At 65.5% G+C, this 57192-nt stretch carries 49 protein-coding genes (2 of these 49 running past the window's edge); 24 read left to right on the top strand and 25 right to left on the bottom strand.

What is annotated here, in order from left to right; translation table 11 throughout:
* Positions 1 to 147, bottom strand: partial view of a type VI secretion system tube protein Hcp gene (locus LY284_RS25480; protein WP_233388670.1) — the start only. 453 nt of this gene lie to the left of the window's left edge; 147 of the gene's 600 nt are visible here — the first part of the coding sequence; the start codon lies at positions 145 to 147; its stop codon lies off the left edge, out of view.
* A gap of 151 nt (positions 148 to 298) precedes the next feature.
* Between LY284_RS25480 and LY284_RS25475 the strand changes: the two genes are divergently transcribed.
* Positions 299 to 781, top strand: coding sequence for a type VI secretion system tube protein Hcp (locus LY284_RS25475; RefSeq protein WP_053572024.1), 483 nt, complete (start codon positions 299 to 301; stop codon positions 779 to 781).
* A gap of 20 nt (positions 782 to 801) precedes the next feature.
* Positions 802 to 3183 (top strand): type VI secretion system Vgr family protein, encoded by a 2382-nt coding sequence (locus LY284_RS25470; RefSeq protein WP_233388668.1) that lies wholly within the window; start codon positions 802 to 804, stop codon positions 3181 to 3183.
* A 27-nt stretch (positions 3184 to 3210) separates the two neighbouring features.
* Here LY284_RS25470 and LY284_RS25465 read toward each other — a convergent pair whose 3' ends face one another.
* The 8 genes from LY284_RS25465 to LY284_RS25430 all read right to left on the bottom strand — a co-directional run bounded on the left by LY284_RS25465 (position 3211) and on the right by LY284_RS25430 (position 9736).
* Positions 3211 to 3915 (bottom strand): hypothetical protein, encoded by a 705-nt coding sequence (locus LY284_RS25465; protein WP_233388666.1) that lies wholly within the window; start codon positions 3913 to 3915, stop codon positions 3211 to 3213.
* On the bottom strand, positions 3912 to 4628 hold the full coding sequence (locus tag LY284_RS25460) for a hypothetical protein (protein ID WP_233388664.1): 717 nt from the start codon (positions 4626 to 4628) through the stop codon (positions 3912 to 3914). Before LY284_RS25460 ends, LY284_RS25465 begins: the two co-directional genes overlap by 4 nt.
* A 32-nt stretch (positions 4629 to 4660) precedes the next feature.
* The gene (locus LY284_RS25455) at positions 4661 to 5329 is read right to left on the bottom strand and encodes a hypothetical protein (protein WP_143281622.1); all 669 of its coding nucleotides are present in this window, start codon (positions 5327 to 5329) and stop codon (positions 4661 to 4663) included.
* A gap of 77 nt (positions 5330 to 5406) precedes the next feature.
* Positions 5407 to 5799 (bottom strand): DUF4150 domain-containing protein, encoded by a 393-nt coding sequence (locus tag LY284_RS25450; RefSeq protein ID WP_077160612.1) that lies wholly within the window; start codon positions 5797 to 5799, stop codon positions 5407 to 5409.
* Positions 5796 to 6833, bottom strand: coding sequence for a hypothetical protein (locus LY284_RS25445; protein WP_233388662.1), 1038 nt, complete (start codon positions 6831 to 6833; stop codon positions 5796 to 5798). Before LY284_RS25445 ends, LY284_RS25450 begins: the two co-directional genes overlap by 4 nt.
* Positions 6830 to 7948 (bottom strand): DUF2169 domain-containing protein, encoded by a 1119-nt coding sequence (locus tag LY284_RS25440; protein WP_233388660.1) that lies wholly within the window; start codon positions 7946 to 7948, stop codon positions 6830 to 6832. The genes LY284_RS25445 and LY284_RS25440 overlap by 4 nt, the downstream gene beginning before the upstream one ends.
* Positions 7945 to 9204, bottom strand: coding sequence for a TIGR02270 family protein (locus LY284_RS25435; protein ID WP_233388658.1), 1260 nt, complete (start codon positions 9202 to 9204; stop codon positions 7945 to 7947). The genes LY284_RS25440 and LY284_RS25435 overlap by 4 nt, the downstream gene beginning before the upstream one ends.
* A 34-nt stretch (positions 9205 to 9238) precedes the next feature.
* A complete protein-coding gene (locus tag LY284_RS25430; protein ID WP_233388656.1) occupies positions 9239 to 9736 on the bottom strand; it encodes a DUF6484 domain-containing protein in 498 nt (165 codons plus the stop codon).
* Positions 9737 to 9937: 201 nt separating this feature from the next.
* Here LY284_RS25430 and LY284_RS25425 point away from each other — a divergent pair, with 201 nt between their 5' ends.
* Entirely contained in the window at positions 9938 to 10645 is a 708-nt protein-coding gene (locus LY284_RS25425; RefSeq protein WP_233390930.1) for an OmpW family protein, read from the top strand.
* Positions 10646 to 10652: 7 nt separating this feature from the next.
* On the opposite strand, the gene LY284_RS25420 is transcribed toward LY284_RS25425, so the two are convergent.
* The 3 genes from LY284_RS25420 to LY284_RS25410 all read right to left on the bottom strand — a co-directional run bounded on the left by LY284_RS25420 (position 10653) and on the right by LY284_RS25410 (position 15470).
* Positions 10653 to 13991, bottom strand: a complete 3339-nt coding sequence (locus LY284_RS25420) for an adenylate/guanylate cyclase domain-containing protein (RefSeq protein WP_233388655.1) — start codon at positions 13989 to 13991, stop codon at positions 10653 to 10655.
* 260 nt (positions 13992 to 14251) lie between these two features.
* Positions 14252 to 14644, bottom strand: coding sequence for a protease inhibitor I42 family protein (locus tag LY284_RS25415; protein WP_233388653.1), 393 nt, complete (start codon positions 14642 to 14644; stop codon positions 14252 to 14254).
* 31 nt (positions 14645 to 14675) lie between these two features.
* Positions 14676 to 15470, bottom strand: coding sequence for a C1 family peptidase (locus LY284_RS25410; RefSeq protein ID WP_233388651.1), 795 nt, complete (start codon positions 15468 to 15470; stop codon positions 14676 to 14678).
* A 144-nt stretch (positions 15471 to 15614) separates the two neighbouring features.
* Between LY284_RS25410 and LY284_RS25405 the strand changes: the two genes are divergently transcribed.
* Complete coding sequence (locus LY284_RS25405; RefSeq protein ID WP_233388648.1) at positions 15615 to 16649, top strand: LuxR C-terminal-related transcriptional regulator; 1035 nt, start codon at positions 15615 to 15617, stop codon at positions 16647 to 16649.
* Positions 16650 to 16661: 12 nt separating this feature from the next.
* Here the strand turns inward: LY284_RS25405 and LY284_RS25400 are convergent, their stop codons facing one another.
* Positions 16662 to 17432: a hypothetical protein gene (locus LY284_RS25400; RefSeq protein ID WP_233388646.1), complete on the bottom strand. Its 771-nt coding sequence runs from the start codon at positions 17430 to 17432 to the stop codon at positions 16662 to 16664.
* 468 nt (positions 17433 to 17900) lie between these two features.
* Between LY284_RS25400 and LY284_RS25395 the strand changes: the two genes are divergently transcribed.
* From LY284_RS25395 to LY284_RS25385, 3 genes are all read left to right on the top strand, one after another.
* Positions 17901 to 19025 (top strand): hypothetical protein, encoded by a 1125-nt coding sequence (locus LY284_RS25395; RefSeq protein WP_233388644.1) that lies wholly within the window; start codon positions 17901 to 17903, stop codon positions 19023 to 19025.
* 99 nt (positions 19026 to 19124) lie between these two features.
* Positions 19125 to 22064, top strand: coding sequence for a patatin-like phospholipase family protein (locus tag LY284_RS25390; protein ID WP_233388643.1), 2940 nt, complete (start codon positions 19125 to 19127; stop codon positions 22062 to 22064).
* A gap of 235 nt (positions 22065 to 22299) precedes the next feature.
* Positions 22300 to 24780, top strand: a complete 2481-nt coding sequence (locus tag LY284_RS25385) for a hypothetical protein (protein WP_233388641.1) — start codon at positions 22300 to 22302, stop codon at positions 24778 to 24780.
* Positions 24781 to 24796: 16 nt separating this feature from the next.
* Here LY284_RS25385 and LY284_RS25380 read toward each other — a convergent pair whose 3' ends face one another.
* Positions 24797 to 25162 carry a protealysin inhibitor emfourin gene (locus tag LY284_RS25380; protein ID WP_233388639.1) on the bottom strand — a complete coding sequence of 122 codons (366 nt, stop codon included), beginning with the start codon at positions 25160 to 25162 and terminating at the stop codon, positions 24797 to 24799.
* Between the two features lie 32 nt (positions 25163 to 25194).
* Positions 25195 to 26274: a M4 family metallopeptidase gene (locus LY284_RS25375; RefSeq protein ID WP_233388637.1), complete on the bottom strand. Its 1080-nt coding sequence runs from the start codon at positions 26272 to 26274 to the stop codon at positions 25195 to 25197.
* A gap of 189 nt (positions 26275 to 26463) precedes the next feature.
* Between LY284_RS25375 and LY284_RS25370 the strand changes: the two genes are divergently transcribed.
* Positions 26464 to 29691 (top strand): adenylate/guanylate cyclase domain-containing protein, encoded by a 3228-nt coding sequence (locus LY284_RS25370; RefSeq protein ID WP_233388635.1) that lies wholly within the window; start codon positions 26464 to 26466, stop codon positions 29689 to 29691.
* 47 nt (positions 29692 to 29738) lie between these two features.
* Here the strand turns inward: LY284_RS25370 and LY284_RS25365 are convergent, their stop codons facing one another.
* Both LY284_RS25365 and LY284_RS25360 read right to left on the bottom strand, forming a co-directional pair.
* Positions 29739 to 30614 carry a manganese catalase family protein gene (locus tag LY284_RS25365; RefSeq protein WP_233388632.1) on the bottom strand — a complete coding sequence of 292 codons (876 nt, stop codon included), beginning with the start codon at positions 30612 to 30614 and terminating at the stop codon, positions 29739 to 29741.
* 272 nt (positions 30615 to 30886) lie between these two features.
* Entirely contained in the window at positions 30887 to 33238 is a 2352-nt protein-coding gene (locus LY284_RS25360) for a PAS domain S-box protein (RefSeq protein WP_233388631.1), read from the bottom strand.
* A gap of 324 nt (positions 33239 to 33562) precedes the next feature.
* On the opposite strand from LY284_RS25360, the gene LY284_RS25355 reads away from it, so the two are divergent.
* The 3 genes from LY284_RS25355 (at position 33563) to LY284_RS25345 (ending at position 35013) form a co-directional block, all read left to right on the top strand.
* Positions 33563 to 33934: a CidA/LrgA family protein gene (locus tag LY284_RS25355; protein ID WP_233388628.1), complete on the top strand. Its 372-nt coding sequence runs from the start codon at positions 33563 to 33565 to the stop codon at positions 33932 to 33934.
* A complete protein-coding gene (locus LY284_RS25350) occupies positions 33931 to 34665 on the top strand; it encodes an LrgB family protein (protein WP_233388626.1) in 735 nt (244 codons plus the stop codon). The genes LY284_RS25355 and LY284_RS25350 overlap by 4 nt, the downstream gene beginning before the upstream one ends.
* 114 nt (positions 34666 to 34779) lie before the next feature.
* Positions 34780 to 35013, top strand: a complete 234-nt coding sequence (locus LY284_RS25345) for a DUF2934 domain-containing protein (protein WP_233388625.1) — start codon at positions 34780 to 34782, stop codon at positions 35011 to 35013.
* 161 nt (positions 35014 to 35174) lie between these two features.
* Here the strand turns inward: LY284_RS25345 and LY284_RS25340 are convergent, their stop codons facing one another.
* A complete protein-coding gene (locus LY284_RS25340; protein ID WP_233388622.1) occupies positions 35175 to 35486 on the bottom strand; it encodes a hypothetical protein in 312 nt (103 codons plus the stop codon).
* Between LY284_RS25340 and LY284_RS25335 the strand changes: the two genes are divergently transcribed.
* The 3 genes from LY284_RS25335 to LY284_RS25325 all read left to right on the top strand — a co-directional run bounded on the left by LY284_RS25335 (position 35485) and on the right by LY284_RS25325 (position 37444).
* Positions 35485 to 36204, top strand: a complete 720-nt coding sequence (locus LY284_RS25335) for a hypothetical protein (RefSeq protein WP_233388620.1) — start codon at positions 35485 to 35487, stop codon at positions 36202 to 36204. The two genes, LY284_RS25340 and LY284_RS25335, sit on opposite strands and share 2 nt — an antisense overlap.
* A 21-nt stretch (positions 36205 to 36225) precedes the next feature.
* On the top strand, positions 36226 to 37029 hold the full coding sequence (locus LY284_RS25330; protein WP_233388618.1) for a hypothetical protein: 804 nt from the start codon (positions 36226 to 36228) through the stop codon (positions 37027 to 37029).
* A 73-nt stretch (positions 37030 to 37102) separates the two neighbouring features.
* The gene (locus LY284_RS25325) at positions 37103 to 37444 is read left to right on the top strand and encodes a hypothetical protein (RefSeq protein WP_233388616.1); all 342 of its coding nucleotides are present in this window, start codon (positions 37103 to 37105) and stop codon (positions 37442 to 37444) included.
* Positions 37445 to 37953: 509 nt separating this feature from the next.
* On the opposite strand, the gene LY284_RS25320 is transcribed toward LY284_RS25325, so the two are convergent.
* Both LY284_RS25320 and LY284_RS25315 read right to left on the bottom strand, forming a co-directional pair.
* A complete protein-coding gene (locus LY284_RS25320; protein WP_041733244.1) occupies positions 37954 to 39045 on the bottom strand; it encodes an LPS biosynthesis protein in 1092 nt (363 codons plus the stop codon).
* 622 nt (positions 39046 to 39667) lie between these two features.
* The gene (locus LY284_RS25315) at positions 39668 to 40648 is read right to left on the bottom strand and encodes a glycosyltransferase (RefSeq protein ID WP_014251968.1); all 981 of its coding nucleotides are present in this window, start codon (positions 40646 to 40648) and stop codon (positions 39668 to 39670) included.
* A gap of 73 nt (positions 40649 to 40721) precedes the next feature.
* On the opposite strand from LY284_RS25315, the gene LY284_RS38785 reads away from it, so the two are divergent.
* A complete protein-coding gene (locus LY284_RS38785) occupies positions 40722 to 40856 on the top strand; it encodes a hypothetical protein (protein WP_255727869.1) in 135 nt (44 codons plus the stop codon).
* Between the two features lie 16 nt (positions 40857 to 40872).
* On the opposite strand, the gene LY284_RS25310 is transcribed toward LY284_RS38785, so the two are convergent.
* The 3 genes from LY284_RS25310 to LY284_RS25300 form a co-directional block, all read right to left on the bottom strand.
* On the bottom strand, positions 40873 to 41904 hold the full coding sequence (locus tag LY284_RS25310) for an SGNH/GDSL hydrolase family protein (protein WP_233388614.1): 1032 nt from the start codon (positions 41902 to 41904) through the stop codon (positions 40873 to 40875).
* Between the two features lie 123 nt (positions 41905 to 42027).
* Entirely contained in the window at positions 42028 to 43071 is a 1044-nt protein-coding gene (locus LY284_RS25305; protein ID WP_233388611.1) for a glycosyl hydrolase family 28-related protein, read from the bottom strand.
* The gene (locus tag LY284_RS25300) at positions 43068 to 43316 is read right to left on the bottom strand and encodes a hypothetical protein (RefSeq protein ID WP_233388609.1); all 249 of its coding nucleotides are present in this window, start codon (positions 43314 to 43316) and stop codon (positions 43068 to 43070) included. Before LY284_RS25300 ends, LY284_RS25305 begins: the two co-directional genes overlap by 4 nt.
* Before the next feature lie 25 nt (positions 43317 to 43341).
* Between LY284_RS25300 and murJ the strand changes: the two genes are divergently transcribed.
* Positions 43342 to 44724 carry a murein biosynthesis integral membrane protein MurJ gene (gene murJ / locus LY284_RS25295; RefSeq protein WP_233388607.1) on the top strand — a complete coding sequence of 461 codons (1383 nt, stop codon included), beginning with the start codon at positions 43342 to 43344 and terminating at the stop codon, positions 44722 to 44724.
* An 83-nt stretch (positions 44725 to 44807) separates the two neighbouring features.
* Here murJ and LY284_RS25290 read toward each other — a convergent pair whose 3' ends face one another.
* Complete coding sequence (locus tag LY284_RS25290) at positions 44808 to 47945, bottom strand: acetoacetate--CoA ligase (RefSeq protein WP_375294295.1); 3138 nt, start codon at positions 47943 to 47945, stop codon at positions 44808 to 44810.
* 354 nt (positions 47946 to 48299) lie between these two features.
* On the opposite strand from LY284_RS25290, the gene hmpA reads away from it, so the two are divergent.
* The 5 genes from hmpA to LY284_RS25265 all read left to right on the top strand — a co-directional run bounded on the left by hmpA (position 48300) and on the right by LY284_RS25265 (position 53396).
* Entirely contained in the window at positions 48300 to 49514 is a 1215-nt protein-coding gene (gene hmpA / locus LY284_RS25285; RefSeq protein ID WP_233388605.1) for an NO-inducible flavohemoprotein, read from the top strand.
* Positions 49515 to 49668: 154 nt separating this feature from the next.
* Positions 49669 to 50655 (top strand): sulfonate ABC transporter substrate-binding protein, encoded by a 987-nt coding sequence (locus LY284_RS25280; protein ID WP_077160636.1) that lies wholly within the window; start codon positions 49669 to 49671, stop codon positions 50653 to 50655.
* 37 nt (positions 50656 to 50692) lie between these two features.
* Positions 50693 to 51841, top strand: a complete 1149-nt coding sequence (ssuD, locus tag LY284_RS25275; protein WP_045459914.1) for an FMNH2-dependent alkanesulfonate monooxygenase — start codon at positions 50693 to 50695, stop codon at positions 51839 to 51841.
* A complete protein-coding gene (gene ssuC, locus LY284_RS25270; RefSeq protein WP_233388604.1) occupies positions 51838 to 52620 on the top strand; it encodes an aliphatic sulfonate ABC transporter permease SsuC in 783 nt (260 codons plus the stop codon). The genes ssuD and ssuC overlap by 4 nt, the downstream gene beginning before the upstream one ends.
* Positions 52617 to 53396 (top strand): ATP-binding cassette domain-containing protein, encoded by a 780-nt coding sequence (locus LY284_RS25265; protein WP_167351014.1) that lies wholly within the window; start codon positions 52617 to 52619, stop codon positions 53394 to 53396. The genes ssuC and LY284_RS25265 overlap by 4 nt, the downstream gene beginning before the upstream one ends.
* 3 nt (positions 53397 to 53399) lie before the next feature.
* Here the strand turns inward: LY284_RS25265 and LY284_RS25260 are convergent, their stop codons facing one another.
* Positions 53400 to 53873 (bottom strand): Lrp/AsnC family transcriptional regulator, encoded by a 474-nt coding sequence (locus LY284_RS25260; RefSeq protein WP_045459923.1) that lies wholly within the window; start codon positions 53871 to 53873, stop codon positions 53400 to 53402.
* A gap of 135 nt (positions 53874 to 54008) precedes the next feature.
* Here LY284_RS25260 and LY284_RS25255 point away from each other — a divergent pair, with 135 nt between their 5' ends.
* The 3 genes from LY284_RS25255 to LY284_RS25245 form a co-directional block, all read left to right on the top strand.
* Positions 54009 to 55385, top strand: a complete 1377-nt coding sequence (locus tag LY284_RS25255; protein ID WP_233388602.1) for an amino acid permease — start codon at positions 54009 to 54011, stop codon at positions 55383 to 55385.
* Positions 55386 to 55403: 18 nt separating this feature from the next.
* Positions 55404 to 56609, top strand: coding sequence for an amino acid aminotransferase (locus LY284_RS25250; RefSeq protein WP_233388600.1), 1206 nt, complete (start codon positions 55404 to 55406; stop codon positions 56607 to 56609).
* A 67-nt stretch (positions 56610 to 56676) separates the two neighbouring features.
* Positions 56677 to 57192 carry the start of a class I adenylate-forming enzyme family protein gene (locus tag LY284_RS25245; protein WP_233388598.1) on the top strand. 1008 nt of this gene lie beyond the right edge of the window, so only the first 516 of its 1524 coding nucleotides appear in the window; its start codon is at positions 56677 to 56679; its stop codon lies off the right edge, out of view.

Below are 57192 nucleotides of genomic sequence, written 5' to 3'. Positions count from 1 at the left end.
GCCCTTCACCGGCGTGTTGCTGCGCTTGGGCACGACCTGCAGCAGCATGTCGTCGGACTGCGCGAGCGCGAGCAGCTCGAACTGGTGCAGGGTGTCGATCGAGAGCGCGTCGTGCAGGCGTGGATCGCGTGAATCGGGGCTGGGCATCGTCCTCATCCGGAAGAAAGCGTCGGCGAAGACAAGACGGCCGCCGCCGCGCGATTTTGAATGCGACCGACGTTGAAATTCGGCGAACGGCGTTCGTTCTACCTCCAGGCGCGATACCCCGCGACGAAAGCCGATCACGACGGAGGACTTCATGGCAACGATCGACTGCTATCTCAAGGTTGATGGAATCGAAGGCGAATCGAAGCACAAGGGTGCGGAAGGACAGATCGAGGTGCAGACCTTCGACTGGGACGCGACCAACTCCGGCAGCGCGACCGTCGGCGGCGGCAGCGGCCAGGGCAAGGCGCATCCCGGCCTGTTCACGTTCTCGCATTTCTACGACAAGGCCTCGCCCACGCTCGAAAAAAGCTGCGTGAGCGGCAAGCACCTCGCGAGCGCCAAGCTCACCGTGAGCAAGGCGGGCGAAGGTCAGAAGGAGTTCCTCACGGTCACGATGAAGCAGGTCACGGTGACGCACGTCGCGGTGGGCGGCGGCATGGGCGGCGAGTTGCGGGAAACCGTGAGCCTGATGTACGCGGACATCGAATTCGAGTACAAGCCGCAGGACGACAAGGGCGCGCTCGGCGGCGCGGTCAAGTTCGGCTGGGACGTGCGCACGACCGAAGTGCGCTGATTCTCGATGCGGAGGCGCCGATGGCCAGCAACGATGCCGTAACGGCGCAACCGCTCGCAAGCGTCGATACGCCGCTCGCCGACGACCTGCGCTTTCTGTCGCTGCGCGCGAGCGCGGCGCTCGGGCGCATGCCGTGCTGCGAGCTTACGCTCGTGTCGAAGCGCGCGGATATCGACATCGCGCGGATACTCGGCAAGCGCGTAAGCGTGTCGCTGCATCTGGAAGGCGCAAAGCCGCGCGTGTTCGGCGGCTATGTGGTGAGCTTCCGGCAAGTCGGCATGCGCGGGCGCCTCTTCATGTACGAAGCGGCGGTGCGCCCGTGGCTGTGGCTGCTCACACGCCGCAGCAACTGCCGCATCTTCCAGAACAAGACGGTCGAGGAGATCGTGAAGGCGATCTTCGCCGATCCGGTCTACAAGCAGCTCGAAATCGGCGAAGTCAAGTGGAAGGCCAATGCGCGCACGCATCCGCCGCGTGAATACTGCGTGCAGTATCGGGAGTCGGATTTCAACTTCGTCAGCCGTCTGCTGGAAGACGAGGGCATCTACTACTGGTTTCAGGACACGGATGGCAAGGAAGCGCTCATCCTGACCGACACGCCCGCCGCGCACGACAGCGTCGCGGGCTGCGAATCGCTGCCGTACGGCGCGGTGATGAATGCCGCGCCCGCCATCGATTACGTGAGCGAGTGGCGTGTCAATCACATGATCGAAACGCGCAACTGGCTGCTCACCGACTACGACTTCAAGCACCCGTCGCGCGCCTTGCAGAAACAGGCCGTCAAGCAGATGCCGGGCTTCGACGCGTTTTCCGGGCTGGAGCATTTCGATTATCCCGGCGGCTATGCCGATGCGAACCACGGCGAAAGCCGGGCGAAAACGCGCGCGGACGAATGGCTCGTCGAAGGCGGCGCGAGCGCGGACCGGGCCATCAACTGGCATCAGGCCGATGCGCGCACCAACAGCAAGCGCGTGCGCACGGGTGCATTGCTCAAGCTGACGCGCCATCCGCGCGCCGATCAGAACACGCAGTATCTCGTCACGCGCACGCAATACGAGATCGATCTCGCCGATTACGAAGCCTTCGACGGCGCGCAGTCGAACCGCTGCGAGTGCTGGTTCTCCGCGATCGATGCGAAGCAGCCCTTCGCGCCCGCGCGCGTGACGCGCAAGCCGTTCGTGCAGGGGCCGCAGACGGCGGTGGTCGTCGGGCCCGGCGGCGATGAAATCCATACCGACCAGTACGGGCGCGTGAAGGTGCAGTTCTTCTGGGACCGGCAAGGCAAGCGCGACGAGAACAGTTCGTGCTGGATACGCGTGTCGCAGCCGTGGGCGGGCAAGGGCTTCGGGGCGATCGCGATTCCGCGCATGGGGCAGGAAGTGATCGTCGATTTTCTGGAAGGCGATCCCGACCGGCCGATCATCACGGGGCGCGTCTACAACGCCGAGCAGATGCCGCCTTACGACCTGCCCGCGAACATGACGCAGACCGGCATCAAAAGCCGCTCGTCGAAGGGCGGCAGCGCGGCGAACTGCAACGAATTCCGCTTCGAGGACAAGAAGGGCGCCGAGCAGGTGCTGCTGCATGCCGAGCGCAATCAGGATATCGAAGTGGAGAAGGACGAGACGCATTGGGTCGGCAACGACCGCAAGAAGAACATCGACCACGACGAGACCACGGTCGTGAAGCACAACCGCACGGAAACGGTCGGCAACGACGAGAAGATCGACGTCGTGATGAATCGCACGGAGACGGTGGGCGTCGACGAGCGCATCACGATCGGCTCGAACCGGACCAAGACCGTGAAGGCGAGCGAGACCGCGACGGTGTTTCTGCAGCGCACGCACAGCGTGGGCATCAACGAGACCATTACCGTGGGCGCGGCGCAGGAGGTCACGGTCGGTGCGTTCCAGGCCGTGACGGTCGGCGCGTATCAGATCGTGACGATTGGCGCTTATCACACGGAGACCGTCGGCGCGAGTCAGACGGTGAGCGTCGGGTCCAGCCAGACCATGTCGGTGGGCTCGGATCAGACGGTGAGCGTGGGCGGCAAGCAATCGACGAGCGTGGGCAGCGATCAGTCGCTCGCGGTGAGCGGCGCACAGACGGTGACGGTCGCCAAGGACGCGAGCGAGTCGATCGACGGCGCGCAGTCGAGCACAGTGGGCAAGGGGCGCACGACCTCGGTGACCGAAGACGACGCGCTCAAGGTGGGCAAGAATCTCATCATCGAGGCGGCCGAGTCGGTGGTCATCAAGACGGGCGATGCGAGCATTCTCATGAAGAAGGATGGCACCATCCAGATCAAGGGGAAGAATGTGTCGATCGTCGCGAGCGGGAAGATCAACGCGAAAGCGGACAGCGAAATCGCGATGACGGGTTCGAAGATTCTGCAGAATTGAACCGTGCCGCCGGGCCGCCCGGCGCGTTCACGGTGTCTGCGCGACAGGCTCCAGAAACGGATTCGAAGCGGCGTTCGCCTGCCGGAGCAACGCCGCACTCCAGCGCGCGCCTTCGCCGATGTCATAGGCACGGGTTGTGTCGAGCACGCTGCGCGCGATGAGCGTACCGCGGCGGCGCACGGTTTCCTCCGAGAAGAGATCGTCGAACGGATCGTCGGGGACGAAGGGAAAGCGCGCGGTGAGGCGGGTCAGCACGTCGCGCAGCCATTGCTCGAATGGATCGCGCCACGGGCAGACATGCACGGCGAGGCGCGTCAGGTATTGCAGCGCGTCTTCGATTTCGAACGGGAAGTCGTCGCCCGAGGCCACCGCGGGCCGAAGCCATGTGACCGCGCACCACAAGGGGCCGCGCACGGGCCCGAGCCACTCGCGGCGGGCCAGCTCAAACAGCGCGATGCGCGCCGGGTCCACGGTGGCGCACCACGCGGCTTCGAGCACTTGTCTGGGCACGGGGTCATCGACGAAAGCGTCGAAGCGCCACATGATCCACTCGTAAAGGCCGACGCACAGCACCATGTTGGCGCGCTTGGACATGCCCGCCGCCGCTTGTAGCACCCAGTCCGGATCGTAGCGATAGTCCGCCGAAGCGCGGGTGTCGTCCCAGATGTAGCGAAGCGGCGCATGCCGGTCGAGACAGGACGCGATGGGCGGCAGGCAGTCGAAGTACATCATGGCTTTTGGGGCGGCACGGAAGCGGGATCGCGTTGCGCGCGCAGCACTTCGTCGGCGTTCAGATACGGATTGCGCGCGGGGTCGAGCGAGGCGAGGAAGGCGCGCAGTTCGGTGGTGGCGTGGGCGGGGGTCCAGTCGGGGGTGAGGTCGAAGAATTCGCGGGGGACAGGGGACTGTTGTTCTGGGGGTTCATCCTCCACGTACGGATAGTGCTTCGCCGCGCGCTTCAAGACGGCGGATAGCCAGGCGTCGTATTTCTTTCGCTGCGGACACACATGTCGCGCGAGCAGGGCCATGCTCAGCGACTCGTCCACCACGCCTTCGCCGTCCTTCATGTACTCGAACGCCGTCGTAATGATCATGCGGGCGAGTTTCAAGGGACCGTGCGCATCTTGCAGATCGTCGGGGAACGGTTCGTCGGGCGTCGGCAGTGTCGCGAGCCGCGGGTCGATCACGGCGGCGTAGCCCGCTTCGATACGCATGAGCGCATCGCCGATATCGATGATTCCCTCGAAGCGTTGCGCCACCCATTCGGCGCTGGCCATCGCAAGTGCGAGCGCCGCGCGGTCGCTGATGAGTTCGAATGCGCGCGCGAGTCGCGGATGCTCCTCTTCGAGCGGATAGGTGATGCTTCTCGACACCTCGACGTCCCACTCGTACTGGAGCGGGGCGCCCGCAATGCCCGCGTCGCGGATGACAGAAAGAAATTCCATGTCGTGCCCTCGTGTGTGAGCGTGGTGCCTCATCAGGTTATGCCATACAAAGGATGCTCGCCCATGCGCTTGTCGAGATCGGCGAGACCGTCTTTCGCGGGATCTTTTTTCTTTTTGCCGCTGCATCCGGGTTTGCCGCTCGGGTTCTCGAACGGAACGAGCTCGTTATTGGCATTGCAGAGCATGATCTCGAGGCCGCATTTCGTCGCTTTGCACATGGCCTGGTAGCAGCCACGGCACGGCATCCCCGATTGGCAGGCCCCTTTCTTTTGCTTCTTCCTGCGCAGCGACGTGTAGCGCCAGTCCGTTTTGAAAATGAGGGTGCCCCCGGTGAGGTTGCCGCCGGTCGCGTTCGCCACTTCCGTGATGAGCCGCGCTTCGGCGTGGTAGCCGTACCCGCCCTGCTTGTGCTTGAAACTGGCGCCGTCGCACAGCCTGACGGTGGTGGTGCCCGCTCCCTGCTTGGATTCGCCGCCCGCCTTCAGCGAATCGGAGAAGCGCTCCTGTGCCTTCCCGCTGCTGCATGCGCTCCACGTTTGCCTGAGCGGGCCGCCGTTCGCAGCGGGGATGTTGGCGCGCATCGAGCCGAAGGTCATGCCCGCTTTCGACGCTTTCTCATGCACTTCCTTTCCTGCAACGGTGCGGGAGCCCTCGAATGCCTCGGTCACTTGCTCGCGGTTTTCCTGGTTCCGCTTCTCCATGTCCTCGCATCTGGGATCCACCTTCGGCTCCGCATTCGCCTTGTTGCTCGTCACGCCCCCGTTAGACATCTTTCACCTCAACTCGTATGGTTTCCCGTCGTCAGATCCAGTTGCCGCGCGGCGTTCTCGCCCTCGAACTTGACATCGAAGGACCAGGCCGCGAAGTAGCTCGGATGCGTGATCTGGTGGCTCATCACACCCATGCCGAGCGACTTCGTCGCCGCTTCGTTGCCGGTGCTCGTCTTGTAGTTCGACGTGCTCTTGATCGTGACCTGCTCATCGCCGATCTTCACCGAGCGCGTGCCGTTGCTGATATCCGACGCCTTCGCGAAGTTCGGATACGGAATCGGCACCGGCCCCGCCGGCGGACTCGGCGGCGAGAGGCACACGTCGGGCATCATCGCGAGCGACTCGTTGCCGTCCTTGCCCGCCGACACCTCGCGTCCGTTGGCGAAAACGTTCTTGCTCATCGCGGCTCCTCGTTCATGCGCGCGACGATCGCCACGCGCTCACCCGCGTCGCTGCCGATATGGCACAGCGCGACAGGGCCGGGCGCGTAACGCAGCGTCGCGGCGTGCAGCGCCTGCGCGAGCAGGCACGGCAGGATGGCGGCGCCGATCTCGCCCAGGTATTCGACCGGATGCCACAGCGCAAGCGGGCCGCTTCGTTCGTCGTCCTTGAAACGGTTGTACGCGAACGCCGCCTCCTTGAACTTGTAGTGCTCGCCCGACAGATCCGTCAGCCGGTAGCCGATGTCCTTCATGCGCAACCCGGCGCGCGCGAGCGCCTCGCGGATCGCGCGAGTGAGCGCGCGCGCAGTCAGCGGATTCGTTGAATCGATGGTCGCGCTTTCGGTATCGGCGGCCATGCCTTCGATCACCAGCGCGCGCGCCGGCAGTCCTTCCGCACCGGCCACGAGCACCGCGCAGCCCGCTTCGCCGGGGAAGAAGCCGTTGGAGTTCATTTGCGTCATCACGCGCCGCCGCTGCATGTAGATATCGAGCGCGGGCTGGCTCAGGAAGCTGTCGACGCCCGCGACGATCACACGCGCCGCCACGCCCTCGTCGATGAGCGCCTGCGCGTGCAGCAGCGCAAGCGCGCAACCGGCCTGATCGTGCGCGAAAACGCGCGTATGCGGATGCCGCGCGAGCCGCAGACGGTCGTGCAGTTCGTCGAGCAGGCCTTCGTCGAGTTGCGCGAGGCGCGCGGGCCGCCGCGGCGCGGCAATGCCGATGAGCAGCGGAATCTCGCGCAGCGGCATCGGATGCGCGGCGGCCGCGCACTCGTGGATCGCGGGCGCGAGCAGGTTCGCGAGCTTGCCGACGCCGTCCCACCATTGCGGCAAGCGCGCCTTCGCGCCGCGAAGCGGCACGCCCGATTCGGTGTCGGCGAGCCACGTCTGTTCGATGCCGCTGACGCCCGCGCGCAACGCGGCCAGCGTCGCGGGCGCGTTGAAGCCGAGCGCCGTGACCATGCCGCTCGCGAGCACGGCGAGGCGCGTCATGACCGGCTTCCTTTGCGCCGGTCGAGCGCGCGCACGGCATCGGCGAGACTCGGATACCACGGCTTGCCCGCGAAGCGCCGCGTCATGCGCGCCGCCCGCGAGCGCTCGCCGACGATGACCTCGCGCACATCGAAGATGCTCTTGCCGAGCGGCAGCACGCTGCGCCATGTGAGCGTATAGCGCGCTTCGTCGGGTTCCAGCACGATGGTGTCGAGCAGGGCGTCGCGCTCGACGTCGCGGCCCTGATACGGAATGAACGTGACCGGCATCGGCCGGTGAGGAATCGTGAAGCGCCGGTCGCCATCGGGCGTCAGGTTCGACAGCCGCACGTCGAGCGGTGCGCGCGGAAACGCGATGATCTGGTCCGGCGGCGCCGCCTGAAAGTAGCGGTCGTCGAAATCGTCGGGCCAGCACGGCGCGGTGTTGTCGATCCACTGCTGATCGTAGGTGCCCGCGAAGCGGCTGCGCGGCAGCCAGTTGCGTCCGATCGGCGAGAACGCCATCGGCGTGTAGCGCGCCTCTGCCTGCGTGACGGGCTTGCCGTGTTCGGAAGTGAAGGGCAGAAGCTGCCCGTCGAGGCTCGCCGGATGACGCGCGAAACCCCTGCCGGCGGGATTGGGAAGAAACGTGTCGACGCGCCCGGTCCGCTTTTCCTCGCTGCGGTCGACGCCGCCGAACGCGGTGCCGTAGTGAATCGGCAGACGCTCGAACGCCGCGGGCGCGCTGGCGGCCATGACGCTCGTGCCGAGCCGCCGGTGCCACACGCGCGGGCCGGTCACGTCGAAGCGTTTCGTCATCGTGCCGACCTGCAGGCCGACCTGCACGCGCAAGGCGGCACGCTGGCCCGGCGCATGGGCGCTGCCGAGCAGCAGAACGTCGCACGCGGTCTTGCAGTGCGCGTAATCGGTCTCCCGCAACGGCGCGGAATACCCCGGTTCGCCGATGAACTGATCCGCTTCCACGAGCGCTTGCTGCTGCGGCGCGAGCACGGTGGGTTCGCCGTTTTCCGGCAAGGTGTACGTGCCCTTGACGACGACGATGAGCCGCTCGCGTCCATCGCGCTGATAGCCCACCGTCCAGCTCGCGGGGCAGGTCGTTTCGTTGACGAAGATCATCCGCGTAGTCTCTCGTGCTGCCGGTCCGTGCGATCGCGCACGGGGAAAAGACCCAGCGCCGGATCGCTCAGCGAAAGTTCGAGCGCCGCCGCCGTGCGCTGGCGCTGGTAGCCCTCGGCCAGAACGCGGCGGGCCTGCGCGGCGCACACCGGCTGGCCGCGCAGATGGCGCGTGCCGGCCGTGAACCGGCCGCGCTCTGCCTGCCACCACGCATGCACGCGCGGCGGGTCGGGCCAGTCGAGATCGTCGTCGTCCGGGTTCGCTTCGGGCGCATCGGCGGGCGGCGGGCGCTTCAGGCCGTCATAGTCGAGATCCGCGCCTGTGATGAGCGAGAACGCCGCGCCGGCCGCGCGCGCGCATGCCGGGTCGTCGGCATGATTGAGCAGCCACGGCACGCTCGCGGGATCGCCGAATGCGCCCGCGGCGCGCAGGGCGAGCCTGCGCTCGTCGTCGTTCGATGCGAGCGCGCGGATCGTGCCGCGAATCCAGCGGGGATCGCCACGGCGCATCGACATGTCCAGCGCGGCGAGGCGCAGCGGCGGCAAGGTGTCGCCGGCTTCCATGAGCGCGGGGCAATGCCGTGCATCGCCGAAGAGCACGAGCGTCCACGCGGCCCAGAAGCGGCACGCCGGGTCCGGGTCGCGCAGCGCGGCCTCCGCCTCGCGGGCCAGGCTCCTGAGCGCCAGCACGCCGATGCCGCGCAGGGCGATGGCGCGCAGTCCGGCGTCCTCGTCGCGCAAGGCGGTGTCCAGGCGGGCGAACGACGCCTGGCGCCGCGCGATGGCCGCCGCGAGCGCGAGCTTTCTGTGCTGCACGTGCCTCGACCGGCCGATGATGGCAAGCACCGCGCGCATCGCGCTTTCCTGCTGCCAGGCGAGCGCCGTGCGCACGGGCTTCTCGAAACGCGGCTCGTTCGCGAGCAGCGCGAGGACCTCGGCCATCGCGTTCGGTTCGAGCATCGCGAAGGCTACGAACGCCGCGACGAACACCGTGCCCGGCCCGGCATCCTCGAGATTGCGCTGCGCCGCGCGCAACCCGGCGGCGCCCGCGATCTCCAGCCCGCACAGATGCGCGATGAGGCGCATGTCGAGCTTGTGGAAGTGAAGCAGCGTGTAATGGGGCGCATCCGCCGCCGACGTGCGCAGGCGCCACAGAAAGGCCGCTTCGCTCGCGTGCTCGTCGATGACCGCGCGATGGGTCATCGTCGAGATTTCGCGAGGCTCGAAGCCGACGTATGGCTGTGACGCAGAGGGCATCGCGCGGGCTCCGGTTGGGTCGGCATCGAACGCATCAGTTGAGGGATATGCGCCCTCCGCGAATGCGATTCACCGCGACGGCCTCGCTCACGATGCTGTGTCCCTTGATGTCGATGCGGCCGTCGCGATGCAGCACGATGCGCGCCTCGCCGCAGGCAAGCACGAGCTGTTCGCGGGCGCGCACGAGCATGCGCTCGCCGTCCGCCTCGACTTCGACCTGTGCCGGCATGTCGGGCAGCGGCCAGCCGGACTGGCCGCGCAGCACGCCGAGCACGATGGGGCGCGTCATGTCGCCCGCCTCGAAGGCCAGCACCACGGTCTGGCCGATATGCGCCGCGTGCAGATCGACCGTGGCGCGGGCGCGCACGACCTGAGGCTGTGCGTTGCGCTCGATCATGACCAGCGCGTCCCCGGTTTCGCCCGCGATCGCGAGCAGCTTGCCCGTGACGATCGGCGGCGGTGCGGCCGGGCACGCGGCGCTCGCACCCTCGGGCATGCAGCCCGGTTCGGTCAACTGATCGCGGAATCCCATCGGTGGCTCCTGGCAGCGTGTCATCCACCGTTAGACGAGCGAAGCGCTCGCCGTTTGAAGTGCGGAAGCACGCCGTATCACGCCTCGAACGGCAGAGCAATCGATAGTCATCCCGATCGTATCCGGCATCCCCGCGCGTACGATGGGTTTTCCCGAGCGAATGCGATGCAGGAGACACGTCCCGTGAAAGCATCTCGTTTGATGGTCCTGTGCGCCGCGCTAGCCTCGTCCGCCACGGCCGGCCACGCGCAATCCCTGCAGAATCTCTATGTGACCGCCGGCTGGTTCCATTTGGCGCCGCAGGACAGCAGCGGCCCGTTCACGGTGACATCGGTCAATGGCCGGCCCGTCAATATCGTGCAGCCCAACACGGGCGCGGGGGCGTCGAGCGCCGATACCTTCGGCGTCGTGCTCGGCTACTTCGTGACCCCTCATATCGCGGCGGAGCTCGAAGTCGGCATTCCGCCCAAATTCGATATTTCCGGCACGGGGTCGCTCGACAGCTTCGGCAAGCTCGGCACCGTCAAGCAATGGAGCCCCGCGCTGCTCTTCAAGTACGTGTTCTTCGAGCCGCAGGCGAAGTTCAGGCCGTATATCGGCGTGGGCGTCACGCGCACCTCGTTCAGCGACGCGGAAATCACCAACGCCGCGTTCGAAGCGCGGGCGCTCGGCGGCGCGACGACCGCCGAGGCGGACACGACCTGGGCGCCCATCTTCAACATCGGTTTCAACTACGCCGTCAACGAGCACTGGTTCGGCGTGATGTCGCTGTCGTATATTCCGCTGCATACGACCGGGCACTTCACGACCACGAGCCAGGCGCCGCTCGGACCCGTCACGCGGCGCTCCGAGGCCAAGCTCACGCTCGATCCCATCGTTTTCTCGCTGCGCGTGGGGTATCGCTTCTGATGCGGGCTCAGTCCGGCGTCGCGCAGGTCGACAGCAGCCGCCGCGCTTCTTTCACCAGCGCGCAGTCGTGCTCGTCGGCGAAACCCGGGACGATGGCTTCGAGACACGCGCTCGCTTCGTCGCCGCGTCCTTCGATGCGCAGCACGCCCGCCATCTCGATGCTGGCGCGCAGTTCCAGCAGCCGCAGGTTCTGCGCGCGCGCCTCGCTCGCCGCCGTGCGCAGCCGCGCGAGCGCGAGGCCAGGCGCGGCGCGCGGATCGGCCTTCTCGACGACGCCCGCCGCGTAGGCGAGATCGACGAGGCCGGTTTGCTGGCCCGTGCGCAGGCAATCGGCGCGCGCGGCGGCGATGCACTCGCGGGCATCGTCGTGACGTCCGAGATGCGCCAGCGCCTGCGCGCGCCACGCATGCACATAGGCGAGATCGTTGCGGCCGCCGTTGCCCGCGAGATGCGCGACCGCTTCGTCGAGCCGCGCGAGCGCGCTCGCGTGCTGTCCTTCGCGCGCCGACGCCACGCCTTCGTACACCATCGCCCAGCCCTTCCAGAACGGCAGACGCTGCGTGTCGCACAACTCGATGCAGCGGCGGCACAGTTCGCGCGCCGCGCCGATCTCGCCGACCTCGACGAACGGCCGCGCGCCGACCGCCAGCGCCTGCGACAGCACGAACGGCTGCGCGAGCGCGTCGGCGTGATCGATCGCCATGCGCGCGAGCCACAGCGCCCGGCCGAAGCGGCCCGCCGCCAGCTCGCAATAGCCGAGCCAGGAGCACGCCGTCACCTTGGCGTCGTTGAAGCGCCCGTAGCCGGTGGAGTGCGCGACGTCATAGGTGTCGATCACGTATTGCAGGCACGTCGCGCAGCGATCGAACTGCGCCTGCTGATACAGGATCGGCCCGACCGCCGCATAGGCGACGATCTTGCTGCCGGTATCATCCGTGCGCGATGCGAGCTCGATCAGCCGTTCCGAGGTTGCCACGCACTTCGGCGAATCCGCGGCGGCGTAGGCGAAATTGTTGATGCCGACGAGCGCCAGCACGCGCAGCCGTTCCTGCGTCACGCCGTCGAGCAGCGCTTCGGCGCGCGTCCAGAGCGCGGCGCATTCCTGGCACGCGTAACCTTTGAGCGCCCAATGGCACGCCGCGGCCATCACCAGCAGCGCGACTTCGCAATCGGCGCGACGGGCCGGATTCGAGTCGGCGACGAGCGCGAGCCCCGCATCGACATGCGCCAGCGCCTCGCGATGACGATAACGCGCCATCGCGACCCGCGTGGCCGCGATCCATTGCGCGAGGGCTTCGTCGATCATGCCAGCGCAGGTTAAATGCAGCGCGAGCAGTTCGGGACTCGCCTTGACGCGATCGGCGAACGCCTCCGCGAGCGCCTTCGCGATGCGCGCATGAATACGCACGCGCTGGCTCTTCAGAAGGCTGTCGTAGGCCACATCGCCGACGAGCGCGTGCTTGAAGCGGTAGATCGCGTCGCCGCCGCCGCCGCGCCGGAACACCAGTCCGCTCGCTTCGAGCGACGCGAGCGCCTGCGCGAGCCGCGCGCCGTCGACCGGTGCGATCGCGGCCAGCAGCGCGTGATCGAACTCGCGGCCGATGCACGCGCCGATCTGCGCGATCGTCTTGACCGGCGCGAGATGATCGAGACGCGCCATCAGCGAATCGTGCAGCGTGAAGGGAATGGCGAGCGGCGCGGCGCGTCCGTTCGTTTCCCAGTGATCGCCGGCGTCGCGCAGCAGCCCCGCTTCGAGCACGGTCTGCGTCAGTTCTTCGACGAAGAGCGGCACGCCGTCGGCACGTTCCAGAATCTGTTCGAGGACGTCGGCGGGAAGCGGCTTGACGGCGGTCAATTCGGCCGCGATCTGCGCGCCCTGGCGTCTCGCGAGGCGGTTCAGATGCAAAAGCGTCACGTTGCCGTGCGCGGTCCACGCGGGCGTGAACTCGGGGCGGCACGTAATCAGCATCAGGATCGGCCAGTGACGGATTCGCTCGATGAAGCGCGCCATCGTTTCGAGGGTGTCGGCGTCGGCCCATTGTGCGTCCTCGAAAATGATCAGCAGCGGCTGTCCGCTCGACAGCCGGATCGGCTGCTCGACGAGCGCTTCGATCGTCACTTCGCGCAGCCGCTGCGGAGAATCCATGCGCGGCGGATAGCGGTCGGTCGGCAGCGAAAGCAGCGCGGCGAACAGCGGCGCGACGTCGTCGCGTTCGCCGGGTTCGAGATGAAGCGTCGCTTCGAGCTTGCCGAGGCGCGTCTCGGGCGAGTCCTGACGCAGGAAGCCGCTCGTCTCGGACAAATGCCCGATGATCGGGTGAAACGACGAACTGGTCTGGAACGGCGAGCACTGGTAAAGCAGCGTCAGATGCTGCTCGCCGCTCAGCCGTTCGCGCAGCACATGCGCGATGCGGCTCTTGCCGATGCCCGGCTCGCCCATGAGCAGCACGGCCTGACCCTCGCCGTCGCGGGCGATGCCCCAGCGCGAAACCAGCAGATCGACTTCGTGCTCGCGGCCGACGAACGGCGTCGCGCGATTCGGCCGGAACGCGCTGTAGCGGCTTTCGCGATGCGCGAGGCCCGCGACGCGCGAGAGATTGACCGGCGTGCTGATGCCCTTGAGTTCGTGCTCGCCCAGCTCTTCGAGTTCGAACGTGCTGCCGAGCAGCCGGCGCGTGCTCGGCGCGATCACGATTTCGTCGGGGCCGGCGTGGGCGCACAGGCGCGCGGCGAGATTCGGCGTCGCGCCGACGGCGGTATCGAAAGGCGACGATTCGTGGCCTTCCAGTTCGCCGACCACGACCGCGCCCGTCGCGACGCCCATATGCACGCGCAGCGGCGCGCTGGCGGACAGCCGGCCGACTTCGGCGACGATATCGAGCGCGGCGCGCACCGCGCGTTCGGCGGCATCTTCGCGTGCCTGCGGGAATCCGAAATAAATGAGCATGCCGTCGCCGAGATATTGCGCAACGTGCCCCTCGTAGCGGGTCACGACGCGTGCGCAGGTCTCCTGAAAAGTGCGCATGACTTCGTGCAGTTCTTCGGCGTCCAGACGCTGCGCGAGTTCGGTCGAGCCGGCGAGATCGCAAAAGAGCACCGTGAGCTGACGCCGCTCGCCCGGCGGACGCTGGGCCCGCGAGGGTTGCGGCGCTTGCCGCGCGGTGTCGCGTTGCGGATGGGAGAGGGCGTCGAGCAGACGCCGGCGATGGCCGAGCAGCACGCCCAGTTCGGCGAGATCGCGATCGGTGAGAAGCGGCAGCGCTTCGAGGTCCACACCATTGGCCTCGAGTACCGTCGCGTAACGTTCGAGGCCAAGCTCGCCAAGCCATGTCGAAAGCGAATCCATTACGCGACTCCTCTGTGCGAACGGACGCGCGGGCCGTCGGGCCGATTCGGCAGGGCTGTGTGGCATGCCGAAGGGGCGACGGACAGGCGCGGCAGAGTTCGTCTGGCGTATAGATTATGGTGGATACGAACGCTTTTAATTAGCCCCAAAAGGAGGGTATGGAGACGATTTGCGCGCGCGCGACACTTCACCTTGAAGCGGTCGCTTCAAAGGCTTGGTCGGCGGGCGCATCGTGGCGCACGATCGATCGGTTACGCCGGTTACGAGACGTTCGCCGCAAAGTCGAAGCGTTTGACGATGGACTTGTCGCCTTCCCAGTGCCGCCACAATTTGAATGCGACGCCTTCCTGTCCCGCGCCCTTCGCCCGCAGGAACCAGCATGTCTGCCCGCCGCTGCCGAGGTTCGCGGAGGCGGCGGTGTAGCGGTTGTCCTCGATGTCGAAGAGTCTGGTTTCGCCGTCGAGCGCCCAGCGAAATCCGGTGCTCGGATTTTCGTTGAGGCACACGGCGAGGCGTTCTCCCGTGCGCATCTCGACGACGGCCCCGCGATCGGCTTCCGTGATGGTTCGTATGGCGTTCATGGTCGGATTCGACTGGGTCGAGCAGGAGAGGAGCGCGAGCGGCACGCACGCGAGAAGAAAGGTTGACCGCATCGCGACTCCGGTTCAATGCGCTTGCTGTGGTTCAGACGGTGATCCCGTAGCTTTCGTCGAAGAAGGCGTCGGTGATGTATTGCTCGGTGGCATAAGCGAAGCCATTATCGCCCCAGCCCGTGCCCCAACTGTTGCGAATGATGAAGCGCTGATCGGCGGTGTATCCCACGACGCACGGCGCATGTCCGCCACGGGTCGTCTGGGCATTGAAGACGTCCAGCTTGCCTTGCGTCGCGGTCGCGTTGTCCCAGGTCGAATCGACGTTCACGCCGACGAGGATCGGCCCGTGCGAGGCGAGCCAGGTCCGCCATTGATTGAAGTTCTTCCCGAGGTTGAAGTACGCGGTGGCGCGCCGTTGCGAGGCCGTCGCGAAGAATTCGTTCTCGTTTCCGATGTACATCAGCGTGGCGATATTGAACGGCAAGAGCGCATCGGTGACGACGCCATAGTTGCGGCAGATGTCCATCGCGGCTTTCAGCGTCGTCCCGGCGCCTTCGATGAAGGTCTCCGGACGCGACACGAACGTATCGGTTTCCTTCGACGCCATCCACGTGTAACGCGGCGACAGCAATTCCTCTTCGGCCAGCTTGCCCGCTTTGACCATGTGATAGCGCATCAGTCCGTCGGTCGATCCCCAGCCGACGCACGAGCCGGTCTGCCCCTGGTCCCCGACCGGCCACCACGGCGCGCGAAGATCGATGGCGTCCGGCAGTGCGGCGACGGCGCCGACCGCGCCTGCTTCCAGCGCATCCCTGAACTGCCAGTCCTTGTGCGTGTTCCTGGACGGAATCAGATTGCAGATGCGGTGAGGTTGGTTGGGGATCATGGCGTGCTCCTGGAAAGGGTCTCGGTCGAAAGCCGACGGCTTTCGCTCTGGAAGACGATGGAGTGCCGCGGAATTCGAAACCGGCGCGTCATGGCGCGCGCGCCGTGGCGGCATGACCGCGCCAGTGGGTATAGCATTCCTTACATGTACATCCTTCTCACCGGACCGGCGGGGCTGTTTCGCGACGGCGTTGCGGCGCTCTTGCGCGGATTCGCGCAGGATGCCGAAGTGCTGGCGTGCGACCGTCTCGGCGTGGAACTGCCGGGCGCGCGCAAGCCCGACTGCATCGTGATGGATGGCGAGCGCCTGCGCGAGACCGGCGACGAGTTCGATGCCGCGCGCGGCCATGCGCGCGCGACGCCCATCATCGTGCTGCTCGGCATGGCGACGCGCGAAGAGGTCGATGAACTGATCGCGGCGGGCATTGCCGGTTGCGTGGAGAAATCCGCGTCGGCGAAGCTGCTTTTCGGCGCGCTGGGGCTGGTGCTCGCGGGCGGCGTCTCGCTGCCGCGCTCGCTGCTGACCGCATCAACGGAAGCGCCGTACGCGCCGCCCGAGTCGGTCCCGTCTAGCGCGGCGGCCGCGGCCGACCCGTATCTCCACCTGCATCTGACGCAGCGCCAGCTAGAGGTGCTCGCGCTGCTCGCGCGGGGACGCTCCAACAAGATCATCGCGCGTGAGCTGGGCGTCGCCGAAGCCACGGTCAAGACGCATCTGACGACGATCTTCAAGGCGCTAAAAGTGTCGAGCCGGGGCGAAGCGAGCGCGGTCGCGGCGCGCATGGAAAAGATCCGCGATACGCAGGCGAATCACGCCTTCAGCGGTCCTTTGCCGGTCGCGCGGCTGCTTGCGAGGATGGAAAGCCAGCGTTTTCGCGCGGGCGAAGTCCTGTTTCGCAAGGGCGATCCGAGCGGTCAGATGTTTTACGTCGAGACAGGCGTCGTGCGTCTCGCCGAGCCGGGCATCGAACTGGGCGCGGGCGCGGTGCTCGGCGAAATCGGCCTCTTTTCGCCGGAGCGGCGGCGGACGTCGACGGTGGTCTGCAAGACCGACTGCGAGATGCGCACGGTCTCGGCCGCCGACGCGATTCGCCTCTATTATCAGGAGCCTGAGTTTGCGCTTTATCTGGTGCAGCTTATCGCGGGGCGCCTGCAAGCCGACAAGGAAAGGCACGCGTAGCCTCCCCTCCCTTCACGCGTGCGCTTCCAGCGCCAGCAGATTCAGCACGATCAGAATCGCATCGCGGTTTTCCGGCGTGATCTCAATGCCGAGCGTCTCTTCCGTCCAGCGGCCGATCTTGGTCGCGGCGTAGCAGGCGGGCGTCGAATCTTTCTTCGTCGTCACGCCGAGCTTGCGCGCGCGATAGTGGTATGAAGGCACGTCGTACGCGTCGGCGACGCCCTTGAGGCCGCCCTTGCGCTCGCTGCTCGCGCCGAGGCTGCCCGCGAGGATCTGGCGGTCGTGCTCGTCGGACTGCGCGACGAATACCCGCGCGAGCGCGCGCACGCGCGCCTCGGTCAGTCCGAACTCCGCGAGCGTCGCCGCGATCGGATCGTCGGGTGCGTGCGCGCGGGAATCGACTTCGGCCTGCACGCCGTCGATTTCGAGCGACAGATTGCGTTGCAGGCTCGCGCTGCGCAGGCAGTCGATCAGGAAACGGCGAAAGTACGCGCACAACGCATGCGCGGTGGAAGGCGCGCTCTCCGGCGACGCGTGCGAGGCCCGCTGCTCCGAATCGAGCCGCAGCACGCGCGAGAAGAAGAATTGCGAGATCAGCTCTTCCTTGTCCTCCGGCAGTCCGCGCAATTCCGGCGGGTAGTAGGAGCGCAGCGCGGCGAGCACCATTCTGTAAATACTCCCAATTTCGACGTCCGAGAGACTGGCGCGGCGTTGCCAGAGATCGGCGAGCGTGGCGGTTTCCATCGCCAGGATGCCGGAATCGCGAGGGCTTAGCGCATCCATGCTGACACCGCGTCGCGAAGACCTGAGGCGCGGCGCGCCGCGTGCATTCCTGTGGGTTGCGAGAACATGGCCCCTCCTGACGAGACCGGTGCGCCGCCAAGCGCGTGGCCGAGGCGATGCGGCTATAAAGCCGCGCCTGCGAGCCGGCGCTTGAAAATTAGTGGCGGGAGGGGGCGCGCAACATCGACCGGAACGCCTACATCGAAAGTCGTAGGCGGGCTGCGGCGCGCCAGCGCAGGCGGGGGCGGTGCAAAAAGCGTCGGCGCGCGCGTTCAAATCGCGGTGTGCGGAATCGTTCTGCCTATCGAGCGGGAATTCAGTTCATCGAGATCGAGCGGCCTGGCACGAACGTCCGGCCTCGCTTTCGGCACCATCGACCCCAGTCATGTCCTCTCGCCCGCGCAGCCCCGGCATCGGGCCGCGATGTTTGCAACTGGATGAACGACGGTCGAGGAAATCGGAGGAACCATGCACAAGCTCAGCTCGATGGCGCTGGCGGCAGCCACGCTCGCGCTCACGGCATGCGTCGACATGCCCAGCATTTCCCATCAGAACGTCGGCGAGGCCGACACGCTTGCCACCAAGGCGGACTCGCGCCTCGTCTATGCGCGCTCCCGCAACGCCCCCGCAGCGCCGCACGATGTGATCTGCGCCGAGCCCAGCCCCGAGGTCGCGAAAGCCTTCTCGACGGCATTCGGCGCGAGCGCCGAGGCCGAGGCGAAGGCGATTCCCGCGCTGTCGCAGGCGGGCGACGTGCGCGGCGCGCTGGCCGTGTCGCGCGCGCGCAGCGAGGCGATCGCCCAGCTCGGCAAGCGGCTCGGCACGATCCAGTTGTTGCGCAACGGGCTTTTCAGCGCATGCGAAGCCTACGCGAACGGCGCGATTTCGCCGATCAGCTACGCCTTCCTGCTCAGCCGTTTCGGCGATGTGATGGTCACGTTGCTGGCGGTGGAAATGGTGTCCGGCGACGGCATCGCGTCCGATGGCACGACGACCGAGGCAACGGCGCCGCCGCCCGGCACCGGAAAGCCGGCGCCTGGCGACGCGCCGCAGGACGGGTCCGCGCCGGTCGCTCAGCCGGTGGCCGCGGACGGCACGCGCGCAGCGATGAAGAAGGTGGCCGCCGTCAAGAAGGCCGGCACGGCGGATCAGGCGAACGCTCAGGGCGGCGATGCGGCTGCTCCGGACAAGAGCGCGCCGGGGGCGCATACGTCCGCGTCATCCACGCCGGGACAGGCCACCAAGGCCGGACTCAGCGATGCGCAGACCACGGCGATCGTGCAGTTGCAGCAAGCGTATCTGCGCGGCAGCGAAGCCGGTCCTCTGGTGCTGGCCTGCGCCGTCGCGCTGGACGACAAAGCGCAAGCCGGTGCGAACGGCGGGCCGTTGGGGCGGGCGGGATCGGGCGATTTACCTTCCGTGTGCAGCACGTTCCTCGCCCAATACGGACGCATGGTGGTGGATACCGTGGAGTTCGAACGCCGGGCCGAAGCGCAAGCCGTGCTCGCGCGCGCGATGGCGTCGGCGAAAGACAGCCAGCCGAAGGAAGAAGTTGAGACGGCAGGTTCAGTCAGGAATGCCGCGAACAATTGAGTGTGGCGGACGGGTCAGATAACGGGCGATTCGCGATAACGGCGGGGGCGCGGCCCCCGGCGCTCGCTCCATGGATCGTTCACCCCGGCAGGAGGACCTATGAATACCAGCGATAGCGGTGCATTGTCCGACCCGATGCTGCGAGGCGACGCGCGGCATGCCGGGTCTGCAGGAGCGCGCGCGCGGCGGCAACCCGAAGCCCAGCGAATTTCCGGACGGCTGGATCGGCAACAGCCGCTCAGTTTCGATGAGGTGAGGTCCGACGAGCTCAAGGCGCTCGGATGCGGCGACTCCCGACCGGAGCGGCCGGCGGGTGTGGCGCTGTCGGGCGGCGGCATCCGCAGCGCGACGTTCTGCCTGGGCGTGCTGCAGGCGCTGGCCGCGGAAGGCAAGCTCGCCAACTTCGATTACATGTCGACGGTATCGGGCGGCGGCTACATCGGTTCGATGCTGTCGGCATGGGTCGCACGCGAAGAGCGTGGCATCTATGGCGTTCAGGATAAGCTGAAGAAATCCGTGACGGCGAATGGCGGAGGCCTCGTTGAAGAGCCGGATGAGATCGTCTGGCTCAGGCGCTACAGCAACTATCTCGCGCCCAAACTCGGCATGCTTTCGCTCGATACGCTTACGCTCGTCTGCGCCTGGACTCGCAATGTCTTTCTCAACTGGATCGTTCTGATATCGACATGGTGGCTTGTGCTTCTGCTGCCGAAATGGTTCGTCGTGGGCACTGAGTTATCGGAAACGATCTGCCGGGGAAGTTGCATGGGACAGCCGCCGCTTATCGCCGGGCTCATCGGCGACAGCCGGCTGATCGGTGCATGCGCGGCGGCGTTGTTCGTCTGGATCATGGGTGCAACCGCGCTTCATCTCGATCTCCAGGCGCGCCAGAAGTCTTGCGTCAAACAGGATAAACTCGGCGCGCGCGTCGTGGCGAAACTCATCCGAAAAGGTGATCGATACGCCAACTGGTCCCTGGTCGTGCCGATACTGTTGTGGTCGCTGTTCATGACGCAGTGGCTGATGCTAGCCAAACCTGTCGGCGCGTGGCACGAAGTCTACTTCTCCGACGCCCTGCGGTGCGCGCTTGTAGCCGCGGCGGTTATCGGAGCGATGAATCTGATTTTTCCCGTGCTCATGGCGTTCGGCTTGTACGACTACGACCACCCCGACCCGTTCTGGAGCAGGCGGACATGGTTTCAGGGCATCGCGGTCGCCTTCTATGGCGCACTGGCGACGGTCATCGGACTCGCCAGCGCCGTCGGGTTGCTCGCGCTCGTGAAATGGCAGTTGCTGACCGGCGCGGATGCGCGTTCGGCGCCGTTCGTGTGGACGTTCGTGCCGATTCTCATGCTGCTCGTCTACGTGATTTCGAGCGTGATCTTCGTCGGGCTGGCGGGTACGCTTTATCACGATCGCGTGCGGGAATGGTGGAGCCGGCTCAGCGCGAGAATCTCGGTGGTCGCGCTTTACTGGGTACTTCTGTTTGCGTTCTCCATCTACATCCCGGCGATCATTCTGCACTTGGGCGGAGAGGGGCTGCGCTATGGGATGTCGCTCGTCAGCGCGAGTTGGGTGGCGACGACCGCATGGGGCGCCCTGCGCAAGGCTCCGGAAAAAGACACCGTCGAGCGCCGTCAACGGTACGCGAACATGCTGAATATCGCCGCCGCGATCGCCGTGCTGCTGATTCTCGCGATGCTGGCCACGGTCGAGAGCAGTTTGCTCGGCGCATGGGGCAAGGCAATCGAACCCGCGCTCGTCTCGCCGGTCGTGAATGACAACGGACTCCCGCTCTTTAGCATGTCGACGGCGTGGGCTCAGCACGACCTCGTTGCGGCGAGCGTGACCGCTTTTGCGTGGGACGCGCGCGAGTGGCCCATTCTCGCGATCGCGACTGTCACACTTGCGCTTACGTTATGGATCTTCGGCAAGCGGCTCGACGTCAACAAGTTTTCGCTCCAGAGTGTCTACAAGAATCGTCTCGTGCGCTGCTATCTGGGCGCGACGAACAAGAAGCGCATCGCCAATCCGTTCACAGGATTCGATTTGAACGACGACATGCTGTTACGCGAGATGCCTGCGCCGTCAGATGACATTCGCCCGTTGCAGATCTTCAATACGGCCATGAATCTCACACAGGGACGCAATCTGGCCTGGCAGGAGCGCAAGGCGGCATCGTTCACCTTCAGCAGGCTGCACGTTGGCTATGAGCTTTCCAATCTGCAAGGCGACACGACCGAGCGTTCCACGGAGCGGAGCAACAATGGAGATGGCAGCGCGTACCGCTACACCGAGCCCTATGCGACAAGCCGTAATTCCGATGAGAGCGGCATCTCGCTCGGAACGGCTATGGCCATCTCAGGCGCCGCGCTCAGTTCGAACATGGGGTATCACACGCGGCCGACACTGTCGTTCCTCCTCACGCTCTTCAATCTGCGCCTGGGCAAATGGTGCCCCAATCCGCGCAAGCTCTACGAGAGGTCGAATAGCGGCTTTGCTCCGCTGCGTCTGCTGCAGGAACTGCGCGGTCGCATCGACGAGGATTGTTCGTTTGTTTACCTGTCCGACGGCGGGCATTTCGACAACACCGGCCTGTACGAACTGGTGCGGCGCAAGTGCGGCTACATTCTCATCGTCGATGCGGCGGCGGACCAGCAGCGCGCCTTCGAGGATCTCGGCGCGGCCGTGCGCAAATGTCGTATCGATCTGGGCGCCGAAGTCAGGATCGATCTCAATGGCATGCGCGCACAACCCCCATGCACATTGCCCGTATCGACCTTCCAGACGGGGACGGTGGTGTACCGCGACGGCACGATGGCCGATCTGCTGCTCATCAAGGCCACGATGTGTCAGGACCGGCGCGAGCCAGTCGATATCCAGTCGTACGCGAGCCGCTATATGTCCTTTCCGCAGCAATCGACCATCGATCAGTTCTTCGATGAAAGTCAGTTCGAAAGCTATAGAAAGCTCGGCTTTTGCGCCGGCGTAACGGCGCGCGAGAAGTTTCCAGCCAAGCCGCGGCAGCGGAAAAAATGAGCATGTCCGTAATCGGCCATGACGGGCGGGCTGATCGTGAGATCTACTACGCAAGCCGGAAGTGGAAGTATTTTCCGTGCCGGCTGCCCGCCTTGACCTACCATCGCGTTGTTTGGCCAAACTCGACGCCTTGTCCGCCATCCGATTTGCATATCCGGGCCGAGCGAATTTAATACAACGAGATCTGTTCTCATCGGATGGTTCCGGCAGCACCTGCTCACGAGGTGTACGAATCATGACTACCGTCCCCGCGCCCCGGCACTCGCACCGGCTCGACTGGCTCGTCAAGAAGCTCTCTCCAGCCATGCCGTGGCTGTTCCTCGCCTTGCGGCGCGCGCTCATTCCCACGGTGTGCCTCGTCATCCTCGCCGCGCTGTTCTATCTGGTGCCGCAAAGCCGCGAAGTGCTGCTCGGGCTGACGGAGCCGCCGCAGACCGGTCCGCTGAGTTCGACGCCGCTGAGCGTGGTGAACTGGACGGCGCTGATTTCGTACTACGTGGCGTCTTCCGTGCTCGCGCTCGCCGTGTGGTATAGCGCGCGCCTGCTCTGCACCGTGGAGGCGTGGCTCGGCATGCCGAAAGTGTGGAAAATCGGATACCTTGGCAAACGCCCAAAGGCGTTTAACTATGACCCGGCGGAGGAACCCTTCGAGGACGGCGATGGCAACAGCATCCGGCGGGCCATCAAGTGGCTGCCGCGCGCGTATGGCGTGCTCGCGCTGTCGGCCTCGATGGGCGCGCTGATCTTCGCCACCCTCATATGGACGGTCGAGCGCGGCACGGCGCTTGCCGTGACGACGCTCGCCATCGTCGGGCCGCTGCTCTTCGTGTGGGGCGTGGGAATACGGCAGTCGGCCATGCAGAGCACGTCGAAATGGACGCAGCGCGCCGGCCTCGTGATGGTGGCGGGCATCGTGGTCTTCTGCGTCGGGCTCGGCCTCGCCCTGCTGTTCCTGGACATGGCGAATTTTGCAGTCTGGCTGATCGACGTGACCGCATCGCTGCTGCCCACGGTGCTGCTGGCGTTCGTGCTGTGGCGGCGCACGGTTTTCACACGCTGGATCGACAAGGAGTTCTGGGCGGAGTCCGCGCTCGATTTCGAAGACGTGATCGGACGCGTCGCGCTTTTCAGCGGCGCGGGACTGGTCGTGCTCGTGCTGCTCGCGGAGTTGAAGGCGGCCTATGTGCGAAGCGTCGGGTCGGCGGCCACGGTCATGATCTTCCTGGCGGCGGCCGTGCTCTTCATTTCCGGATTGCAACTCTTTTTGCGCAGAATTTCACGCTCGGTGCCCGGCCTGACGTCCGCCGCGGCGATCGTCGTGTTCATTCTCGCGAGCGTCGCCGGCTGCGAGCCGCTCGGCAAGGAAGGGCTCAAGGCGCACGCCCGGACGGCTCCCGTCAACGCGATGCTATCCGGCAACGCGGCGAGTTCGTCAGACGTGCCGCCGACGCCGCGCCTGATCGTCAACGCCTATGGCGGAGGCTTGCGCGCGGCGATCTACACGTCGCAGGTGCTCGCGCGCGCCGACGATGCCTCGTGCGGCGAATTCGGCAAGCACATCGAAGCCATGAGCGGCGTGTCGGGCGGCAGTCTCGGCATTGCCGTGTATCTCGTTGCGCGGCAACAGCTCATCGCGCACGGTGATCCGTGGGCGCCGTGCGAGAAGGCGACGAAAACGCCGCTCACGGACGTGGTGGCGCGCGCGCTCGGGCAAGACCACCTTTCGCCTGTCATCGCGCGAACGCTCAGTCTGGATCTCGTTCCCTTCACGGACCCGGCGCGCGGGCAGGCCATTCTCGATAGCTGGAACGATGCGCTGGCGGATGCGCTCAAAATCGTGCCCGCGCTGGCGGAGGCAGTCAAGCACCCGCCGCCGGGCCACGACGACGACTTCGACGCGCCCCTTGCCATGAAGCTCGCCGATCTGAGCGGTGGCATTTCGCCGAAACCGCTGGTCTTCTTCAATACGACCGATGCGGACAACGGTAACATCGTGTGGTTTTCGAATGGCGCGAACAGCGCGGCGTCGAGCAGCTTCGGCGATTCATCGGCGGATGAGCTGATGGTCGGTCAGGCGGTGTTGCACAGCGCGCGGTTCCCCATCGTCACGCCGGCGGGCGAATTCAAGCAAGGGAAAACAACGCATCGGCTGGTCGATGGCGGTTACGCCGACAATTCCGGCGCGCAAACGCTCATGGACCAGCGCGCACGCGTGAATGGCGGGAAGTCGAGCAATGTCGTGCTCATCGATATCGACGGCAATCCGCCCGCGGTCTTCACGATCCACAAGTCCGGGCAGGACCATGAGTGCAAGCCGGACAAGCAGCTCGCGATTCCGACCGCACTTCTCGCGCTCTTGCAGGCACGCTCGGCTCACGCGGAGCAGGCGGTGAAGCGGCTCGCGGACGCGCTGCCCGCTTGCACGGACAGCACCGACAAAGCCCATTGCCTCCAACCCGTGCGGCTGAGCGCCCCATTGGACGACAACGAGAAGTTGAGCGTGGAGCGTCAGTGCGACCAGTTGAAGCGAGCCCGCACGGCGCCGCTCGGCTGGTACACGGGCAACGAGACCGCCGCGACGGTTGCCGAAGCGGCGTATAGGACAGCGGACGACCTATGCCGGCGGGCTGGACTGAAAGAGCCCTGCATATCGCCCAAGCCTCGCGATGCATCGCCAAAAGGGCGCAGGGCTTTACTCGCCGATTCGGCGCCGTGACCGTGCGCTTCCGCGCTCAACGATGCCCGTGCGCTTTGATAAACGCCATCAGCGCGGCAAACGCCGGCGGCACGGAAGGATCGGCGCAGCTCAATTCTTTCGTGCCGTCGGCGAAGGCGATGCGGATGCGATAGCTGCGCCCGTCAGGCACCGGTTTCGATGCCGCCGCGCGCGGGGCGACCGGCTCCGCGCGGGCGGCGGACACGAGCCGCGCAAGCTCGTCGCGCTCTTCTGCCGACAGGGCGTTCTCGTCGAGCACGATCGGCCGCGCAAGGCCAGGAAAGAAGCCCACGCCCCCGTCGATGAACAATTCCGCTTGCATCGGCAGCTCCTTGTTCTGCGCGTTATCGGTCATGCAGCCCGCCGCGATGAGACAGGCCATGGCGAACGTGGCTCGCAGGCCTGTCATCCGGCTCACAGCACACCGACCGTGTCCCACGCTTTGCTGACCGCCTTCGACTCGGCGCTGCCCGCGCCGAAAAGCCGGTTGGCATTGGACACCGTGAGCCGCGCGAAAGTCTTGAAGCTGGCGGTGGGCTTGATGTGAGAATCGTTCAGCGTCTCGTACCAGACGCGTCCGGCCTTTTCCCACGCGTAGCCGCCGAGGTCGAGCGCCGCCAGGCAGAACGCGCGATTCGGAATGCCCGAATTGATGTGGACGCCATGATTGTCCTGCGCGGTATTCACGTAATGGGCCATGTCCGCGGGCTGCGGGTCCTTGCCCAGCACGGGATCGTCGTACGCGGTGCCGGGCTCCTTCATGGATCGTAGCGCGACGCCTTGCACGCCGCTCGCAAGCAGTCCCGCGCCGATGAGCCAGTCCGCCTTGTCCGCTTTCTGCTTCAGCGCGTATTGCTTGATGAGCGAGCCGAACACGTCGGACACGGACTCGTTGAGCGCGCCGGCCTGCCCGGAATAGGCGAGGTTCGCCGTATGTTCGGTCACGCCGTGCGTGAGTTCATGCCCGATCACGTCGAGCGCGATGGTGAAGCGATTGAACAGCGTACCGTCGCCATCGCCGAACACCATCTGCTGGGAATTCCAGAACGCGTTGTCGTACTTGTCGCCGTAGTGGACCGTGCCGATCAAGGGCATGCCCGCGTCGTCGATCGAATTGCGCTGGAATATCTCCAGATAAAACTCGAAGGTCGCGCCGAGCCCGTCGTAGGCCTCGTCGACGCTCTCGTCTTTCGATTTCGGCGCGCCTTCGGCCCTCACCAGCTTGCCTGGCAAAGTCTCGGTGTGATTGGCGGTGTAGATGCTTCGGTGTATGGAAGGAACGGCGGGCGCCGGCGCTACGGCCCCGCCGCGTCGCGGGGCGAGCAGCGCCGCCTGCACGGAGCGAATCTGCCGGAACGTATGATCAGTCGATAAAGTATCGACCGCCGCGACGCGCTGCGAGGGCGTGCCGTTCTTCGCGATTTCCTTGAGCATATGCGGCGGCAGAATGCAGTAGATCGAAGGAACGCCGCGATGCGCGATGTGATTGCACATGATCTTCTTCCTCCTGAGAGTAGATGAATCCGGCGTGCTGCTAACGAACGGTCGGTCGGGTTCGAGGCCCGGAACCGGCGGTACCAAGGCATTTTATGCAGTGCGCATGGGGACGATACGTCATTCTTGCGGACGCGTCGCTGCGTGCTATCTTTGACCGGTACGAACGTCTTCCGCCGGGGAGAGATCGTGGACGTCGCCGTGTGGCTGCGCAGCCTCGGAATGGAGCGTTACGAACCCGCGTTCCGCGAGAACGCCATCGACGAGGACGTGCTGCGCCAGCTCACCGCGGACGATCTCAAGGAACTCGGCATCGCGTCGGTCGGTCATCGGCGCAGGCTGCTCGATGCGCTGGCCGAACTGCGGGCGCAAGTAAGCGAAGCGAAAGGCGAGCGGCGGCAAGTCGCGGTGCTGTTCGCCGATCTCTGCGGCTACACGGCAATGAGCCGGGAAGCCGATCCGGAAGACCTCGTCGCGCTGCTCGACCACTACTTCGAGCACGTCGACCGCATCGTCGATCAGCACGGCGGACACATCGACAAGCATGTCGGCGACGCCATCATGGCGGTGTTCGGCGCGCCGGTTTCGCATGGCAACGATGCCGAACGCGCCGTGCGCGCCGCCCTCGCGATCGGCGACGCGATGCCCGGCCTGTCGCGCGCGCTCGGCCGCACGCTCGTCGCGCATATCGGCATTGCGGGCGGCGAAGTCGTCGCGAGCGGCACGGGCAGCGCAGCGCATCGCGCGTACACCGTCACGGGCGACACGGTCAATCTCGCCTCCCGGCTCACCGACGCGGCCGGACCCGGCGAGATTCTGATATCGGACACGGTGCGGCGTCCGCTGGCGAGCCGGCTCGATTGCGTGGAGCGCGGCGCGCTGTCAGTTAAGGGCTTCGCGCAACCGGTTTCAGCGTGGTGCATCGCCGGTTTTCGGCGCGCGACGCCGGATCGCGCCTTTGCCGGACGCCAAGACGAATTGCGGCGGTTTCGCGCAACGCTGCGCGCATGCATCGAGACCGGGCGCGGAAGCGTGGTCGCGCTGCGCGGCGAGGCCGGGATCGGCAAGACGCGCCTCGCCGTGGAATTCGAAAGCGAGGCACGCGCGTCGGGCTTCGCGTGTCACGGCGGCCTCGTGCTCGACTTCGGCGCGGCGACCGGGCGCGGCGCGGTCCAGTCGCTCGTGCGCAGCCTGCTGCCGGCCGGCGATGCCGCCGTGGAGCGCGCGGCCAGCGACGGTCTGATCGATTCCGGCGACGCCATCTTTCTCAAGGATCTCGTCGATGCGCCGCTGACGTTCGACGAGCGCACCGTCTACGAAGCGATGGACAACGCCATGCGCGTGCGCGGCCGGCGCGACGTCCTCGCGCGGCTGGTCCGGCGCGCGAGCCGCCGGCAGCCGCGTATTTTGTCCGTCGAGGATGTTCACTGGTCGGATGCGCAAACGCTTCGCGATCTCGCCGATCTTTCGACGGCGGCGGCCGACTGCCCGGCGGTGCTGCTGCTGACGGCGCGCACGTCCGGCGATGCGGCCGGCGAACCGTGGCGCGCCGCGGCCGGCGCGGGATGCACGCTGATCGATCTCGGCCCGCTCAGCGCGGACGAGGCGAATGCCATGGCCGGATCGTTTCCCGGCGCGGACGCGGATCTCGCGAAACGCTGCATTGCGCGAGCGGCGGGCAACCCGCTCTTTCTCGAGCAGTTGCTCAACAACGCGGAGGAGAGCGCGGGAACCGGCGTGCCGGGTTCGGTGCGAAGCCTCGTGCAGGCGCGGCTCGACCGGCTTCATCCCGGCGACAAGTCGGTCTTGCAGGTTGCCTCCGTGCTCGGCCAGTACTTCGAACGCGATGCGGTCGAGCATCTTCTGGACGGCACGGGGGCCGCATTGGAGCCGCTCGTGATGCGCGTCCTGTTGCGGCGGCAGGGCGGCGGGTTCATCTTCCATCACGCGCTGATTCGCGACGCCATCTATGACGGGCTGCTGAAAAGCCGTCGCCGGGAATTGCATCGCCGCGCGGCGCACTGGTATGGCGAGCGCGATCCCGTGCTGCGCGCCGAGCATCTCGATCGCGCGGAAGACCGCGAGGCCGCGCTCGCCTATTGCGATGCGGCGCGCACGCAGGCTGCGCTCTATCGCTACGAATCGGCGCTTGCGCTGACCGAACGCGGGCTCGCACTCGCGGATACGAACGGCGAGCGCGTCGCACTCGAATGCCTGCGCGGCACGATCCTGCACGACGTGAGCGACATGACGGCGGCGCTTGCGGCATTCGAAACCGCGCTCGCGCTCGCCGAGACCGACGCCGAGCGTTGCCGCGCGTGGATCGGCTGCGCCACGGTGAAACGCGTGATCGACGATCTCGACGGCGCCTGGGCCGATCTCGACCATGCCGCCGCCGCTGCCACCGCGCAGGGGCTCGTGCGCGAACAAGCGCGCATTCACTTCCTGCGCGGCAACCTGTGCTTTCCGCGCGGTGAGCGCGACAACTGCGTGCGCGAGCACGGGCGCAGCCTCGCGCTCGCGCGCGAAGCGGGCGATCCGGAACAGGAAGCGGCGGCGCTCGGCGGAATCGGCGACGCGGAGTACATGCGCGGACGCATGATCAGCGCGCACGACGCCTTCAGCCGCTGCATCGACGTATGCCGACGCCACGGTTTCGGCCGAATCGAAGTCGCCAATCTGCCGATGCGCGCCATCACCGCGTGGTTCGCGGGCAACGCGCGCACCGGCCTCGATGCGGCGCTCGCCAGTGTCGCCGCGGCACAGAAGGCGGGGCATCTGCGCGCGCTCGCGGTGGCGCATCACGCGGCGTGGCACTGCCTGCACGATCTCGCGCAGTGGGACCGCGCGGGGGAGCATGTCGGCCCGGCGCTGTGGTGCGCGCGCGAACTGAAGTCGAAGCGCTTCGAAGGCGAAGCGCTCGCGCTGCGCGCGGAGTTGCATCGCCTGGCGGGAAGGCGCGACGAAGCGCTTGCCGATATCGCGCAGGCGTTGTCGATCAGCCGTGAAACCGGCATGACGTATCTCGGCGCGCACTATCTCGGCATCCTCGCTCACGCGACCGATGACATCTCCGTGTTCGACAGCGCGCTCGCGGAAGCCGAAGCGTTACTCGGCGCGGGCGCCGTGAGTCACAACCACTTTCTCTTTCGACGTGACGCGATCGACGCCTGCATCGATCGCGGTCTCTGGAATGCGGCCGCGCAACAGGCCGGGGCGCTCGAAGATTACGCGCGGTGCGAGCCGTCGCCGTTTTCGCGCTTTTTCGTCGCGCGCGCACGGGCGCTCGTTTCGTGCGGGAGCGGTGACGCGATCGCGCCCGACGCGCTTCGCCGGCTGCGGGAGGAGGGCGCGGCGTTTGGGTTTCTTCATGCGCTGCGGGAAATCGACGACGCGCTCGCCGGCGGGACGGGCTAGTCACGCCGGCGCTGCCTGACCCTTCCAGGCAGCGCCGTTTCAGCGTACTACGCGCCGTTCGCCTTACCCGCGCCAAGATCCGCGCCAGTAGTCGGATCAGCCGACGGGTCCGACGCCGTGCGCGATGCCATCGCCTGCAGCACCTGCACGTCTGCCTCGGTCACGGTGACGGTCGCGGTGCCGTCGCCACCATCCACGGCCGGTTGCGGATCCTCGACGAACTCCCAGTCGCCGCCCTCGTTCCACGGCCCGCGCGCGTCCTCGCCCTTCGAGAGGTTGAAGTACACGCTCGTGAACTCGGGGTCGCCCGGCAGCTTGCCTTGCGGAAAGTTTGGCTGGATCGCGTGCAGCGCCTTCTCGAACGACTTCTGATGCGCGATCTCGCGCGTCATCAGAAAGCCCAGCGCGTCCTTGATGCCGGCATCTTCCGTCACGTTGATGAGCCTTTCGTAGACGATCTTCGCCCGTGCCTCGGCGGCGATGTTCGAGCGCAGATCGGCGGTCGGCTCGCCGATGGTGTCGATATAGGCGGCGCTCCACGGCACGCCCGCCGAGTTGGTGAGCGGCGCGCCCGCGCCGTAAAGCACCTGCGTGATGTGCGAATCGTTGCCCGCGCCGGTCAGCGACCGATACAGCTCGGCTTCCTGCTCGACGGCCTCGGCGAGCTGGCCCTTCGCGCCCTTGTTCAGCATCGCGACGATGGAGCCGATGACCTCCAGATGGCTCAGTTCCTCGGTCGCGATATCGAACAGCAGATCCTTGCGGCCCGGATCGTCTTCGCTGACGGCCTGCGTGAAGTAGCGCATCGCGGCGCCAAGCTCGCCTTGCGGCCCGCCGAATTGCTCCAGCAGCAGATTGGCGAGACCGGGATTGGGTGCGCCCACGCGGACGGTGTATTGCAGGCGTTTGTTATGGACGAACATTTGAACGACTCCTTTTTCAGAGCGAGCGAAGCCCTTCGCGGACTTCGCGCGAATCGTTGACATTGAATGGTGTGCTCGTGCAGCGGCCGGGAGGAACGCACAGGCGTCGCTTTCGGCCGTGAGGCTGCGGTCTCAGCGCGTCGGAATCGCGCTGGCGTCGTGCGGCGGGAACCGCGTCGTCAGGAGGAGGCCGCTCGTCCGAAGGGTTCGGTGGCAGCGGCCCGCAAGCGTTTCAGCAACGGGTATGCCACCGGGCACAGCGCCGCTCGCGCTTATTGCTGAAAGCCTCTCAGGACCGCGCCGAGCTCTTCGAGCGTGAAGGGTTTGCGCAACGCCGCCCATCGAAACGACATCGAGGGCAGCGCCGGCATTTCATACCCCGAGGAAAACACGACGCAGATCGACGGCTGGTCGCGCGCCGCCCGCCTCGCGAGTTCGACGCCGTCCATGGCGGGCATGCTGAGGTCGGTCATGAGCACGTCGAACGCCTCTTGCTGCAGGCGGTCCAGCGCTTCGTGGGGCGAGGTCGTCGAAGTCGCCGCATGGCCGAGCAGACGCAGTTGCTCGTTCATCGCTTCGCAGAGATTGGCGTCGTCATCGACGAGCAGCACGCGCAGCGCGCGCCCGCCGGCCGCCGATGCGTCCAGCGCGGCGCTTGCCGGCGTCGCGGGCTTCGCGCGGTCGAGCATGCTGCGGATCTTGCGGGCGAGCTGATCGCGGCCGTAAGGCTTGCTCAGCAGCTCGACGCCCGGATCGAGCCTGCCGCCGTGAACGATCGCGTTCTGCGTGTATCCCGACGTGAACAGCACCTTCATGTGCGGCAGCATGCGCGAGGCCTGCGCCGCCATTTGCGTGCTGCTGATGGGGCCGGGCATGACCACGTCGGAAAACAGCAGATCGACGTCGATGCCGCTGCGCAGCACCGTGAGCGCCTGTTGCGCGTCGTCGGCCTTGAGCACGCGATAGCCGAGGCCCGTCAGCGTATCGACGGCGGTGGACTGCACTTTCGGATCGTCTTCGACGACGAGGATGGTTTCGCTGCCGCCCTTCACCGGCGCGGCGTGCACGCGCGGCGGCGGCTCGATCGCCTCGCCCGTCGAGCGCGGCAGATAGATCTTGACCGACGTGCCGTGGCCGATCTCGCTGTAGATCTTGATATGCCCGCCGCTTTGCTTGACGAAGCCGTACGCCATGCTCAGGCCGAGTCCCGTGCCCTTGCCTTCGGTCTTGGTCGAAAAGAACGGATCGAACGCGCGTTCCAGCACGTCCTGCGGCATGCCCGTGCCCGTATCGGTGACGGCGAGCAGCACGTATTGGCCTTCGGCGACATCGGGTTCGGTGGCGACGTACTGATCGTCGAGCATCGCGTTGGATAGCTCCATCGTCAGCCGGCCGCCGTCGGGCATCGCGTCGCGCGCGTTGATGGCGAGATTCAGGACCACGTTTTCGAGCTGATGGATGTCGACGGACGTGTTCCACAGCCCGCCCGCGACCACCGTCTCGACGCGCACGGTCTCGCCGAGCGCGCGGCGCAGCAGGTCGTCCATGCCGCGCAGCGCCGCCGCGAGGTTGATGACCACCGGCTGCAACGGCTGCTGGCGGCCGAACGCCAGCAGTTGCGACGCGAGCTTCGAGCCGCGCTCGACGGCTTCGATCGCCTTCGTGATACGGTCGCGCGTCCACGCATCGCGGTGATGCCGGCTGTCGAGCAGTTCGAGATTGCCGCGCAGCACTTGCAGCACGTTGTTGAAATCGTGCGCGACGCCGCCGGTCAGCTTGCCGACGGCTTCCATCTTCTGCGCCTGGAAGAGTGCCTTGCGCGTTTCTTCGAGCACGCGGCTGGCTTCCATGCGTTCGGTGATGTCGCGCGTGATCTTGGCGAAGCCGGCGAGCGTGCCGCTTTCGTCACGGATCGCGTCGATCACGACGTGCGCCCAGAAGCGCTTGCCGTCCTTGCGCACGCGCCAGCCTTCGGCTTCGAACCGTCCCTCCCGCGCCGCGATGGACAGGCCGCGCTGCGGCAGGCCGGCCGCGGCGTCTTCCCGCGTGTAGAAACGCGAAAAGTGCGAGCCGATGATTTCATCGGACTGGTAGCCCTTGATGCGCCGCGCGCCCGCGTTCCAGTTCGTGACGATGCCTTCGGGCGACAGCATGAAAATCGCGTAGTCCGTCACGCCGTTCACGAGCATGCGAAAGCGCTGTTCGCTCTCGACGACGGCTTCGTGGGCGATGCGCTTGTCGGTCATGTCGCGGACGATCTTGCCGAAGCCGAGCAGGCGGCCATGCTCGTCGACGAGCGCGGTGATCACGACGTTGGCCCAGAATCGCGCGCCGGACTTGCGCAGACGCCAGCCTTCGGCTTCCGAGCGTCCGTCGCGCCGCGCGGCGTCGAGCAGGGCGGTGGCGCTGCCTTTTTCGCGATCTTCCGGCGCATGGAAGATATCGAACGACCGGCCGACGACTTCCTCGGGTTGAAAGCCGTGGATCTGGCGCGCGCCCACGTTCCACGTCTCGATGATGCCTTCGGGAGACAGCCCGATCACCGCATAGTCGCGCACACAATTGATCCACCGGCGGCACCAGTCGTCGGGAATGGAAAAATCGTCGTGTTCGTCGCCTTGCATTGTCTGGTCCCCGTTTGCCGCATTGTTTCGCTTTGAGCATGGCGCACGTGAATGCGCGCGAGCCTTTCCTACTTCGCATTTGACCACGACTGCGCCGTTGCCAGCGATGGGCGGTTCTACGCGGCTTGCTTTGTCACCGGGCTGGAACGTCGATGTCCGCGCTCGCCGTGCAACCGTAACGCATCCTTTACGTACTGTGAAGGCCGCAATTGCGACCGTAGATTCGATCAAGTGTGCGACCATTCCGCGTCTGCCGGGCTGTACGAAACGCTCGTGCGGCGGTCTTTTTCCGAACCCCGTTTCGATGTCTCGAGGAACATTGCCTTGCTTGCTGCGCTCGCCACCTTGCTCGTCTTCCAGTGTCTCGGAGAGGGCCTTTCGTATCTTTTCCGCATTCCCGTGCCGGGGCCGGTGGTCGGCATGCTGCTGCTGCTCGGCTATGTTGCCGTGCGTCCGGCCGCCGCCGCGGCGCTCGAAGGCACCGCGCTCGAAATCCTGAGGCACCTGTCGCTGCTGTTCGTGCCGGCGGGCGTCGGCATCATGGTGTCGGCGAGCGCGCTGCGCGGCGATGTGCTCGCCGTCGTGCTGTCCGTCGCGATCAGCACGGCACTGGCGATCGCGGTGACGGCGCTCGTCATGCGCGCAATGTTGCGCCGTCAGCGCCGCGTGCCGGGCGGACCGGGAGAGGGCGCATGACCGGCGTGCCGCGCATCGGCGCGATCTGGGTGTATCTCGCGGCCACGCCGCTGCTCGGGCTGACCATTACGCTGCTGGCCTATCTCATCGCGCAGCGCATCTACGCGGCGTGCCGCTTCAACCCGCTCGCCAATCCGGTGCTGATCGCGGTGGCGATCGTCGTCGTCGTGCTGAAGACCAGCGATACGCCTTACGAAACCTATTTCGATGGCGCGCAGTTCGTCCATTTTCTGCTGGGCCCGGCGACCGTCGCGCTGGCGCTGCCGCTTTACCGGCAGTTGCCCAACCTGAAGCGGCTGGCGTTGCCGATCGTCGTGAGCCTCGCGGCGGGCTCGCTGACCGCGATCGTGTCGGCGGTGTCGGTGGCGGCGTTGCTGGGCGCGTCGCGGCAGTCGATCGCGTCGATCGCGCCGAAATCCGCGACGACGCCCATCGCGATGGGCGTCGCGAAGGAGATCGGCGGCTTGCCGTCGCTGACGGCGGTGCTCGTCATTACCACGGGCGTGTTCGGCGCGGTCACGGCGCGCGGCATCCTGAATCTGCTGCGCGTCACGGATGTCGAAGCGCGCGGTTTCGCACTCGGCGTCGCGTCGCACGGCATCGGCACGGCGCGCGCGTTTCAGGTGAGCGAGGAAATGGGCGCCTTCGCCGGGCTCGGCATGGGGCTGAACGGCATTTTCACGGCGTTCGTCGTGCCGGTGATGTTGCCGGTTTTGTCGCGGTTCTTTTGAATTTCCGGACGGGGCTTGCGGGGTGCGCCGTCCGCGGCACGACGGTTGCTCAGGCGATGAGGGTGCAAGTGTTCAGCGAATCGCCGCCACATCGTCGCGTTACGGGAGAAAGTCATGGACGAGCAGAAAGAGCAAGACCGCATTCGTCGCCGCGCTTACGAACTCTGGGAACGCGAAGGCAGCCCCGAGGGACGCGCCGAAGAATTCTGGCAGCAGGCGATAGAGTCGCTCGGCGCGGAGGATGCGTCGGGTACGGGCGGAGAACAGTCCGCAAGCACCGAAAGCAACGGTAGCGCGGGGCAGGGCGAACGCCCGGCCGAAGAGAAGAGCGCCACGACGACGAAGTGATGGTTTGAGGTTGAGGTTGGTCTTGGCATGCGCTTGATGTCGCTGCGCGTTTTGCGGTTCGACGCTTGAGCTTCCCGAAATATGTTCGGAGAGCTTGTAAAAGATGGAAGGTGAGAAGCCGATGCCCCCGTTTAAGGGGCATCGGCTATTTCTCGTGCTGATCAAGCGATCAGTAAGATTGATGGTCGGACCGCGAACCGCTTATCGACCGCGGCCGCCGCCACCGCCACCCGCGCCACCACCACCGCCACCGCCAGAACCGCCGCCACCGTGGCCGCCGCCGCCATGACCGCCGCCGCCGTGGCCACCGCCTGAGCCGTTGCCGTTGCCGCCGCCATTGCCGCCGCCACCATTCCCACCGCCATTGCCGCCGCCACCGTGGCCACCGCCGCCGTGACCGCCACCTGAGCCGCCGCCGCTGCCACCACCGTTACCGCCACCATTACCGCCGCCGTTGCCGCCGCCGTTGCCATGGCCACCACCGGAACCGCCGCCGTTGCCACCGCCGCCGCCGCCACCGGAACCGCCGCCGTTGCCACCACCATTGCCGCCGCCGTTGCCGCCGCCGCCATGGCCACCACCGGAACCGCCGCCGTTGCCGCCGCCGCCATGGCCACCACCGGAACCGCCGCCGTTGCCACCCCCGCCGCCGCCACCGGAACCGCCGCCGTTGCCACCACCATTGCCGCCGCCGTTGCCGCCGCCGCCATGGCCACCGCCGGAACCGCCGCCGTTGCCGCCACCATTACCGCCGCCGTTACCGCCGCCGCCATGGCCACCGCCGGAACCGCCGCCGTTGCCACCACCGTTACCGCCACCATTACCGCCGCCGCCGTGGCCGCCACCGGAGCCGCCGCCGCTGCCACCACCGCTGCCACCACCGTTACCGCCGCCGCCATGGCCACCGCCGGAACCGCCGCCGTTGCCACCACCGTTACCGCCACCATTACCGCCGCCGCCGTTACCGCCGCCACCGTTTCCACCACCGCTGCCGCCGCCGTTGCCGCCGGAGCCATGACCACCGCCCGAGCCGCCGCCCGAACCACCACCCGAACCACCGCCCGAACCACCGCCCGAACCACCGCCCGAACCACCGCCCGAACCGCCACCGGAACCGCCGCCGGAACCACCGCCGGAACCACCGCCGGAACCACCGCCATTTCCGCCGCCAGAACCGTGACCGCCACCTGAACCACCACCGTTGCCGCCGCCGTGACCTCCACCGACGCCGCCGCCATTACCGGCGCCGTGACCACTGCCCGAACCGCCGTGGCCACCGTCGCCATGACCACCGTCGCCGTGGCCACCGTCGCCATGACCACCGTCGCCGTGGCCACCGTCGCCATGACCACCGTCGCCGTGGCCGCCGTCGCCGTGACCGCCATCGCCATGACCAGCACCGCCGTGACCACCGTCGCCGTGACCGCCGTCGCCATGACCGCCGTCGCCGTGACCGCCGTCGCCATGACCAGCGCCGCCGTGGCCTCCGTCGCCGTGGCCTCCGTCGCCGTGGCCACCATCGCCGTGACCACCGTCGCCGTGACCAACGCCGCCGTGACCACCATCGCCATGGCCTCCGTCGCCGTGCCCATTGCCATGACCGTCGCCATGACCGTGGCCATCGCCATGACCGTCACCATCGCCGTGCCCATGACCGTGGCCATCGCCATGCCCGTCGCCATCGCCGTGCCCATGACCGTGGCCATCGCCATGACCATCACCATCGCCGTGCCCATGACCGTGGCCATCGCCATGCCCGTCACCGTCGCCGTGCCCATGACCGTGGCCATCGCCATGCCCGTCGCCATCACCATGACCGTGTCCGTGATGACCATGCCCCCCCGTATCTCCGCCAGAATCGCCGCCGCCGGAATCACCTCCGCCGGAGTCTCCGCCGCCCGAATTGCCGGGGCCCGAGCTGCCGTTTCCGGTCGATCCCGATCCCGTGCCACCGCCCGTGCTGCCGGAGCCGCCCGTCCCCCCCGCGCCGTTCGTGCCGCCCGCGCCCGCGGTTGAGCCCGGCCCCGCGCCGACCGAGCCCGAACCGGAGCCCGCGCCCGTGCCCTGACCCGAGCCCGAGCCGGCCGCGTTGCCGCCGCCCGCTCTCGATCCCGGTGAGCCATCGCTGCCGCGGCCGCCCTCGAGCAAGAGCACGACCGACGACTGCGTATCGACCGACGGTTCCGTCGACGGCGACATGCCCGCCGACGAATCCGCCGCCGCGACCGTCATCGCCCCGCTCAGGCCGACGGGCGCACACCCATCGGAAGACTGGCTGTTGCAAGGAATCGCCGTCGTCTGCGCGGACGCAAAGTTGGCGGCGGCCGCGGCGATTACGATCGCGCTGAGCTTGATCACCGTGTTCAAGGTTTTTTTCTTAGGATTACTCATGTGTGCCCCGTTTAGTCTTTCGTCGTCACGCGCCACGTGAAGCATCAGACGCGATGTGGGGCAAGAATGACAGGCTGTACGCCGCGTTCTGTGCGGTACTTAACCCGGCGCTGGGGCGTCGTCATTTAACGACGTGCGAGACCTCGCAGAGAACGTTTGCGAACGCTCGGCGATAAGAGAAATGCGATAGCGTTCGTGGCTTCATGCGCCGGATCGTTACCCGGCAACGGCGGACATTGCGTGCGCGCACATGAAGCATCGAAGCGTCGAAACCACGTTGGGCGAAATCGTTTCGAAAGCTTTGTATCGATGAATCGTAGGCTATCTGTATGGTTGGGGCGTCGTCAAGCGCCCTGTGTGTGATGGACCGCAAATGACGATAAGGAATGCAAACTAATCTGGATAGATTCGTCTGACATATAGATTGAACAGCGGGAAATGGACTTTGAAACGCAAACGAGCGGCCACATTGGGCCGCTCGTTGAATCATGCCGCCAAGGGCATGAGCGAATCGAATCGAACTCGACGGATCTTCAGACCCGCTGAAAATTACATGGGATGGCTTGCCACGAAGTTCTTGTACGCCCAGTAAGCATCCTTCGGCGTCTGACCGTCCGACTTCATCAGGCCGAATGCGCCTTCGCTGTCGTCATACAATTCGAACGCTTGAATCGACTGAATGTTGTACTTCGAGGCCACGCTCTGGAACTGGGCCATCATGCGGTTGCCGGCCATGTACGACGCGATCTGCGCATCGGTGCCGTAGTTCGGACGCACGCCGAATTCGTTGATCCACACGGGCTTGCCGAAGGAATGCAGCACGCCGAGCATGTCGTAGCAGCCCGTGCCGCCGCATGCGCGCGTCATGTCGCCCTGGTCCGAATACCAGTGCCATGCGGTGATGTCCCAGTTCACGGTCGGATGGCCGCGGGTGCCGTCGGGTTGCGAGCCGTCCATGAGCATCTGGAAGAACGAGTAATGCAGCCACGTACCGTTCACGATGATCTTGGCCGAGCCATCCACCGACTTCACACCTGCAATCAGACCGCGGATCACGCCACGCGCGACCACGAACGGCTGGTTCCTGTACTGGTTCCACTTCGTTCCGTCGACGTTGCCGTTGAGCGCTTGCGCCTCCAGCTCGTTCGCGACTTCGTAGTACTTGTACTTGTACGTGCCCGCGACCTGCTTGCCGAGGTTGTAGCCCGCGTTATAGGCGTCCTGCTCGTTGCTGAAGCCGGTGCCCAGCATGATCACGGGGTACACCGTCACGCCGCCTGCTTCCATCGTCTGCGCTATCTTGGCGACGACCTTCGCCGAGGCCAGGTTGTACACGGAGTTACGATAAATCTTCGCGCCGATATCCCGCAGTTGCGCGAGCTGCGTCGCGACGGCCGTGGAGTCGTACGCGCCGCCGTTCGTGTTGCGGCCATTCGCGCCGTAGAAGATCGACGTGCTGGTCGACGCCTTCGCGGTCGAGTCCGGCAGGGCGCTCTTGTCGGTCGCGGCGAGATCGACATCGCTGCCGCCGCCGCATGCGGCGAGCAGCACGCTCGTCAGCACAGCGGTCGCGATCGCGGCGGCCTTGCGCGCCGAGAACAGGTTGAACGAGCGAGGAGTGTTGTGTTTGCGGTTCGTCATTGCGTTTAGCATTGCTAATCTATTGCGCAATGCTCGTGAATTCTCAGCACGCTGCAGGACCCTCCCGGCAATTGCGAGATCCAACAAGGGTATGTTGGCATCACGCTGATCCGTGGCCCCGCCGGTATGACATTAGTTAGTCATCCAGACGACAGGCGAAACACGACCGGCTACGCGACGCCAGAATCGGGGCGTTGCAAGTAGCCAGAACGGCACGGATTTGCTGACAAGGTCCAGCGCGCAACACGGCAAGCGCTGGATGGCGGAGTCGAGCAAACAGTTGCGTTCGCTCGCATGGACCTACGAAATGACGAACAAGCTCAATTCGAAGGCGGGCGTCGTCGGAAGGTGGAAACGTTTGCGTCGCGACGGTCAGAAATGCCGATAATTTCGACTCGCTGACACCGTACCGGCAACCGTTGCCGAAAATCAGACAACGGACGCAAGGTTATCGTCTTATGAGATGAATGTAAACGACTGCAACAGCAAAAAAATCCATTCGCTCAGATAGCCACAGCAAAACTTACTTATTCATCGGTGGAATGGGGGTTGCGGCGGGCTTCGGACGCTAACAACGCAGAAGGGTCGAAACAGGATAAGCAGGAGTACGGAAATGAAGCGTTTAACGGCCAAAACGTCTGACGAAACAGTAGAAGAGCCACGGATGAATCTTGAGCATGGCCATCACGAAAGACAGCTTTGGACGATGGTCCGAATACATGCCGAAAAGATGCGCCAGCCGAAGTCGCTCGGCGACGCTGTCGAGAATAGGCTTCGCCAGCCCATACGTCGGCGCCTTGATCGCAGCCTGGAACGCGATGGTGCGATAACCGTAGACATATTTCAGTCTGAAGAGAAGCTTACGGTAATTTCGAATCGGCATCGACGCTGTGCTTTCTTCGACGCGGTCCATGATGGCAAAGATGTCGACGATCTTAGGATTGAAACGCGTCGAAATGCCCGATTCGCGATACATGTACGAGTACAAGGTATCCGGCATGAGCCGCACGATATTCGACTTGCCCAGCGTCTGCACGGACACGCAGATATCTTCGTATATCAGTCCGCTGGGATGTTTGATCGCAAGAAAGATGGAGCGGCGCACGAGCTTATTGAAGCAATACGCCTGCATGGACAGATCGAGAATCTTCTCGACCGCCTCGACGCCGCTCATGATGGCGTCGCCGGCTTCGACGCGATAATTGATCTTGCCTTCCGGGCTGATGTTCTCCGCGGCAAAGATGACGACATCCGCATTGTGCCGCTCGGCTTCTTCGATCACCCTGCGGACGAGATCGTGATGAACGTGATCGTCGCTGTCCACGCACAGGACATATTCGCCGCGAGCCGCAAGCGCCGCGATCCTTCGCGTCTCCGCGAGCCCCTTGTTTTCAGGGTTTTTGATGAACTGCCAGCGAATCCTCGATTGCTGTTCGAGGATGCGCAAGGTAATTTCGCCCGATCGGTCAGGACTGCTATCGTCGACGGCGATGATCTCGAAATCGGTGGAGGTTTGTGACAGTAGTGAGTCGAGACACTCTTCGATATACGGCTCAACCTTGTACACGGGCACGAGAACACTGATTTTTGGCGGTGCGGACATGAATGTTTTACCCTTTTAACTGCACGGGAGTGCTTATTCAGGAAGGCGACTGCGCCCAAGGAGTTTACTTTGGATGCGAAGAGTATGTACTAGGGTTATTCAGCAGTTCTGCTTTCACGATTTGAAGCGCAGCGAACGCACGCGAGAAGAACTGTATGCGTGCGTCGCGCAGATCGATCAGAACGCCGATGTATTTCACATGGCGTGAAGCGGCTGATGCGCGATTAACGGCCAAGCCCGTTTGCCGCGATCTGCTGTTCCACGTATTGCGCGAAGAGCGCATGCATGCGCGTGGTGGGATGAAGGTCGTCCGCGAACATATAGGTTTGGTCCGCGTTCGAGGAGACATAAGTAGCGGGCGAGCAGAGCAGCGACGTGTCGTGCGGCGTCTTCGACGGATCGCATGCTTGCGCGGTATTGGATACGGTGAAACCGTTGGCCTGATAGTTCGCGATGGTTTGCGTCGTCCATGTATAAGCGTCGATCAGGATAACCTTACCTTGTAGACCGTTCGCCTGCAACGCGGCGTTGAGCGTTGCGTTGAAGAGTTGCGAGAGCTGCGTGAAGTTCGCGCCGCCATCCGACGACTTGATGCCGTCGGGCGAGAGTCCGATGTTCGGCACATTGATCACGACCACATGCGTCGCGCCGCCTTGCACGATCTGCCCGACGAGTTGCGCGAGCGTCGTGGCGGCTGTCTGCACGGTCGTGTTGGCGGCGGGCGGGCTGCCGGCGCGCAGCACGTCGTTTGCGCCGCCCCAGACGAGCACGAGCTGGCCCGGGTTGAAACTGCCGTGAGCGGACAGATAGCTCGCAATCTGCTGATTGACGGGCATTTCGATGTCGCCGATCACGTCGGTCAGGAATTGATTCTGATTGGCCGGCGTGGCGACGGTCGAGCCGCCTTGTGCATAGCCCAGGCCGCCGCGCGCCTTCAGTTCGTGGCCGAGATCGATGGTGAATGCCGCGGTGAGCGTGTCGCCGTAATACTGCGCGACGTCCTGCGTCCACACCTGGCCGGGATTCGTCGTGAAGCGCCCGCCGCCGACCGCGCCAGCGATGGGCGCATAGGTTCCGACGTCCGAGAGGCTGTCGCCGAACGATACAACCTGCAATTTGACGCCGCCCGCCGGCTCCGTCGAGCCGCTCGAGCCGCCTGAGCCCGAGTCGCTTCCACCGCCGCATGCGGTAAGCCATGCAACCAGCAAGGCAGAAATTGCCTTGCGCAAGCCGAGTGTGATTCCGCTATGACGCATCGCTTGTCCTTCCGTCGTTCGTGCGGGCGGCTTTCGGCCGGACGATGAATCGTCAGGCGGATCGAAGCCGCGCCCCGTGGAAACGGCAAGCAAGAAAGATGCGCTGCAGTGCGCGAGACGACCTTATTCGGTTGCGCAGTCGTTGCACGTGTTGTCGATATAGCGGGCGGCCTTTCCTTTCTCCGGCGGGCTGATCTGCATATAGCCGCCGTCGAGCACGTTGTGGCGGACGACATTGCCGCTATAGTCCACGCCACCCTCGCCATTGGAACCGCCGGTGATGTTGCCGCCATTGATCATGCGATTGCATTCGAGGACATTGCCGCCCGTATCCTGCGTCGCGTCGTTGTTTTCGGGGCCCATGCGGCAGTTGTCGGCGAGGTTATAGGCGACGCGTCCGTTGACCGATCCCACCAGCGCGACGCCGTAGAGCGGACAGTTCGCGAACGAGTTGAACACCAGCACCGCGCCGGTGCCGCCGCCGTGCCCTTCGGTCTGAAACATCGACTGGCCGAAAAAGTCGCGGAAGCTGTTGCCCGCAAGAATAAAGTGATCGACCGCGCCGTTCGTCTGGACAGGAATATCGTAGTGTCCAGGATTCTCCCAATCGCGGATGCGCGTCGGATTCGCGCCCACGAAGTTGCAGCCGACGAGACTGTTCCCCGTCGACGGGCCTTCGTAATTGAACATGTTGCTGTCCGCGCGAACCGTCTTTTTGAGGGTGACGCCGGGCTCGCACTGAATATGCCGGTTGCTCGCCGTGACTACGACCGTGTGATTGAGCAGATACGTGCCCGCGGGCACGAGCACGTCGCCGGCGTCGACTGCGGCCTGGAACGCCCTGGTGTCGTCGGTGGTGCCGTTGCCCTTTGCGCCGAAGTCCTTCGGGCTGCGCGGATTGACCAGTTTCGGTGGCACAAACGCGGTCTGCGGGCAACTGGCCGTGGCCGGGACGGGCGACGTGTCGAGGCTCGCGTGGATGCCGCTGCCCCAGCCCGTCGTGCGATACCACCAGCGCATGAAGCCGCCGCGCGAGAAGTGGTCCTGCAAGCGGCCTTCGTCCCATGCGGCGTAGGCCGCGTGAACCTGCGTCTTCACGCCCGGCACGCCCGCCGCGAAGGCGACAACGCCGACAACCAGCACGCCGATCACGATGGGTCGTCTCATTGCGTGTCCCCCATCCTATAAACGAATTTCAATTCCGACCGCCCATGATAGTTCGCGTGGCGCGCGCCGCTGAATGCGCGGCCGCCGAATGATCCCGAAGATTTACCCGGCGCGGTCGCGCCATCGGTGCGATAAGTCACTTCCCGCGTGAAAAACCTCTGCGGATTGGCCTTCCGCGAAAACGGGTGGCGCGTCGAACAGTCGATGCCTTGTCTTTGCTGCACGCTGCTTTTCGATTCATCCAACAAAAGAAGCCATGCCGGAGGAAAGGTGCTGACCGCAACCGTGCAATCGGTAAGAGACCGGGTAAGAAATCGTCTGAGCGGCGTTCATCAGGACCACAAGCGCATTGCGAGAAGCGCGCTCGTCCTGCTCGTGTTCGTGCTCGCCGGAAAGTTGATCGGCGCATCGAAGGAAATGGCGATCGCGTACCGCTATGGCATCAGCGGCGCGGTGGACGCCTATCAGCTCGCGCTCACGCTCGTCACCTGGCTGCCCTCGACCATCACCAACGAACTGAGCGTCCTGCTCGTCACCGCGCTCGTCGCGCTGAGAAAGGACAAGGCGCAGCAAGACCGCTTTCTCGGCGAACTGGAAGGCGCGGGGCTTGCCATCGGCATCGTGGTTTCGCTGCTGCTGTATTTCTTCTGGCCGCACATGGTGGGCTTCTTCTCGGGAAGCCTCTCCGATTCGACCCGCGAAATGTGCCGTCAGATGGTCATCGGGATGACGCCCGCCGGCGTGCTCGCCTTCACGATCTGCATTTCGTCGGCGCGGCTGCAGGCGTCGGAAAAGCACATCAACACGCTGCTCGAATGCGTGCCGGCCATCGCGCTGCTGGCGTTCGTGCTGAGTGCGCGCGAGCACGCGTCGATCATGCCGCTCGTGCTCGGCACGACCATCGGCATAGCGATACAGGCCGCGTGGCTGCGCATCCTGGCGCGCAAGGCGGATGCCGCGCCCGCCCGGCCGCGCCTGTCCCTGAGCGCGCCGCAGTGGCCGCGCATGATGCGCTCGCTCGCCATGTTGCTGATCGGCTCGGTCGTGGCGAACCTGTGGCTGCCCGTCGACCAGTATTTCATGGCGCAACTCGGCGACGGCGCCATCGCGACGCTCGGCTACGCCAATCGCCTGCTGTCGCTCCTGGTGAGCATGGGCGCGATCGCCATCAGCCGGGCGACGCTGCCGATTCTCTCCGAGATCCTGCATCGCGGCGATCATGCGCGGGCGCGCAGCACGGCGCTGAAATGGTCCTTCGTGATGCTGGCGGTGGGGACCGTCGGCGCGGGCATCGCCTATGCGCTCGCGCCGTACGCGATCGCGCTGCTGTTCCAGAAAGGCGCGTTCACGAGCGAGGACACGATCGCGGTCACGCGCCTGTTCCGCTTCGGGCTTTCGCAGATTCCGTTCTCCTTCGGCATGTGCGTGCTCATTCAGTTGTTCGCGGGCGAGGCGCGCTACAAGGCCATCACCGTGATATCCGTGATCGGCTTCGCGGCCAAGCTGGCCGCCAATGCGGTGCTGGTGCGCTTCCTCGGCCCGCTGGGCGTGCCGCTCGGCACGGGCGTGGGCGCAGCAAGCGTGATGGCGTGCTATCTCTTCTGGACGCGATTCGCGCCGCCTTATGCACCGGACGCCGGCACGGACCGGTGAAGGGCTGAGCGCTTCTCTTAGACGCCCCAAAAAAATCAGCCGCCCCGGACCTGCGGGCGGCTGATGTCGAGAGGCCGCGACAACTACGCGCTGCGAATCACGCCGCGAGGCGCGACGCCCTGCGCACCGGAGCCCTCCGCGACGCCATAATCGCCGTCCAGCGCGGCGGCGGCGGCATACACGCCCGGATCCTCGATGACGCCGCCGTGATCGCCTGGCACCTCGGCAACGGTCAGACCGCGGCGCGCGATCTTGCGCCACAGCGGCAGCGGATCGCCCCGGTCTTCCTCGCGCCCGGATGCGCGCACATAGACGATCCGGCCGCCGTCGAAGGGCCTCGGCCGGTAGTTGTTCATCGCGGTGCGGAACGTGTTGCGCAACTGGCGCAGCACCGGCGGCATCGGGTCGGCGGCGGCGTTCGGACCCGGCGCGGCCTGCACCTGCGGCACGCGGCCGAGGCGCATCGCCAGCTTGTTGCGCGCGGCGGCGTACTTGGTCGCGGCGAAGCCAGCGCGTTCGCGCGGCGACATCTCCGCGAGCGTCTTGCACAGGCGTTTGACATAGTCGCACCGGAATCCGACCATCGCGAACCACGGCAGCCAGCGTTCCTCCACGTAGGTGTCGAGCAGGCACACAAATTCCGTCTGCTCGCCCGCGGCAAACAGTTGCTGTGCGACTTCGAGCGCGATCAGGCCGCCGAAGGAGAAGCCGGCGAGCGCATACGGCCCCTTCGGCTGAACCTTGCGAATCTGTTCGACGTAGGTCTTCGCCATGTCCTCGACGCGGTGCTGCGGTGGCGTTTCGCCGTCGAGCCCGAGCGCCTGCAGGCCGTACACCGGGCGTGACTTGCGCATCGTGCCGATGAGCCGGGTGCATTCGAGCACCGATCCCGTCACGCTATGCATGAGGAAGATCGGCGTGCCTTCGCCTTCGCGCATCGGCACGAGCACTTCGGAGGTCTGCGGCAGCGTGCCTTTTTCGATCACGTCGGCGAGTTTGGCGATGGTCGGCGCGCGCAGCATCGTCGAGAGCGGAATCGGGCGGCCGGCGACCGGCTGCAATTCCGCGAGCAGACGCGCCGCGAGCAGCGAATGGCCGCCGAGCTCGAAGAAGTTGTCGTCGCGGCCGATCGGTGCGAAGGCGAAAAGCTGCTCCCACTTCAATTGCAGCAGCCGCTCCAGTTCCGCGCGCGTCGTGTAGGTCTGCGGGATGTCGTCCGCGGGCGGCTGCAGGGCGGGGTGATTGCGGATCGAATCGAGCGAGGCCGGATTGCGCAGCGCGGACGTATTGGTGACATCGAGTCCGTTCACCGCATTGCGCACCGCGGTTTCGGTGAGCTTGCCGCTATGCGTGATCGGCAGATCGTCGACGGCCGCGATCACGTCCGGCACGTGCGCGGCCGAGGCGCGGCGCACGATGTCGCGGCGAATCCGCGCGATCAGCGCGCCGCCGAAGCGCGCGCCGGGCTTGAGCGTGACGAGCAGCACGAGCCGCTCGCCGATGGCGTGGCCCGGCCCGCCGGCGGGCCGAATGCGTTGCTGCACGACGATGCCGTCGCGGATTTCCGGAATGTCGTTCAGCACGCGATAGATCTCGTCCGGCCCGACATTGATGCCGCGCACGACGAGCACGCCGTCGCTGCGCCCATGCAGGAGCGCCGTGCCTTCCGGCGGAAACTCGATCTGGTCGCCGTGCGTCCAGACGCCGGGATTGGCGCTGAAATACGCCTTGTGGAAACGCTCGCCTTCGGGATCGTTCAGAAAGCCGAGCGGGCGCGACGGGAACGGATTCACGCACACCAGTTCGCCGACGCCCTCGGCGCGCGCGCCGTCGCGCCACGCCTCCACGTCGAGCGCGAGGCTCTTGCACTGCGCCTCGCCGGAATAGACGGGCAGGTTCGGGTTGCCCAGAACGAAGCAGCCGAGAATATCGGTGCCGCCGGAAATCGATTGCAGGCGCAGCGGCTTCACGTTGTCGCGCACCCATTCGAACTGCGAGTCGAAGAGAATCGCGCCGGTGGACATCATCGAGCGCAGGGCGTGCAGATCGAATTCGCGCGAGGGCACGAGACCGGCGTCCTCGCACATCTTCAGATAGGCGGGGCTCGTGCCGAAGGCGTTGACGCGCTCGTCGGCGACGAGGCGCCACAAGGTATCGACCGATGCGATCGGCCCGTCGTACGTGACGATTTCCACGCCCGATGCGAGCGCCGACAATTGCCAGTTCCACATCATCCACGCGCAGCTCGTGTGGAAGTACATGCGCTCGCCCGGCTTCAGGTCGCAATGCAGCCGATGCTCCTTCAGATGTTCGAGCAAGCTGCCGCCCGCGCCGTGCACGATGCACTTCGGCTTGCCGGTCGTGCCCGACGAGAACATCACGAAGAGCGGATGATTGAAGTTGAAGCGCTTCCATTCCAGGCGGCTCGCGTCGCCGGACGCGACCAGCACGTCGAGCGCATTGACGGGCCGCGCGGCGCGCAAGGCACTCGGGTCGCCATCGATCGCGACGATGCCTTCGAGCGATGGCAGCGCTCGCGCGAGTGCGACCATCTTGTCGACGAGCGGCGTGCCGGTATCGAACGCTTTCGCTTCGGTGTGCGCGAACAGAAAGCGCGGCGCGAGTTGCGAGAAGCGGTCGAGCAGCGTTTCGATGCCCATCTCCGGCGCGGCGGTCGAAAGCGTCGCGCCGATCGCGGTGACGGCGAGCGCGGTGACGATCGCGTTCGCGTCGTTGCGCATCACGCCCGCGACACGGTCGCCTTCGCGCACGCCCAGTTGCGTGAGCGCGTCGGCGAGGCGCGCCACGCGCTCGCGCAATTCGCCGCGCGTGTAGCGCACGCGGCGGCCGTCGGCGTGACAGGCGGTGAGCGCGGGGGCGTCGGGGCCGGCAATCGCAAAGCCGAGCAGATTATCTGCGTAGTTCAACGATACGCGCGGAAAGAAGCTCGCGGTTTCGCACTCATCGCCGACACACACCGGTTCGGCTTCGCCGGACCATGCGAGTCCGTGCGACCAGTCGATGAAGCACTTCCAGAATTCCCGATACTCCCTGACCGAAAAATCATGCAGTGCGCCATAGCGCGCGAAAGACTGCCCCGTTCGTGCCTGCAGCGCCGCGGTGAACGCGGTCATCTGTGAATCCGCGGCGCGCGCGGGATCCCGGTCGAAAATCGGCAGACGCGAACTCGCCTCGTTGGGCGATTCCGAACGATTCATCATTGGACTCCCTCAATGGTTGCGGCAATACCGTATACGGCCGGCTTGCTTTTTTTATTTGTTGAAACGGTCGATCCATGTCCGGCGCTGAGCGCTCTGGCTTTATCGAGGTCCGATTCCGGGCAGACCTCATTCCATCGACAAAAGCGTATCCAGCCAGATCGCGGGACAATGTGCGGTGGTAAACAGAACGCATCGGCTCGGTGCGAGAATCGGTCAGAAGTATGCGAACAGGTGTTAGGTGTCCGCTGAAAAACGAATTTCGTCGCAGCGCGCGTCGTCATTCATACCGATTTCTGGCGCGGATTTATTCCGCGAGATTTTCATCTGATGATTTTTTGCGGCAGAGGAGCGATCATGCTTACGCAAAAAACGAAAGACATCGTCAAGGCCACCGCGCCCGTGCTGGCCGAGCACGGCTATCCGATCATCCAGCGTTTCTATTCGCGGCTGTTTCAGGCGCATCCCGAGTTGAAGAACGTCTTCAACATGGCGCATCAGGAGCAGGGGCAGCAGCAACAGGCGCTCGCGCGCGCCGTGTATGCGTATGCGGAGAACATCGAGAACCCCGAGAGTCTCGCGGCCGTGCTGCGCAACATCGCGCACAAGCACGCGAGCCTGGACGTGCGCGCGGAGCACTATCCGGTCGTCGGCGAGCATCTTCTGGGCGCGATCAAGGACGTTCTCGGCGATGCCGCCACCGGCGAGATCATCGCCGCCTGGGCGCAGGCCTACGGTAATCTCGCCGATGTGCTGATGGGCATGGAAAGCGAACTGCGCGAAACCTCCGCGGCCCAGCTCGGCGGATGGAACGGCTGGCGGCGCTTCGTCGTGAAGGACAAGCGCGCCGAAAGCAGCGTGATCACGTCGTTCGTTCTGGAGCCGGTGGACGGCAAGCCCGTGATGAATTTCGAACCCGGCCAGTTTGTCAGCGTCGCGGTGGACGTGCCCGCGCTCAAGCTGCAGCAGATCCGGCAATACAGCCTGTCGGACATGCCGAACGGTCACAGCTATCGCATATCCGTCAAGCGTGAGGAAGGCGACGCGACGCGCCCGCCCGGTTATGTGTCGTCGCTGCTGCACGAGCATGTCGGCGTGGGCGACGAGCTTGCTCTCGCCGCGCCGTTCGGCACGTTCTACATCGATGTCAACGCCACCACGCCGATCGTGCTGATCAGCGGCGGCGTCGGCCTCACGCCGATGGTCAGCATGCTCAGGCGCGCCATACAGAACCCGCAGCGGCAGGTGGTCTTCGTGCACGGCGCGCGCAATGGCGCGGTGCACGCGATGCGCGACCGGCTGCGGCAAACCGCGGCGACGTATGCCAACTTCAAGGCGTTCGTCTACTACGACGACCCGCTGCCCGCCGACGTGCAAGGCGAGGATTACGACCGCAAGGGCTTCGTCGATCTGAACGAACTGAAGGCGCTGATCCTCCAGCCGGACGCCGATTACTACATCTGCGGGCCGATTCCGTTCATGCGCATCCAGCATGACGCGCTTAAGGCGATGGACATACCGGAAACGCGGATTCACTACGAAGTCTTCGGACCGGACCTGTTTGCGGAGTGAGAGCGCGCGGGTTGGCGCGGTTCGCGTCCTTATTACTTTTCCATCGACCGCAAGCACGCAAACGCCGCTATCGATAGCACGATTCCTCGTTTAGCTCACGCTAACCGCGTTGCTAACATCGACAACGATGTCTCAGCACAACGAGGAATTACGCATGTCCGACCGCAACAACGCGCGCTTCGTCCCGGCGCGCCGCCGCACGCTTCTCACGCTCGCCGCGCTCGGCGCGGGGCTCTCGGGCGGCGTCGCCTCAAGCATCGCGCGCGCCGCCGATGCGCCGAAAACGCTGCGCATCGGCTATCAGAAGTACGGCAACTTCGTGGTGCTCAAGGCGCGCGGCACGCTCGACAAGCGTCTCGCCGCGCAGGGCGTCACCGTGCAATGGCTCGAATTCCCGGCCGGGCCGCAACTGCTCGAAGGCCTCAATGCGGGCGCGGTCGATATCGGCACGGTCGGCGAGACGCCGCCGATTTTCGCGCAGGCCGCGGGCGTCGATTTCGTCTATATCGGCGCGGAGCCGCCCGCGCCGCACGCCGAAGCCATCGTCGTGCCGAAGGATTCGGGCATTCGATCCGTCGCGGAGTTGCGCGGCAAGAAAGTCGCGCTCAACAAAGGGTCGAACGTGCATTACCTGCTCGTCGAGGCGCTCAAGAAAGCGAAGCTCGGCTGGTCCGATATTCAGCCGGTCTATCTCGCCCCCGCCGACGCGCGCGCCGCCTTCGTGCAGGGCAGCGTCGATGCATGGGTCATCTGGGACCCGTATCTCGCGGCGGTCGAAAAGCAGGCCGGCGCGCGCCAGCTCACCGACGCGAGCGGCATCGTGCGCAACGTGCAGTACTACCTCGCCACGCGCAAGACCGCGACGGCGCAGCCGCAACTCGTGCACGCGGTGCTCGAAGAACTCGATCAGGTCGATCGCTGGGCGCGCGAGAACGTGCCCGCCGTGGCCGCGCAACTGTCGCCGCTCGTCGGCCTCGACGCGGGCGTGCTGGAAACCGCGCTCAGGCGCACGTCGTATGGCGTGAAGCCGATCGATCCGGCCACGCTCGCGTATCAGCAGCAGATCGCCGACACCTTCACCGAGCTCAAGCTCATTCCCAAGAAACTCGACGTGACCGAGGCGCGCTGGAACGTCGCCTGAACGTCGGCCATCACGAAATCGAAAAAGGTATTCAGCGATGAATGTTTTCTGGTTCATTCCCACGCACGGTGACAGCCGTTACCTCGGCACGTCGCAAGGCGCGCGGGCCGCGAATTACGACTACTTCCGCCAGATCGCCGTGGCCGCCGATACGCTCGGCTACGAAGGCGTGCTCCTGCCCACCGGCCGTTCCTGCGAAGACGCATGGGTGGTGGCGTCGAGCCTCATTCCCGCGACCAAGCGCCTCAAGTTCCTCGTCGCGATCCGGCCGGGCCTGAGCTCGCCGGGACTGTCGGCGCGCATGGCCTCGACCTTCGACCGGCTTTCGAACGGGCGCCTGCTCATCAACGTCGTGACGGGCGGCGACCCGAACGAACTCGCGGGCGACGGCGTCTTCCACGATCACGACACGCGCTACGAAATCACCGACGAATTCCTCACCATCTGGCGCGGCCTGCTCGAACAATCGCACGAGAACGGCAGCTTCGATTTCGACGGCAAGCATCTGCAATCGCAAGGCGGCAAGGTGCTGTATCCGCCGGTGCAGAAGACGCATCCGCCGCTGTGGTTCGGCGGCTCGTCGCCGGCGGCGCACGAGATCGCGGCGAAGCATATCGACACGTATCTGACGTGGGGCGAGCCGCCCGAAGCCGTCGAAAAGAAACTCGCCGATATCCGCCGCCGCGCCGCCGACGAAGGCCGCTCGATCAAGTTCGGCATCCGCCTGCATGTGATCGTGCGCGAAACGGAACAGGAAGCCTGGGCCGACGCCGACAAGCTCATCAGCAAGCTCGACGATGAAACCATCCGCCGCGCGCAGGCCTCGTTCGCGAAGATGGATTCGGAAGGCCAGCGCCGCATGGCCGCGCTGCACGGCGGCGATCGCAACAAGCTGGAGGTGTATCCGCATCTGTGGGCGGGCGTCGGGCTCGTGCGCGGCGGCGCGGGCACCGCGCTCGTCGGCAATCCGGAACAGGTCGCCGGCTTGATGAAGCAGTACGCGGAACTCGGCATCGACACGTTCATCCTCTCGGGCTATCCGCATCTGGAAGAGTCGTACCGGTTCGCCGAACTGGTGTTTCCGCTGTTGCCGCGCAAGCAGCGCGAGCAGGCGAGCGGACCGTTGTCGGGGCCGTTCGGCGAAGTCATCGGCACGTCGGAGCTGCCGAAGGTATCGGCATCATGAAGCTGCAAGCCATCGCCCACCGCGCGCTGCCGTGGCTCGTGCCGGTGCTGATCCTCGTCGCCTGGGAGAGCGCCGCGCGCACGGGCGGGTTGTCGTCGCGCGTGCTGCCCGAGCCGCTCGCGGTCGTGAAGGCGGCGTGGGCACTGATCGAATCTGGCGATCTGTGGGCCAACGTGAAGGTCAGCGCGGGCCGCGCGCTCGCGGGCTTCGCGATGGGCGGCGGCATCGGCTTCGTGCTCGGTCTCGCGACCGGCCTCTTCAAGCCGGCCGAAGTCGCGCTCGATTCGACCGTGCAGATGATCCGCAACATTCCCGCGCTCGCGATGATCCCGCTGCTCATCTTGTGGTTCGGCATCGGCGAGGAAGCGAAGCTCGTGCTCGTGGCGCTGGGCGTGTTCTTCCCGGTCTACGTCAACACGTATCACGGCATTCGCTCGGTCGATCGCGATCTGATCGAGATGGCAAAGAGCTATGGCCTGTCCGGCTTCGCGCTGTATCGCCATGTGATCCTGCCGGGCGCGTTGCCATCGATTCTCGTCGGCGTGCGCTTTGCCTTCGGGCTGATGTGGGTGATGCTGATCGTCGCCGAAACCATTTCCGCGCAATCGGGCATCGGCTATATGACGATGAACGCGCGCGAATTCCTGCAAACCGATGTCGTCGTGGTCGGCATCCTGCTCTACGCGCTGCTCGGCAAGCTCGCGGATTCCCTCGCGCGCGCGATCGAACGCGCGACCTTGCGCTGGCATCCGTCCTACCAAACGAAGGCGCAATCATGAACCTGATGGAGTTCGACACGCTGGCGCCCGCGTTCAGGCGCGAGCAACCGCAACCGCACGCGCGCGCGCCGTTCGCGGGCCGCGATCTCGCCGTGTCGCTGCGCGGCGTGGAAAAGCGCTTCGGCGAACGCACGGTGCTCGATCAGTTCGATTTCTCGATCGAACGCGGCAGCTTCGTATCGATCGTCGGACGCAGCGGCTGCGGCAAGTCCACCTTGCTGCGGCTCATTGCCGGGCTCGACCGGCCGACGCATGGCACCGTGCAGCGCAACGGCTTGCAGATGCGCATCATGTTCCAGGATGCGCGCCTGTTGCCGTGGAAGAGTGTGCTCGACAACGTGATGATCGGCCTGCCGCGCGACAAGCGCGACGAGGCCCGCGCGACGCTCGCCGAAGTGGGGCTGGCCGAGCGCGAGAAGGAATGGCCGTCGCGCCTGTCGGGCGGTCAGCGTCAGCGCGTGGCGCTGGCGCGCGCGCTCGTGCACCGGCCGGATCTGCTGCTGCTCGATGAACCGCTCGGCGCGCTCGACGCGTTGACGCGCATCGAAATGCAAGGCCTGATCGAGCGGCTATGGCGCGAACACAAGCTCACCGCGCTGCTCGTCACGCACGACGTGCAGGAAGCCGTATCGCTCGGCGATCGCATCGTGTTGATCGATGCAGGGCGTATCACGCTCGATACCGACGTGCCCTTGCCAAGGCCGCGCACGCGCACGGCGCCCGGTTTCGCGGAACTCGAGGAACGCGTGCTCGCGCGCGTGCTGCAGCGGGCCTGAGCGTCACGTCTCCAGCGGCACCGCGCTCACGCACTTCAGTTCGTCGAGACAGACGCTCGATTTCACGCCGCTCACGCCGGGAATGCGCATCAGCGTGTCGAGCAGAAACTCCGACAGGCCCTTGAGATCCCGCGCGATCACCTTCAGCATGTAATCGATATCGCCCGTGACGGCGAAGCATTCCTGTATCTCCGCGAGCCTGCCGACCACGCCCTTGAACTTGGCGAGGTCGCGCACGTGGCCGCGTTCCATCGTCACCTGAATGAACGCGACGACGCCAAAGCCGAGCGCCTGCGCGTCGAGCCGCGTCTCATAGCCCTTGATCACACCCAGCTCTTCCAGCCGCCGATGCCGCCGCAGCGTCTGCGCGGGCGACAGATTGATCGCCTCCGCAAGCTCGAGATTGGAGATGCGTCCGCGGGACTGCAGCATCCCGAGCAAACGCAGGTCGATACGATCGATCTCGATAGTCTGCAATTTAATTTCTCCAATGGGCCCGGTGATGAAATCCGGGCTCGCAAACTAGGGTTTGTCTGCGCGCTTTAGGAAATCATATTGTGCGGCAACAAATTTACACTGTTTCCCCTAAATCGAGCATTAGGAGAGAGACACGTGGCACATGAGGGACACGGCACGCTCAAACGCGGCCTGAAGAACCGTCACATTCAGTTGATCGCGCTCGGCGGCGCGATCGGAACCGGCTTGTTTCTTGGCATCGCGCAGACGATCAAATCGGCGGGACCGTCGGTGCTGCTCGGCTATGCGATCGCGGGCATCGTCGCTTTTTTCATCATGCGGCAGTTGGGCGAGATGGTCGTCGACGAGCCCGTCGCAGGTTCGTTCAGCCATTTCGCGGATAAATACTGCGGGCAATACGCGGGCTTCCTGTCGGGCTGGAATTACTGGGTGCTCTACATTCTCGTGTCGATGGCCGAGCTTTCCGCCGTCGGCATCTACGTGCAGTACTGGTGGCCGGGCATTCCGACATGGGTCTCCGCGCTCGTCTGCTTCTGCCTCATCAACGCGATCAATCTCACGAGCGTCAAGTCCTACGGCGAACTGGAGTTCTGGTTCGCGATCGTGAAGGTCGTGGCGATCGTCGGCATGATCGGCTTCGGCGGCTATCTGCTGTTCTCGGGCGCGGCCGGACCGGAAGCGAGCGTGAGCAATCTGTGGCGTCACGGCGGCTTCTTCCCGAACGGCGCGTCGGGCCTCGTCATGGCGATGGCCGTCATCATGTTCTCGTTCGGCGGGCTCGAACTCGTGGGCATCACGGCTGCCGAAGCGGACGATCCTTCGCGCACCATTCCGCAAGCGACCAATCAGGTGATTTATCGCATCCTGATTTTCTACGTGGGCGCGCTCGGCGTGCTGCTCTCGCTGTATCCGTGGACGAAGGTCGTCACCGGCGGCAGCCCGTTCGTGCTGATCTTCCACGCGATGAACAGCAACATCGTCGCGCACGTGCTGAACGCGGTGGTGCTGACGGCGGCGCTCTCGGTCTATAACAGCGGCGTGTACTGCAACAGCCGCATGCTCTACGGTCTCGCGCAGCAAGGCAATGCACCGCGCGCGCTGCTCAAGGTCAACAAGCGCGGCATTCCGCTGATCGCGCTCGGCGTCTCGGCGCTCGCGACCGCTGCCTGCGTGCTCATCAATTATCTGATGCCGGGCAAGGCGTTCGAGTTGCTGATGGGGCTTGTGGTGTCGGCGCTCATCATCAACTGGGCGATGATCAGTCTCATCCATCTGCAATTCCGCCGCGCGAAAGCCCGTGCGGGTGAAACGACCGTGTTCAAGAGCTTCGGCTATCCGCTCACCAACTATCTGTGCCTCGCGTTCCTCGGCGGCATTCTGGTGATCATGTGCCTGATTCCCGATCTGCGCATGTCGGTCTATCTGATTCCGGTGTGGCTCGTCGTGCTGGGCGTGGGTTATGCCGTTCGCAATCGTCGCCGCGCGAGTGCGGCGATGCCGTCGCGCATCTGACGTTTGAAGGAGACTTTCATGTTCGAACACATCGATGCCTATCCCGGCGATCCGATCCTTACGCTGAACGAAGACTTCGCGAAGGACCCGCGCGAGGACAAGGTCAACTTGAGCATCGGCATCTACTTCGACGACGAGGGCCGTCTGCCGGTCATGCGCGCCGTGCGCGAAGCCGAAGCGCAAATGCTGGCGGAGCCCGCCGCGAAACCGTACCTGCCGATGTCGGGCCTCGCCGCGTATCGCGACGCGGTGCAATCGCTCGTCTTCGGCGAGGCTTCGGCCGCGCGCGCCGAAGGCCGCATCGCCACCGTGCAGACCCTGGGCGGCTCGGGCGCGCTCAAGATCGGCGCGGATTTCATCAAGCGCTATTTCCCCGGCAGCCACGTCTGGGTCAGCGATCCGACGTGGGACAACCATCGCTTCATCTTCGAGCGCGCGGGCTTTACGGTCGGCACCTACCCGTACTACGACGACGAAACCGGCGGCCTCAGGTTCGACGCGATGGCCGCGGCGATCCGCGATCTGCCCGCGAAGAGCGTGGTGCTGCTGCACGCGTGCTGTCACAACCCGACGGGCGTCGATCTGAACGATGCGCAATGGGCCGAACTCATCGGCGTGATGAAGGCGCGCGATCTGCTGCCGTTCATCGACATGGCGTATCAGGGCTTCGGCGCGGGGCTCGATGCCGACGCCTTCGCGATTCGCGAGCTCGTGCGTCAGAACGTGCCCGGGTTCGTCGCCAATTCGTTCTCGAAGAACTTTTCGCTGTACGGCGAGCGGTGCGGCGCGCTCTCGGTGATCTGCGAATCGGCGGAAACGGCCGCGCGCGTGCTCGGCCAGTTGACGGGCGCGGTGCGCTCGAACTACAGCAACCCGCCGACGCATGGCGCGAAGATCGTCGCGCGCGTGCTGACGACGCCGGCGCTGCGCGAGGCATGGCAGGACGAACTCGCGTCGATGTGCAAGCGCATCGAACGCATGCGCGTCGCGATTCACGCGCGTTTGCGCGGCAACGTGCCGGATGCCATGCTCGCGCGGTATCTGGAGCAGCGCGGCATGTTCACCTACACGGGGCTGTCCTCCGAACAGGTCGATGCGCTGCGCGAACGGCACGGCGTCTATCTGATCCGCTCGGGCCGCATGTGCGTGGCGGCGCTGAACGGGCGCAACGTCGAAACGGCTGCTGAAGCCATTGGCGACGTGCTCTCGAAAGCGTTCGCGTAGCCGCTCATTTCCGGCTCATTCTGCGCGCGCAGACTGCATCCATCGCTCACCAAGGAGGGATGCAGTCATGAAAACTTATGTCGATGTCCTGCTCGACCGGCTCGATCGAGACGCTGGCCGCGCGGTCCTGCGCTATCTCGGCGAAGACGTGACGGCCGGCGCGTTGCGCGCGTCGGTCTATCGATACGCCCGCGCGCTGCAATCGCTCGGTATCGGGCGCGGCGATTTCGTCGCGATGTTCGCGCCGAATTGCCCCGATGCGCTCGCCATCCGCTATGCGACGAACCTGCTCGGCGCGGCCACGATGTTCCTGCCGGCAATCGCATCGGCGGAACGTCGCGCGGCCTTCGTGGCGCGCATGCAGCCGACGCTGCTCGTCGCTTTCGCCGAGACCGCGGATCTCGTGCCGCCGCGTTGCGCGGCGCGTCTCGCGTATGTGGGCGCCGGTCCCGCGCGCTTGCGCCTGGACATTCGCGCGCGCGTGCAGTGCGATTCCCCGATAGCAAGCGGTGCGATGCCCGACGATCTCGCCGTGGTCGTGTCGTCGGGCGGCTCGACCGGCGTGCCGAAAGCGAGCCGGCGC

The organism is Caballeronia sp. PC1, from assembly GCF_021353155.1.
GTDB classification, from domain to species: domain Bacteria; phylum Pseudomonadota; class Gammaproteobacteria; order Burkholderiales; family Burkholderiaceae; genus Caballeronia; species Caballeronia cordobensis.
This window is presented reverse-complemented; position numbering and strand designations above follow the sequence as displayed.

Excerpts from the sequence above, each read along its gene's own strand:
- LY284_RS25475 (WP_053572024.1), top strand. The coding sequence starts at position 299 with ATGGCAACGATCGACTGCTATCTCAAGGTTGATGGAATCGAAGGCGAA.
- LY284_RS25470 (WP_233388668.1), top strand. The coding sequence starts at position 802 with ATGGCCAGCAACGATGCCGTAACGGCGCAACCGCTCGCAAGCGTCGAT.
- LY284_RS25465 (WP_233388666.1), bottom strand. The coding sequence starts at position 3,915 with ATGATGTACTTCGACTGCCTGCCGCCCATCGCGTCCTGTCTCGACCGG.
- LY284_RS25460 (WP_233388664.1), bottom strand. The coding sequence starts at position 4,628 with ATGGAATTTCTTTCTGTCATCCGCGACGCGGGCATTGCGGGCGCCCCG.
- LY284_RS25455 (WP_143281622.1), bottom strand. The coding sequence starts at position 5,329 with ATGGAGAAGCGGAACCAGGAAAACCGCGAGCAAGTGACCGAGGCATTC.
- LY284_RS25450 (WP_077160612.1), bottom strand. The coding sequence starts at position 5,799 with ATGAGCAAGAACGTTTTCGCCAACGGACGCGAGGTGTCGGCGGGCAAG.
- LY284_RS25445 (WP_233388662.1), bottom strand. The coding sequence starts at position 6,833 with ATGACGCGCCTCGCCGTGCTCGCGAGCGGCATGGTCACGGCGCTCGGC.
- LY284_RS25440 (WP_233388660.1), bottom strand. The coding sequence starts at position 7,948 with ATGATCTTCGTCAACGAAACGACCTGCCCCGCGAGCTGGACGGTGGGC.
- LY284_RS25435 (WP_233388658.1), bottom strand. The coding sequence starts at position 9,204 with ATGCCCTCTGCGTCACAGCCATACGTCGGCTTCGAGCCTCGCGAAATC.
- LY284_RS25430 (WP_233388656.1), bottom strand. The coding sequence starts at position 9,736 with ATGGGATTCCGCGATCAGTTGACCGAACCGGGCTGCATGCCCGAGGGT.
- LY284_RS25425 (WP_233390930.1), top strand. The coding sequence starts at position 9,938 with ATGGTCCTGTGCGCCGCGCTAGCCTCGTCCGCCACGGCCGGCCACGCG.
- LY284_RS25420 (WP_233388655.1), bottom strand. The coding sequence starts at position 13,991 with ATGGATTCGCTTTCGACATGGCTTGGCGAGCTTGGCCTCGAACGTTAC.
- LY284_RS25415 (WP_233388653.1), bottom strand. The coding sequence starts at position 14,644 with ATGCGGTCAACCTTTCTTCTCGCGTGCGTGCCGCTCGCGCTCCTCTCC.
- LY284_RS25410 (WP_233388651.1), bottom strand. The coding sequence starts at position 15,470 with ATGATCCCCAACCAACCTCACCGCATCTGCAATCTGATTCCGTCCAGG.
- LY284_RS25405 (WP_233388648.1), top strand. The coding sequence starts at position 15,615 with ATGTACATCCTTCTCACCGGACCGGCGGGGCTGTTTCGCGACGGCGTT.
- LY284_RS25400 (WP_233388646.1), bottom strand. The coding sequence starts at position 17,432 with ATGGATGCGCTAAGCCCTCGCGATTCCGGCATCCTGGCGATGGAAACC.
- LY284_RS25395 (WP_233388644.1), top strand. The coding sequence starts at position 17,901 with ATGCACAAGCTCAGCTCGATGGCGCTGGCGGCAGCCACGCTCGCGCTC.
- LY284_RS25390 (WP_233388643.1), top strand. The coding sequence starts at position 19,125 with ATGAATACCAGCGATAGCGGTGCATTGTCCGACCCGATGCTGCGAGGC.
- LY284_RS25385 (WP_233388641.1), top strand. The coding sequence starts at position 22,300 with ATGACTACCGTCCCCGCGCCCCGGCACTCGCACCGGCTCGACTGGCTC.
- LY284_RS25380 (WP_233388639.1), bottom strand. The coding sequence starts at position 25,162 with ATGGCCTGTCTCATCGCGGCGGGCTGCATGACCGATAACGCGCAGAAC.
- LY284_RS25375 (WP_233388637.1), bottom strand. The coding sequence starts at position 26,274 with ATGTGCAATCACATCGCGCATCGCGGCGTTCCTTCGATCTACTGCATT.
- LY284_RS25365 (WP_233388632.1), bottom strand. The coding sequence starts at position 30,614 with ATGTTCGTCCATAACAAACGCCTGCAATACACCGTCCGCGTGGGCGCA.
- LY284_RS25360 (WP_233388631.1), bottom strand. The coding sequence starts at position 33,238 with ATGCAAGGCGACGAACACGACGATTTTTCCATTCCCGACGACTGGTGC.
- LY284_RS25350 (WP_233388626.1), top strand. The coding sequence starts at position 33,931 with ATGACCGGCGTGCCGCGCATCGGCGCGATCTGGGTGTATCTCGCGGCC.
- LY284_RS25345 (WP_233388625.1), top strand. The coding sequence starts at position 34,780 with ATGGACGAGCAGAAAGAGCAAGACCGCATTCGTCGCCGCGCTTACGAA.
- LY284_RS25335 (WP_233388620.1), top strand. The coding sequence starts at position 35,485 with ATGGCCACCACCGGAACCGCCGCCGTTGCCACCGCCGCCGCCGCCACC.
- LY284_RS25340 (WP_233388622.1), bottom strand. The coding sequence starts at position 35,486 with ATGGCAACGGCGGCGGCAACGGCGGCGGTAATGGTGGCGGTAACGGTG.
- LY284_RS25320 (WP_041733244.1), bottom strand. The coding sequence starts at position 39,045 with ATGACGAACCGCAAACACAACACTCCTCGCTCGTTCAACCTGTTCTCG.
- LY284_RS25315 (WP_014251968.1), bottom strand. The coding sequence starts at position 40,648 with ATGTCCGCACCGCCAAAAATCAGTGTTCTCGTGCCCGTGTACAAGGTT.
- LY284_RS38785 (WP_255727869.1), top strand. The coding sequence starts at position 40,722 with ATGCGAAGAGTATGTACTAGGGTTATTCAGCAGTTCTGCTTTCACGAT.
- LY284_RS25310 (WP_233388614.1), bottom strand. The coding sequence starts at position 41,904 with ATGCGTCATAGCGGAATCACACTCGGCTTGCGCAAGGCAATTTCTGCC.
- LY284_RS25305 (WP_233388611.1), bottom strand. The coding sequence starts at position 43,071 with ATGAGACGACCCATCGTGATCGGCGTGCTGGTTGTCGGCGTTGTCGCC.
- LY284_RS25290 (WP_375294295.1), bottom strand. The coding sequence starts at position 47,945 with ATGATGAATCGTTCGGAATCGCCCAACGAGGCGAGTTCGCGTCTGCCG.
- hmpA (WP_233388605.1), top strand. The coding sequence starts at position 48,300 with ATGCTTACGCAAAAAACGAAAGACATCGTCAAGGCCACCGCGCCCGTG.
- LY284_RS25280 (WP_077160636.1), top strand. The coding sequence starts at position 49,669 with ATGTCCGACCGCAACAACGCGCGCTTCGTCCCGGCGCGCCGCCGCACG.
- ssuD (WP_045459914.1), top strand. The coding sequence starts at position 50,693 with ATGAATGTTTTCTGGTTCATTCCCACGCACGGTGACAGCCGTTACCTC.
- ssuC (WP_233388604.1), top strand. The coding sequence starts at position 51,838 with ATGAAGCTGCAAGCCATCGCCCACCGCGCGCTGCCGTGGCTCGTGCCG.
- LY284_RS25265 (WP_167351014.1), top strand. The coding sequence starts at position 52,617 with ATGAACCTGATGGAGTTCGACACGCTGGCGCCCGCGTTCAGGCGCGAG.
- LY284_RS25250 (WP_233388600.1), top strand. The coding sequence starts at position 55,404 with ATGTTCGAACACATCGATGCCTATCCCGGCGATCCGATCCTTACGCTG.